Here is a 53084-nt window from a genome sequence, read left to right as displayed (position 1 = left end):
AACTGCTGTCCGGGATTTAGCGGAATTACTGTCCAACTTTTACGAAGCGCGCACTCTTTAACGCCAAATTCGCGACGCCACCGATAAACCAATGACCGATCAAGGTCGTGACGTCGCGCAACATCCATCACTGTCGTTTCGACGCTCAGAGTCTCTGAAACAATCGCCTCTTTGGCAGCATGCGTAAACTTCCGCCGCCGGACTGTCCCAGTCCGAAGCTCAAGCTGATGAATAGACAGTAAGCGCCGTCTGGGCCCCATTGGATTTGTTGTGTTTTGAGGCTTGCTGGGTGTGCGAGAAGGTTTCCAGGGTTATCTGGAGACTTGCATGGCAGAAGATGGATTTGTTGGTCGCTACGAAATCGTCGAGCCGCGCCGCGGAAACCGGCGTTGGCCGGATGACGTTAAGGCTCGGATTGTAGCGGAAAGCTTTCAGCCCGGTGTTCGTGTTGTTGATGTTGCGCGTCGTCATGACGTTATAGCAAACCAACTTTCCAGTTGGCGGCGACAAGCACGAGATGGGGTTCTGGCGCTGCCTTTTGAGGCTATGCCGGGCCTTTCGGAGAACGGTGATGCCGAACCTGCATTTGTGCCTTTGGCGATTGTGGCTGAGCCAAGCGAGGCTGCGAGTGTTTTGGCACCGCCGAAACTGCCAGAGGCGGTATCAGCGGTCTTGACACTGGAGATCGGCCCGGACTTTGTGATGCGGGTTCCCGGTGACGTGCCGGTTGAACGTGTGGCGGCACTGGTGCGAGCCATGCGAGGGACGGCATGATCGTCGCGGGCCAACGACTGCCGATCCTGATTGCGACGCGGCCGGTGGACTTCCGCTGCGGGCATCAGGCGCTGGCTTTGATGGTGCAGACTGAATTGAAGCTCGACCCGCATTCCGGGGTTACGGTGATCTTCCGGTCGAAGCGCGGGGATCGCCTGAAGATCCTGGTGTGGGATGGCACCGGAATGGTGCTGACCTACAAAATTCTTGAACATGGAAACTTTGCCTGGCCGAAGGTCCAGGATGGGACGATGCGTCTTTCCAGGGGGCAATATGAGGCTTTGTTCGAAGGTCTTGACTGGCGACGGGTGATGGCGCGACGGGTGACCGCGCCGTCGGCGGCAGGGTGAATATCCGTCCATCTTTGCATTGTTTTATTTGGCTTTTTCGTGCTGCTTTGCTATAAAGGCGCGATGTCATCGCCCCTTGATCTCAGCCTGTTTCCGGACCTTCCGCCAGAGGTTGTCAAAGCCTTTGCGGCGATGCAGTTCGAGCTGTCGGTGGAGCGCGCTGCACGTCAGCATGAGCAGGCTGTGGTGGCCGAGAAGGACGCGTTCATCACTGAGTTGAAGGAACTGATCGAGAAGCTTGAGGGTCAGGTTCACGACTATCGGCGCACGAAGTTCGGGCCGAAATCGGAAAAGCTCGATCCGGCGCAGATGGAGCTTGCGCTGGAAGACCTCGAGACGGCGATTGCCGAAACACAGGCGCGGATCGCCGCCGTCGAGAAAAAGATCGAAGCCAGCGCAAACAATCCTGGAAAGGTTGGCGATCCGGAAAAGGCCATTGCTCGCAAGGAGCGTAAGGCCCGTGCACTGCCCGAACACCTGCCGCGGGTCGAGCGAGTGATCGAGCCCGAGAGCATCGTTTGTCCCTGCGGTTGCGGCAACATGGTCCGGATCGGTGAGGATCGAACGGAACGGCTCGACCGGGTGCCGGCACGCTACGAGGTGATCGTCACGATCCGCCCGAAATACGCATGCCCCAAGGGTCGAACGGGCGTTGTCCAGGCCGGAGCGCCGGCACACCTCCTGGAAGGAAGCTGGCCGACCGAAGCCCTACTGGCGGAGATTGCCGTTTCCAAGCATTCCGAACATATGCCGCTCAACCGGCAGGCTGAAGTCATGGCGCGACACGGGGTGCCGATAGACCGCACGGTGCTGGCCGATTGGATGGGGCGCACGGGCAGCGAAATCGCACCGGTGGTCGACCACATGGCCAAACGGCTGCTATTGGAAAGCACGCGGCTCTATGTCGACGAGACAACAGCTCCGGTTCTTGATCCGGGGCGCGGCAAGACGAAGACCGGCTATCTATGGGCGATTTTACGCGACGACCGCGGCTGGAATGGCTCTGCGCCGTCAGGTGTGGTGTTCCATTATCGGCCCGGCCGTAAAGGAGAATATGCCGCCGAGATCCTTGATGGCTTCAATGGCACTATCCAAGTCGACGCTTATGGTGGCTATTCGCATTTGGCCACACCAGATCGCACGGGTGGCAAACCACTCAGGTTGGCATTCTGTTGGGCACATGGCCGCCGAAAGCTGATCAAGGCCGCGCCGAAGGCGGGATCGCCCATCGTCGATGAGGCGCTTATTCGCATCGCCGCGCTTTACAAGATCGAAGATAGTATCCGAGGCTCAGATCCCGAACATCGCCGGGTAGTTCGACAGGACCTGTCCCTTCCGCTGGTGGACGCGTTCTTCACCTGGCTCTCGGCTCAGGCTGCGCGTGTCTCACGCAAATCCGATCTCGGCATTGCTCTGGCCTATATGCTGAAACGGCAAGATGGCTTTCGGCTCTTCCTTGATGACGGCCACGTCGATATCGACTCCAACCTGGTGGAGAATGCCATCCGTCGCCCGGCCATGAACCGCCGCAATGCGCTCTTTGCAGGCCATGATGAAGGCGGACGTAATTGGGCCCGGTTTGCAAGCCTGATCGGCACGTGCAAAATGAACGGCGTTGAGCCCTACGCCTATCTGTGCGACCTCTTCACCCGCCTCGCGAACGGCCACCTCGCCAAGGACATCGATGCCCTGATGCCATGGGCCTATGCCGCGCGCATCAGAGCCTCACAATGAGCTCGTCAGATACTATCCGGTGAGCTCACATCCGGCCCTCAGGCAGCACTACCAAGTAGCTGAAACTGAAAAATCAATGGGGCGTAGACGGCGCATACGAATCTGATTGCCGCCCGTCACTCAACCCGTCTCAACAACGTCATCCTTTGATGAGCGACAATGGCAGCGAGTTCACCAGCAATGCTATCCTGCAATGGACGGACCGAGACAAGGTGGATTGGCACTACATCGCGCCGGGTAAGCCGATCCAGAACGCCTTCATCGAAAGCTTCAATGGGCGACTGCGGGATGAGCTCTTGAATGAAACGCTCTTCTCATCACTGACCCATGCTCGATCAGCGCTTTCAAACTGGCGCAGCGATTACAATCCTGTTTCATGACACCCATCTTTCTATGTCATTGAAGGGAATAGGTTTTCCTGATCTGGAGGCGATCCCGCGGGGTGGCGAGGGTTCTTCCGGGCACGATTGAGGATCTGACGTGCTTGTGGGGTCGCGAGTTTGGAACGGCTGAAGATCCATGGGCCATCGGGTAGCGGATGAACCCCCTCAATATCGCCCGCCTCGGCCGCCAGACGCAGCGTCTTTGGCGTTATCCCGAGCAACTTCGCCGCACCGCCCAGATTAAGCCACGGCTCGACCCCGTCGATCTGGGGACGGAAGACCGGAATCTTGCGATATGACCTCAGCGCGGTGACCCGCTCCCGTGTCCAGCGATTGCCATTGCCGGTCGTCAGTCCGTTGCGATTGAGGACACCGGCAATCACATCATCATTGGCGATCAAGACGAGCTGTTTCACAGCGTCGACAATGTCGTCAGGGGTCGCGTTTCTTTGGCCACGGTGTCGCTTCGGCAGGCGCAGTTCGGTGTGGACGCCTCCAACCCAATGAATGACGAGGACGATCTCAGAGGTTCCATCATCGAGATCGGCGACCACTTCATTGATGAGCGTGCGCACGATGCGCTTCTTCAGCCTTGCATCGGTTGTCGGCGCCGTCCAGACGGCGCGAAGGTTTCCCGCAAGTGCGGTTACCTGTGATGCGGACATGGGGAACGGATGCGGCGTAACTGTCCGATGTTTGGCAATCTTGGCCTCGATCTCGCCGACGCGTGCGAGTGTCTTGTTCCAGCGTGCTTCCAGCTCCGACGTTACAAGTCTGTTCTCCGGATCGGCCGCGTCATATTGCCGGAATGCCCGGTCGGCTCCATAGCGTGCTGCCTCGAGGTCGCGAAGCAGGACATCCTGAACCTGATCGCGTTGGCTGGCCATATTGCGTTCCGCCTCGATGGCGGCGGCAATGGCTCCTGGTTCGACCACGCCGAGAAGTGCCTCTTCGATCGCGTCATCGACCCGCAGACCGCCGAAGGCGATGCAACGTGGTTCGCCGTTGTCGAGCAATCCTCGCCAACAGGAATAGCGCGGGATGTTATGGTTGGCTCCCGTGTAACGAACCGTCAGCTTCCGGCCGCACCTTTTGCAGCGGAAAAGGCCGGCAAGCAGAGCGTCGCCATGCTTCGGCGCTCCATGATGGCGACTGGCCGGTACATTGTCGCTGACCATCTTGCGGATCTCCTCCGCCCGTTCCCAACTGACGTAACCTTCATGTGCATCCGGGATCAGCGCCAGCCATTCATCGCGCGCCTTGCGACGAATTCCAGACCGGCCATCGTATCGGGGCACGGAGCGACTCTTACCATAAGCGTAAGCGCCGCCGTAGATCGGGTTCGCAATCATCCGATGGATGGTTGCATAATTTGGCCTGCGCCAAATGACGTCACCGTTGGCGCACCTGACCGGCAGGTCCAGCCCCTGCTCGAGGAACCATAGCAGAGCCTGCCGCGCACTGCCGAGTTCGGCAACCTTGTCGAAGACGAGTGCAATGGCTTCCTGGATGCGTCGGTCGGGATCCTTCTCGATCCTGTCACCGGCCTTCACGAAGCCGGCCGGAACAGTGACCACGAGCTCACCGCGGCGAGCCTTCTCATAGCGGGCGGAAAGGGAACGCTGACGCAAGAGATCGAGTTCATACTCGTTGAGGCTGCCCTTCAAACCCAAGAGCAGGCGGTCGTTGCCCTGGCGGGGCGCATAAACTGCTTCCTGGTCGACCAGGACGGTATCGACAACGCGGCACATCTCGATGAGTTGCTGCCAATCGCGGCTGTTCCGGGCGAAACGCGATACCTCACGCGCGGCCACGGCTCCAACCTTGCCAAGGCAGACTTCCGCCACCATCCGATCAAATCCAGCGCGGGTCACGCCGCCAGCGGCCGAACGACCAAGGTCGTCATCCACCGTCTCTATTTGTGACCATCCAAGCGCTGCCAGACGGTCGCGCATGGCGTACTGGAGGGCGCTGCTCTCTCGATTATGCAGAACCTGGTGAGCCGAGGACTGCCGAACATAGAGAATAGCCTTCCGCTCCAAATGGTGCGGCCCGATCTTCTCATGCATCATGACCGGCCTCCTTCTGCTGAGAGGCGTGGCCGCAGTTTGCGTGATCTACGAACAGTCGCACGATGAGAACCGCCAACGCCTGGCGGATCTCCTCCGGCAACTCCGGCCATTGCGGCATCCCTGCCGTCATCCCCCGCTGCGGGGCCGAAAACAGATCGAACTGGTATGTCATGGACTGGCGAGGCATGGACATCTCTCCGACTCGTTTCGTGAGAGACCAATGCTGCGCCCATTACCGAAGATTGCGATGAGCCATCAGCGTCCTTCAGCAATCTTGCCAAAGTATGCAGGCTTGCGAGATTGACGTGCGGGACCGCCAGGCTGCGCCAACAACCACTCACTGATCTGTCGAACATCCACGACGGGACCTCAAGAAGTCGACCAGAAGAAGAACCAGAAAGGCTGCAGCGGAAAATATGCGTCCCTTTGGACACCGCCTCATGCACGTGAACGAGCCGCCCGGACCAGGGATGCCACGGATACAGAAGCTCGCGAACCTCGGTCCCGTGGGTGTTCTGTCGTCGTGTTGTACAACGAAATCCATCCCCATTCCGCGCTCAAGATGGCTTCCCCTCGGCAGTTCATCAGGGCTAAATCAAACTAGCCGACATGTCCGGTCAAACGGGGTGCACTCCATATGCCGCCTGAACGGCCTCGGCTTGTCGCTTACTATGGTTCCAGCGATGTTCTCGGACGTTGCGCAGGTAAAGGAAGCACAAGCCGAAGCCTCAACTCTTCTTTGCCCGTGTCAGCCCGATGAGGAGATCGGCGATCTGCTCGTTCTCGTCGTTCAGCTTGGCCCTATAACGATAGCAGGTTTCGCTGACTTCGAAGGTGCGGCAGGCGGGTCAGGTGTTATCTCTCATAATCTTGAGAATGGAAATTGCTTCTTCGATCTCGATTCTCTGCTTCGTTACCGGGTCGAGGTATTTCGGGTAGAGGATATATGCTGCGGCAAACACCTGTTCCAGCGTGAGTTTCCGTCCGCGCCTGGAGTTGGGCTGCCGATCATCAGTGATGCCCCAGCCGGAATAGAATGGGCACCCGACGGTCGTCACCGGAATGCCCCTCATCAAGGCTTCAAAGCCTGAAAGAGAGGTTAACGTATAAACGTGATCTATACTTTCGAAGGCATCAGCAAGGCTTATGTCTTCTTCGAGAACAAGAGCAGCACCTCTAACCAGATCTGGATTCGAAAGAGGCTCTGCAGTTCCCTGCAGGACCTCCGGATGAGGCTTGTAGATGATCTGCGCATCCGGGTTTTCCCCTCGAGCAAGCCAAACTAGATCGTTGTTCATTATCTTTCGAATACAGCCGTAGCGAATTGACGCGTCACGCTCTACTTGGCCAATAACGAGAACGCGCTTTCTCGTCTTAGCTCCATAAATGCGTTCAATATCAGCTTTAACACCAGAATTGTACTTGCTCAGCCGAGCAGTGAGTAGGGTATTTATCACTGCTCTAGCTCTGGCAGTTAACTCAGGGTGCGCCTCGAAATCGTAGGTCGAAAGCAATATCTCGAGGTCGCTTGGCGCATTCGCATTGAAGTACATGTCCCGCGTATCGAAGGTTAACGATATCGGCTCGGTATGAAGCGCTCCGAGGGCGACAGACCTAAGGAAGCCGTCCTCGACATACTGAAATTGGATACCGTGTTTCGAGCAAAAGTCCTTTAGGCCAGGGACGCTCTTGTACTGCCAGGCCATGACCCGTGACCGCGTGTCGGCAAGAATCCGCCATCTCCATTCACAGTTGAAGTCGAATTCGCGAACCCGCGTGGGCACGAAGATAATCTCCCTGTCCGGGAACCAATCCGCCATAAAGGTTTTCCATTTGGAGAAGCCAAAGAGAAAAAGAGGAGGGCGGCCCGAGGTATTCGACTTTCTGCGTCGAAGTTGAGATGAGGCTATCCAAAACGGTGATTGCACGGCACCCAGGAGGAGGTTCTTGCCTGAGATCATGGGTTACCTCCTGGGTGGGAACAAGATCGCCCCAACGCCTCGATACCATGGATTTCGGAGCTTTGCGAAGAATTCCGCGGGGTCAGAATCGAAGTCCCGAACGTCCTTCTTGTTGCCTATCCTGGCAACGAATGGTCGAACGATAGGCACCAAAGGGCGCCTATATGGTGCAATATTTTGGTATGCTTTGTCGTCCGTGCTGTCAGGCGGATCTTCGGAGCTCGACATTGTGATGGGCGGGGGCTTGACCATCGACTGAGGTTTCTTAACCGCAACAGATGTAGTCTGCTTGCTGTCTCTACTCAGGGACATCTTTCCGACTTCCACGAACTCGTGTCCAATGATGCGGTCGCGGATAAGTCGCACCCCAGAGCGGTGAATGGATGCTAACTGCACTTGCAGCAGACGGGTGACGAAGTCCACAAACGATTCATACTCGGAGAGCTCGAGACACCACTTTGACCTATCGTCTCGGAGCGCGGCAATAAGATCTCCTACGTTTTGGTAGTCATTGCTGAACCCCTTCGCGGAGTAGAATGGGTGCCCGGCAGTAAAGGGGCGCAACCCCCCATATAGGCAAGCTTCGATTGCTGACTGAGATGTCAGAGTAACAAATGCGTCGCATCTGTTGAGTAGCTTCCTTAAGTTCTCATTCTCGCAGATGTGGATACGGCTTCTCTCCTCAGGCTGCAGATCGTTAAAGTATGTGGTCAGCTCCTCATATGTAAACGGCCTGCCTAGATGGGTTTTGCGACGTTCCCATGGGTGCGTCTTGATAATCACATTGAAGTCAGTAGTCGAAATAATTCCCTCGACGATGCGCTTGTAGTTGGCGATGGCGTTCACATCTTCCAGTTTGCTTTCTAATATCGAAAAATCGTTCTGGACTTGGGCTGAAACTAGGATGCAGGGCGCACTGCCCTTAAAGTCGGGGAGAACAGCCTCGTCCGGTTGGGTGACGTTTTTATTTTGACCATTCAGAAGTTTGTTTAAGGCTATGTTCCGCTCATTTTGCCGCTCAAGAGGGTCAGCCGGGAGAGCCAAGCTATTGAAAACCGTTGAGTAGCGAATGTCGGAGCCGGCCGATATAGGCGTATAGCGCTCTTCAAAGTAAAAATCGTCTCCGGTTTGGAACGACTCCACGACGATTGCCCGTGAATTCGAGGATTTGCAGTGTTCCAGTAGGAGTCTTTGGTATATTTGACTGCCACTAAAGACGACGCAAACTTTTGCGCGGGGATAACGGCGAATTTCAGTTGCATAAATGCTGCACCAGTGCAAGACAGCAGCTAAGTTTAGTCTTAGTAGACTATTATTCTGAGAGTAGAGCTTTGAAAATATTATATCATCGTTATTAGGTATAGGGTTGCGGTACCAACCCTTATCGCGGGTGGTAACGAAAGAGAGAATTTCGGCACGCGCAATCTCAAACGCATTTGTGGATCCGGATCCGATCTTACACGTAAGTTCTCTTAGTCGGGACTCATCGAGCGACCTTAAATGTTCGGCGATGTCCTCGATTTCTGGTACGCCAACGTATTCGCCATACCTATTCCAAAGCGTTCTTCCTTGCTGGAGCGTGGAGTACTTTATGGTCGCAGTGGTGTTTAGGAGATCGAATAGAGACGCGAAATTCCTTGGGTGAAGATGCACGTCATCTGAGAGCAGGACGTGAAAGGTCATTTGGAGCATACCTCACGATATATCCTGTGGTAGCGCATCGAGACCTCCATCCACGAGATTGCGGTATTGCTAAGGTCGTGTGCTCCCTTGTTCAACACCTCGTGAAAGGCAGGGTCGTCTGCCAGCGTGCGAATTTGTTCGGCGTCCACGTCAGGGTTACGTTTCAGTAATATTCCGTTCGTGCCTTGCTTGAGGTAGTCAGGGGCCATCCCCACTGAAGTTGAAATGATCGGCGTGGCTGTCGCAATAGCTTCTGGGATGCATGCAGGGCCGCCTTCATACCAACTTAGTATCAAAAGCGCGTCGATCTCCTGGTAGAACCGCTGGAACAGACGATAGGGGAGGTGTTCGAACACACGCGTTTCGAACCCAAAGTTCAGGAGGAAATGAGCTTCCTGAGTCCGCCCAGGACCGACCAACAAAAATCCAAATTTGTCGGGGGGGAGGCGCTTTGCGATTTCAAACAGCAAAGCTTCGCCCTTTACTCGCCTACCATAGCGTCGAGATGCGAGGCCTAGAATGATCTTTGGTCGGCTGCCACGCTTGATAGGATGCAGAAACCGCGCGTTGTAGCCATGAGGTATGATCTCAAGTCGTTCATACCCTCGCATAGTGAGCCATCTATATTGCTGTGAATTGAGGCAGACGATTCGGCCGGCATCTTTGTAAGGCTGGGAAAATCGTGAGAAATCTAGCCACGGATCGCTTTCCGCTAGGTCATGGTGCACGGTTACGACGCTATTGGCCGGAAGGCGATCCTCGAGTTGAGGTCGGTGAAAATGATAAACATCCGCGTCCGGAAGTGGCGCGATAGTAGTGATATGTGAGATATCATCTCCGCCATTTTCTGCCAAGTAACCGAGGAAGTCGCTAAAAATTCCGCTTTTGAGGTCGCTGGACATCACATGGTTGACGACTAGCCGAGTTTTCCCAGTCTGCACTGTATTGTCCGCTAACATAGAACGCGGTTTCCCACTGAATTCATGGATGTGGTGTGTCTGCGAGCTTCATCTATGGCTCTCAACCAGGGGCATGCCAATGCTTATCTTGAGTTCGGCTCATTTAGTCGGCCGAGGCTACACTGCAACTGCGGAACGTTTTTCAATCCGCAGTTCGCTTTGAAGTACTTCCGAGAGCGTCGCATACCGTAGATAGGGCCGTAGCATTGATTTCTCGCTGCACAAAACTATCTCTCTTCCAGCCGCCTCGAAGCAGCGGGCGGCCTTGATTATGTTAGCCATCTGCACACTCAGGAATGGATCAATGGGCTGTATTTTTCTCTCTGCGTAAAAGCGTGGCATTGAAGAGCGATAAACCAAATCCACACCTAGGAGTGCAAGTCGTGTAATCCCTGCATACCAGGCCACCTGAATCCCGATGGACACCGATGTGCACCAGAAATAGAAACCCGCAGCCAGATCTTCGGAAAAGCCGTTTTTGGCAATTGTCCGAAGATAGATCGTGCGGTGCTTCTCGTTCGCTGCATCAAACGGACGAATGATGTCCCGCACGAGCCTCGTCGATGAAGAATGAACTCTGTTTGACCCGAGTTCGCGAGTTTCTGCGCCAGAGAGAAACCTTGCGTCAGTAGTGCAAAAATAGGCTGGTACAAGGCTAAACTTTTCCTGCAGCAGTGTAGCGCCATTGACGGTGATAACGATCTTGTCTCGTAAATAGGACAAATCTTCATTGGCGATGGACGGGCCACTCGCAATCAAGAAGGCAGTCTGGCCGGCAAACCGCTCCTTGTGATTCCGAATGTCAGCTAAGTCCATCATAAACCTCCACATAACGCCTAATAAGGTTCTGAGGCTGTAGATGCCGCTCTGAATATTCGACAGAAGTCGACTGAACCTCGCGGCGATAATCTTTATCGCGAACCAGTCGCATGAGGTTCTCCCTGACGTTTTTAGGGTTGCTGACGATAAAAGGGGGGGGCGCTCCCGCCCAACCAACCATAGTCCTCAATGACAGAAAATCGGCTCCATTAACAACTGCGTTGCCGGCTTGCAGTCCCTCGATCGAAATCTGATGGAAGCCACCCGTCACAACTTCATCGATCGTAATGTCGGATATGGCTCGGACCTTCTCGATAACATGGGAAGGGGCCGGTTTCACCAGAGCAATAAGTTCCACTGCTGGATCAAGTCGAAGTTCTTCAAGGGCTGCATCTAAGGTCGGTGTGCCCTTTCCATTCCATCGACCGTTCCGAATTTCCATTGGCGCATACAAGATGCGAACTTTCTCGTCGTTGGGACGATCAATCGGGGAGGGAGGTCGTGGTACAATATTCGGAACAGGGATAGCCTCCGGGTAAAACCTGGGATGCGCTTGGGCAACAACTAATATTTTCGAAATAGAGCGCTGCAAATCCCCCCCGCGAGGTACATAGAGCGGCCCTTCTCTCCGTGGAGAGTGCATGTGATAAATGGTGGGGATGTAGGGATGTTTCTCCCTAAGCAAAGTCGCCAGGCCAGGAGAAATCATATTGTGAATGTGAAGAACGTCTGCCTGTTTGAGGCATTCGGAAAGGAGCCTATGCTCAAGGGTATCCTTATCTTCCGGAAGATAGACCGCGCTACCTCGGAAGATGCCTGCTTGCCCGCCCTTATAGTCACTTTCGATGAAGCAGACGGATCTATATCCCGTATGGGCGTTAAGAGTATCCGACAGGCGTATGGGAGCTCCGGCGGCAGGGGTTCTTGATAGGTGAACAATCAGCTTAGGCATAGTACACCTCTACGCGAGCTCCATCTTGGAACGCGCGCTCCAAAAAATAAGCCACACCTTGAGGCGCTCCAAGTCTATCGATTAGGTTCAGATAGCGGTTCCTGGCCTGGTCGGTTGCTGCTATTCGATGAACCTTTGGAGCAAGATCAGCGACAAATTGTCGGAAAGTTTCGCTTACACACGGTGCGGCGTCTTCAGAACATGTAAGCCACAGAACAATATCGGTCCTTGACGTATCGACCGCTTCCATCTCAGGCAACCGTTCCCAGCAATTATAGATTGGAAGGAGAACATTAAACTCTTTCGGATACAGATCGATAACGGCGGCTTCCAGCGTTGGGAATAACGCGTCTGGGGTGGGGGCGACATCTATCCGCCTAGCCGAGTATGCGATGACATCGTCCGCAGGTTCTTTGTATGTGACGATAATATCGGCATTTGCCAACGTATGGATATCCAACTCTTTTGATTGTCCAGGGGTTTCGACCACAATCAGTCTTACGTCCGCGGTTGACTCTCGCATAGCCCAAGGGAGCGAATTATCTGGGTCGACTGCAATTATGCATCCGAACTTTGACATCGTCTGCTTAGTGGCGATGATCATCCGCTCAATGTTCCGAGTGAGGTCGTCGGTGCCTGCCACTGTCAGTGACGACGGCGCATCGTCAACAAGAACCCGATAGAGACGATCTGGGCTGAAGGCGCTCGACTTGCTCTTGATGATAGCCTGGTAAAGGTTATCTTCAGCATCGCTGATTGGCGTACGTCGTTGGATGAGGAGCGTATTTCTCCACCATTCGGACGTCTTGGAATCAAACGAAAGCTTGATGGCGTCGTTCTTCCAAATATTGATAACTGGAACTGCGGGCGGTTTCGGAACCGGAGTAGTCGTACTCGATGTTGTTTTCTTGGGAGGTCGCTTCGAAAATCCGATATTCTTCAGGATTTTTTTGAGCTTCATAGTTAGACCCTAAACATCAGCCGCTTGTCGGTTTCTTTTACGAATACGCAGTCGAGATTGTTCGGAGGGCCACCAGATGAACTCAGTATGTCCATCAGTTGAAAGCCATAATCGGCCATAATCTGAATTAGCTCTGAAAACTTGTAGCCATTTTGGAACATGCGCTTAATGGAGCATTCGGCAATTACGAACTCGACATCTTTCATTATGCCAGAACATCCCTTGAGAACCTCGATTTCAAAGCCCTCAGTATCAATTTTAAGCCCAAAGGGGGGGGCAAACCCGCCCGCGGCAAGGAACTCGTCTAGCCGCACAACGGGGACAGTTCGTGAGGAATCAGCGTGATCTTGCCGTTTGAGGAAAGAGCTATGACCAGTCACCGGCATGACATTGATGGTCATCTTGGTATTTTCACTTCCTGCGCCTGCGGCAAGCGGAACGAACTCGTAGCCCGGGTTTTCTTCCATCGCGACGTCGAGAATTTCGGAAAGAGGTTCAACAAGCACAATTTTCTTGCCTGGAAATGCGTCCCAAAACTCGGGCGTGCCGCGGTTTACACCAACATCAACGAGGGTGTTAGCTTCGAAACCAAGACCACGAATGTACCGAGCTGTGAATTTATGCCTGTAGACCGTGAAGCCGTAATCATTGAGGGCGCCCACGAGTTCTTTGAACGCTGCACCTGCGACACCGCCAGGCCGATGCATAATCTTATCGATTCCATCTTTGATATCGGCAAAATCGTTGGTGGTCGTCTTCATGGCAGCCTCTTTCTATTCCAGCGCGCGCAAATTCGCCGCTGAGGGGTAGCGAGTCAAGGGTCATGCTGCTAATCGATGAGCCGGAGGTGCCGCATGACGACCGAAGCTTCCCCTAACGATTTCGTTCTCGCAAACACATTTGGCGTGGACGCTATGGCATTTTCAGATCCCGACCCTGAGTTCGCTATCATCAACTTCAGCAGCATGAACATCGGCAAATTCGAGCGTTGGTCCTGGTTTTATCAGCGACGCCTGCGGGTACCTTGCCTTTATTTGTTTCTCAGGGATGACGATCAGCACTATTACCTGGGGAAAGAGGGAAAGCTTGCGTCTTCACGGCTAGGCTTGATTAGAAATGAGCTGGAGAAACATCGCATTCCAGAACGGAATACGCTGACAATCGGTTCTTCGATGGGCGGGTATGCATCGGTTTATTTTGCCCATGAACTGGAGTCTCGGGCTGCAATGTCAATCAATCCGCAGGTCGATGTGGAGAGCGCATCGCTGCATAATCTCACAAACTGGGTGAGGAAGATGCGCGAGGTTGGAAACGGTTGGGTTGACCTTCACGACTTCGTTTTGAGTCATGCAGCTCAGCCAACGATCTATCTACGAACGGGCAATTACATTGCGGATCGGGTAGCGGGAGAGAAGTTGCAAGGTGCGTTGATAATCAAGGGGCATCGTGTAATTCGGGAGTACGACGAAATTGAAACCCATGGTTGGGGAAGCCTCTCGTCTGGAAGGTTCTTTGAAATCGTGGAACATCTGGCCTTCGACTAGCTACCCGCGTCGGCTCTTGTTGCGATTGCCGCCAGGCATAGCGCGATTGCAGGAGTGGCTCCCCTCCAATAATGGCCACCTTCGAGTCTAGCGTGGCCTTCGCCGTCTTCCCAACTGACGCCGCCGACGTTGGAAGGGGAAATAATCTGCGCGAGCTGATACGCGTCATGAATGTTTTCGGTGTAGGCTGGCACGCGCCCCGGCACACTAGTTGTTGGGAGCATCCAAACGGTTCTTGTCCTGCCGGAACCATCTGACGACAGCTCGGAACGACTGGTCCAGCCAACCAGTTTGGCAATGTCTGTGTCCAAATTCCTGTCCGGCCCCTGGAGGGCCTGAAGCCTATCAATCAACTTTCTTATCTCTACATTCATTGGACACTCCTAGGCAGGGCAATGTTGATTGGGTTCACCTTGAAGCGGGTCATAGCAAGGTTTCGCTCCGAGCAAGGATAGAAATCGAACATTGTCTGAACCGTTCCAGCTTATCGAGTGTGTCGCCGCGCAACTGGCCAGACGGTGAAGACGAATAGGCCCGAAAAGAGAAAAATCAAAGAAAACCAAAATAGATAGGCAAGGTCCAGCCCATCCAGAACGCTGGCACCATAGATTCCTTGACGAAAGAGAATGACTACCTGCGTAATTGGGTTTGCCAAAAGTATCTCCCTAAAAGGGTGAGGCATCTGTCCCGGCAAAAAGAAGACGCCTGAGAGCATCAACAGAGGCCTAGTTACGATTCCGAAGATTTTTTCGTACAGCGGGAACCGTTCGAAGAGGACGGTGTTGGCTAGTGCGATTCCCGCCGCCAGCATCCACGCGCAAACCGTGGATTCGAGTAGTGGTGCCCAGGCCACGGAATGAGGGTGTTTCTCAAGTAGTCGAGCAGCCCACAGTATGACCATACCGACAACGATCGACGTGAGAGCTTGAAGAACGGCTCTTCCAACGATCGGGTCAATAGGGGAAACACTAGGATATTGCAGCAGGTTCTTGTTGGTGCTGATTGCTGACGAGAGATAGCCTGACATGCCATTGTACATGTTGTAGGCGATAAACCCGGTAGCAAAAAAGAGGGGAAATGTTTCTCCCTCGGGCGGTAGCCTAGCGAATGCTCCGAATAGCACGCTCATCATGGCTACGTATGCGACGGGTTCGAGAAAGGCCCAGATATAACCGCCTGGGCTGCGGCCGTATCGTGTCGCGATCTCACGAATGACGAAGGCTGACACGACGCGCAGGTGCAAAAGCAGATGATCCAAACTTGTGCTCCGTCGTTGTTTCGGTTCCGCTCATAGCCCAAGCAAAGTGGCGCCTTCAAGCCAAATCCAAGTACGAGAATCGGATAGATAATCAACGCGGCACCAATGCGGCGTTATAAGAGATCGACACTTGGCATATTGGGCAACCGCCGACAGACTGCGGCTACCGAATAGGGTCTGTCGCCACAGCGCTTCCTACTCCTCGGCGTGACTGCGCCGTTCCTCAATCAACATCACAGAAACCGGGCAGTGCCCGACGCACCCGCGGCGGTGCATTTCCGTGCTCATATGTGCTTGCCGTTCAAAACCAAGGAGCATTGCAGCCGTCAATGCAGCAGATATTTCGCATCGGCTTTGTCGAAGCTCACGTCATCCCAGTCTGGACCTGTTCCCCTTCCGCTGAGCAACCATGCGAGGCTCACCTTTAGGGCTCCAGCGATCCTGTCGAGCTGGTTGGCTCTTGGTGCTAACCGGTCGTTTTCCCAGTTCTGCCAGGTTTCTGATGTGACCCCGACAATCCGGGATGCATCGTCGACCGACATCTCGAGTGCGTCGCGTGCAAGCGAGATTCGCCCCCCGATCGTGTCGTCGGTAGCAAACGTCGAAACGGGCTGTCCATCGTACATCGTCAAATTCCCCTGGATGTGGAAGCGGGCTTCGCAAAAACCTCCGTCGCGAGGCCCGCGATCGAACCTGGAGTGCCGTCCGCCCGATCGGGCGCACAAAGCACTCCAAACTCGTTGAAATCGGCGCATCGTGCCTACTTGCCGAAAAATCGATTCCGGCTTTCGGGCCGCTGCGTCAGCCTTCGTCCTTGCCCAACCAGGCCTTGACCTGATCCGGATGGTCCGTGATGTATTTTTCGACCGCCTTGTCGTAGGAGGTCTCCTGGGCATTAAACATCGCGCTTTCGAGATCGGGGAGCGGCAGCTTCATGCGCGACAGGAAGTCGGCGACTTTCGGATTGTCTTGCTTGAAGCCCTTGCGCGCCAGAACGTCGACATGTTCCGCTTCACCGAGAGACTTCTTCGGGTCGTCGATGTAGCGCAGCTCGTATTTGCCGAACATCCAGTGAGGGCTCCAGGAGGTTGCCACGAACCACCCTTCCGAACGCATGGCGCGATCGACCGTGGTCAGCATTCCCGCCTCGCTGGAAATCTGCAGCTTATAGTCGTCCAGGCCGTAGTCCTTGATCGCCTTTTCGGACAGGCGGGTCAGGCCGGCACCGGGATCGATGCCCTCGATACGCCCCTTCAACTTCTCCTGGACGTCAGCCTTCTTCAGATCCTCGATCGAGCCGATCGCATCTTCCGGAATATATTTCGGGACGACCCAGCCAAGCTTTGCACCATCATAGACGGTGCCAAGCGTTTCGACCTTGTCCTTGATCTTGGCGAAATAATCGGCGTGGGTCTGCGGAAGCCAAGCCATCATCATGGCATCGAGGTCTCCGCGGCTGACGCCCTGATAAAGGGGGGCGACGTCCGTCTGGACGAGTTCGACCTCCTGACCAAGCTCGTCCTTGATGAGCTTTGCCGCAAGCTTGGTGACGAATTCCGCATCCGACCATGCCGCCCAGCCGATTTTGACCGGCTTGGCATCCTGCGCCATCGTTGCCGTGGTCGCGCTGCCGAACAAAACGGCCGCGAGGCTCATTGTAACGAGTGTCTTGAACATGTCTGCTCCTTTTTTGAAGGTTCGCATTCGGCGGCATGTGGGCCGCCATGGTTCAGCACGAGATCAGGTGGCGGCTTGTGCTGCCTCCTGTCGTGCTGTTTTCTGGAAAAGCACGCGCCAGATACCGGCGCCCTCTCTTCCGAGGCTCTGCGTGATCCGGTCGAGGATCACGGCCAGAATGACGACGGCGATACCGCCCTCGAAGCCGGTACCGACATCAAGCCGCTGGATACCGGTCAAAACCGTGTTGCCGATGCCGCCGGCGCCGATCATCGAGGCGATGACCACCATCGACAGTGACAGCATGATCGTCTGGTTGATGCCGGCCATGATCGAGGGCATGGCGTTCGGCAACTGCACCTTGAACAGAAGCTGGGACGCCGTGCAGCCGAAGGCGTTGCCGGCTTCAATGAATTCCACATGCACCTGCCGGATGCCGAGATTGGTCAGCCGGACGACCGGCGGCATGGAAAAGATGACTGTTGCGATCGTGCCGGGCACCGCGCCAAGGCCGAAAAACATCGCCGCCGGAATAAGATAGACGAAGGCTGGCATGGTCTGCATCAGATCGAGCACCGGCCTTACCACGGTTGCGACCCGATCGCTGCGCGCCATGGCAATGCCTAAGGGCAGGCCGATGAGCATCGCGACCAGGGTTGAGGCAATCACAAGCGACAGCGTTTCCATCATCGCCGACCAGAGCTGCATGTGCTCCACCAGCCAAAGCGACAGGCCAGTAAAGACGGCAAAACCCAATCCGACGCGCCACAGCGAAAGGATGACGAAAACAGCAAGACCGACCGGCATGGGAGTAGCCAGAAGGGCATCCTGTATGCCGTTCGTCACCAGACCGATCGCCGCCGCAATGAAATCGAGCAGGGGACCAAAGTTGTCGAGGATGTAATTGACGGCGCTGTCGACGCCGTCGCCGATATCGAAAGTCATCTGTCTGTCCGTTCTTTCTAAAGGTCAGCTTGCGCGGTCGAGCGTTTCGAGAAGAGCCGACTTGCTGATGGAACCGACATAGCGGTTTTCGTCATCGACCACTGGCACGGGCCAGGAACTGCCTGCAACCCTGCCCAGAACGTTCGACAACGGTTCGCTGGCAGGGATAGGCTCGACGTCGGAAAGAAAGGCGCTCCGATAAGGATCGGCAGCTTTTAAACGGATCTTCTCGACGAGCGATGCCTGGCTTACTATGCCGTGGTAGGTTTTGTCCCGACCGACGATGATTGCGAATTCCCGGTCGAAGTTCTTCATCCGCTCCAATGCTGCCGCCGCAGAGACGCCCTGGCGCTCGATCAGCGTGACTTGGGTTTTGCGGGCGATATCTCCCGCTCTGAACACACGCGAAACGTCGACGTTGCGGAAAAAGGAGCGGACGTAATCGTTTGCCGGGTTGAGGACGATCTCGTCCGGCGTACCCACCTGAACGACATTGCCGCTTTGCATGATGCAGATGCGGTCGCCGATGCGCATCGCTTCGTCGAGGTCGTGGCTGACGAAAACGATCGTGCGGCTGTGTTCTGCCTGCAGGCGGACCAGCTCATCTTGCATTTCCGTGCGGATCAGGGGATCGAGGGCGGAAAAAGCCTCGTCCATCAAAAGGATCGTCGGTTCGCTTGCAAGCGCCCGCGCCAATCCGACGCGCTGCTTCATGCCGCCGGAGAGCTGATCCGGCCGGCTTTCGCTGTAACTGTCAAGTCCGACAGCCTTGAGCGCCGCGAGCGTCTTTTTTCTCCGCTCGGCTTCGCCGACACCGGCGACCTCGAGACCAAAGGCGGCATTGTTGAGAACATTGCGGTTCGGCAGCAGCGCGAACGACTGGAAAACCATGCTGATGTCGCGTCGGCGCAATTCGATCAGTTCGCGGCGCGACATGCGGGTAATATCCCGGCCATCGATTTCAATCTTGCCGGATGTCGGCTCGATCAACCGGTTGAGCAAGCGCAAAAGTGTGGATTTTCCGGAGCCGGAAAGGCCCATGATGACGAAAATCTCGCCGGCCTTGATCTCGAAGCTCGCATCGTTGACGCCGATCGAGCACCCCGTTTCGGCCAGGATTTCCGATTTGCTTTTGCCCCGCTTCAGCAGGTCGAGCGCCTTTTCAGGTCGCTCGCCAAAAACCTTATAAACATTCTTGATACTGATCTTGGTCGAAGCCGGCTCAGCCGACGCGTCATTTTCAGTTGCAAAAGCCATTTTGAATACAAGCCCCGGCTCAACAGCGGAGGCGCTCTCCTTAAGTTAAAGCTCGACATACGGAGAATATAGGGCTCCGCAAGGCGAGTATTCGGTGGATTCTTCGACAGCGACACATGCGCCATCATCTGGTTTTCGAATATCTCTCCCTGTTTCCGGAATAATTCCAAATGAGAGATATGGTCGAAGATTAAGGAATGCTCAAATCTGGAGGGCCCAGTGCATTCCCGTGGCGAAGACGAGCGCTTTTTTAAGGTGATGAATCTCAGATGTCCATACAAAAAACCGAATTCTCCGAATGGCCATTTTAAGTGATTGAAAGAAAAGCATTTCGATTGTTCCGCTCGGTGCGCAATTCGCCCGGCGAATGTTGTCCAAGTGCAGACGGTCGCCGGTTAAAAACTGAGGACCTTGCCTGGCGACTGGCGGAAAGCATTCCAAGCCGCCAGACCGGCGTCAGCATGGCCGGCAATGCCGAACGACGTTCCAGGCGCCCGATCTTCGGTTCCCGGCTAAGGGGAGGAGAGATCGATTACAGCGCTTCTTGGGCGCGCGCGGGGCGGAGGCCGAACCGCATATGAAACTCACCTCTACCCGCGTCTTGAAAGGAAATGAAAGTCGCCGTTTTCTCGTTCCTTACGTGTTTTCGCGAGTGATATTTCATCCTGGCGAGACCTTTGTTGTTTAGCATTCAATGAGATACAACGGCAGACTTGGGGCTTTCCGAAGGCCTCCGAAGACCGAGGCTCGATGGTTCCCGTGATCAAGGCGGACAACCTCCAGGACGACATTTTGCGGGGACGAGAACCCCCTATGTCGAAAACCGATGGCCAGGCCGGGCAAGAAAGGCTGCGTCTCGTCCCTCTTCCTGCAATGTTCATCTCCGCGCTTGGGGCCGAAGACGTCGTTTTGATTGGCGTCAATGTCATGTGAAAGCCCGGCGCTAGAAATACAGACAGCAAGTCACCTGCTGTTCAGGTCGCGAGGCGATAGGCCGCCACGGGGACAAACGCTGCCCTCGAAGCCGGAGCGGAAAATCGGCGAAGGAGAGATGAACCATGGAAACACCAGTCGAAATCGCCAGTCACGGAGCGGAAATCTCACCCGCTGTTGAGGCTGCCCTGAAAGATCATGTGAGCGAACTTGAAACACGCTTCGGGCGAATTACCGATTGCCGTGTCGTCGTCACCGGGCCAGGCAAGCGACATCGCACAGGCGGCCTTTATGATGTGCGCATCCATCTAACCTTGCCGAATGGCCGGGAAGTCGCCGTCGACCACATCGATCACGGCGACGAGCGCCATTCCGATCTGAACTTTGCCATCAATGATGCCTTCAAGCGCGCGAGGCGGCAATTGCAGGACGAGGCAAGGAAGCTTCAAGGGGAGGTGAAATACCACGAGCCGCAGCCGTCAGGCACGATCGCGCGGATCGATCATGCGGGCGCCTTCGGCTTCATTGCAACGTCCGATGGCCGTGAGATCTACTTCCATCGCAATAGCGTCATAGGCGGGCGTTTTGATGACCTGGAAAAGGGGATGCACGTCACGTTCGTGGAAGAACAGGGCACCAAGGGTGACCAGGCCAGCACCGTGAGGTTCATGGGCAAGAGATAAACGGGACGCCGAAACGATCCAAGCAGCCTCGACAACGGGTGCATCTCACCGGGGTGTCCATCGATCGCCGATCTTGACATAGGAGCGCTTGACGGCGGCCCATGCAATCCGGTGTGCGACCTCTTCCTGACGCGGATCGCGGGCATGCGCCTTGAACGCGTGATTGAAGGCCTCGCGGTAGATATCCTGAGCATGTTGAGGCAAGGCGTGCCGAACCGATGGTGGTAAATCCGAATTCGTCGCGTAAGGCATATTGGCTCCAATCGGGCTCTCGGCCTCCCCAGCCGCCGGGAGGGGTGAAATTGTCCAAACCAAGCTCAGGGCGAGTGCAATGCTCTTCAATTTTGAAAGGCGATTGGGTTCGCCTGGCGGTGGGATCGGTATTATAGGACGGCGCTGCTCTTCGTTCCTGTCGCAATTCAACCGGCCATGGTGCTGCACGCTTCGAACCCTGAACTGCCCCGCTCGGGGTAGCACGCAGCCACAAGCGCGAGCACGGCTGACCCTACTATCCTCCGACCAAGGTTGAAATCGATCTTGCATTGCTTGGACAAGAGATGGTGCGACTGTCGAGGAGACGAGCCTGGCAGCAGGGCCTCGGTCACGAGCAGTCTCTCCGCTCGCGTCCAGCGTCGTGGTCGCCGGCCGACGACTACGTGCGGGCGCATATCAGGCCGGTCGGTCAACGGGGGCGGTTTGCTCCGCGACCGCGGCGGGGCGCTGTTCCTCATCGTTGGCTTCCTGGGCTGAGCATGCATTCCTGCGCAATATAGCTGATGCCTGTCCATAAACGCCTGTTTTTCTGGTTTGTAAGAGGTGTTTTGCCCGCTGCAGCGTGTTTTTCCGGCCGCATGATGGCACAGGGCTTCCAGGTTGGGTCGAAGGGCGGTTTGGCCGCAATACGGTCGTGACGTGTCGGCCGACGCTCGCGGCCTGCTCGCTGAACGCGGCGTCATGACCGGCGTCAGGTCGGCCTGAGGCGGGCGAAGCGGGCGAGATTGTAGGCGACCATCGAGGACCAGACGTAGGTCTCGAAGTGGTCTGGCCCGCGCCAGGTGCCGCGGGCCAGGCCATAGGTCCGCTTCAGGCAGAAGATGCCGGTTTCGATGCCGGCCCGGAAGTTTCTGAGCTTGCGATACACCCAGCGGCTCCCGTCCATATCTTCGATCCGGAGGCCGCTTCTTATGGAAGGCCATGTCGCGCGCACCCCAGGCCGGTCGCCGCGCCCCCCTGTCGGCGCAGATCGGACGTCGCCAATTCCAGAAGATCTCGATGGCCATCCAGCCGCTGCGACATCGCCTCCGACTCACGACCGATCTCGTGCCCGGCGAAAAGATCGAATTTGGAGCCCTTGCACATGTCCGCGGACGGTGCGTTCTTGGCGCATTGTCGGCTCCGGCGGCTGTGGGTTTGTCTTTAGAATCAGTGGCTCGATGCTAAAGTGTACCTAAAACCGCCGGGCCTTGCCCGCACAACAAGCGCGATTTCCTTAGCAATCCCAAAAGCTTGCCGTTTATGGACGTAGGCGAGACCAGTTACTGTGCGAGGCCGAGGTTCGCCAGATAGGCCGCAGAGGCCTTAATCTGTGACTTGTCGCGGATCTCGATGATCAGACGGGGATTGGAGGTGATGCCGGCAAGGCGAGCGAAGAAGGCGCGCCAGTTGATGCTGCCGTGGCCGACCGGCCAGTGACGGTCGGCATAGCCATCGGCATCCTGCAGATGCACGTGCTGCAGCAGGTTGCCGGCGTCATTGGCGAAGTAATCGACCGGCGGCGCGCCGGTGGAACCGGTGGCATAGGCCGCATGGCCGGTATCGATCGACAGCGCGAATGCGCGCGAATTGAAGCTTTCCACCAGACGGCGGCGGTTGGCGGGGTCCTTGTCCTCGATGTTTTCCAGCACGAAGACGCAGCCTTGGTCTGCGGCGCGCTTGACCGCGGCATCCAGCGTCTGGTGCGTCATCTCGAACACGCGTTGGCGCTGCTCCGGCCAGTTGTCGAGATTGTTGTGCATCCACGTCGTATAGGGGCTGTGGATGACGATCTGGGTGATGTTGAGCGCGGCCGCGACGTCAAGCGCCTGCTCCATGCGCCGCGCCACCAGTGTCCGCACATCCGGATCGGCCGAGGCGATATTGAGACCCATGAAGGGACCGTGCATGCCGAGGCGGCCCTGATGGCCGTCAAGAAGCTGCTTAGCACGCTCCGCCAGCGGTTGCCAGTCGCCGCAGAGAACTTCGGCCGGAACAAAATCCTGCAGCTCGAGATCGCGCGGCTTCTCCAGCAGCCAGTCCCGGTTCAGTTCGACGTCCTTCAACGTCATGGCGGCGCCAAGGATGGGCAGATCAGACATGGTATGGTCCTTCTATGGTGTCGAGCAGCATGCTGCGGGGGAGGGAGATCAGGAAAGCGTGGGGTCCAGCCGGTCGCGCAGCCAGTCGCCGAGAAGCGAGACGCATAGCGCGGTGGCGGTGATGACGAAGGCCGGCGCCAGCATGATCCATGGAGCGGACGACAGATATTCGCGGCCGAAACCGACCATGTTGCCGAGAGAGGTGCCCGGCGGCTGGATGCCGAGCCCCAGGAAGGAGAGGCCACTTTCCAGCAGGATGATTTCCGGAAAGGCGAGCGTCATCGAGACGATCAGGGTCGAGGCGATATTGGGCAGGATGTGGCGGCCGTAGAGGCGCCAGGGCGAGGCCCCCAGCTGATGCACGGCCGCCGCATAGCCATGCATCCGGCCGCTGATCGCAAGGCCGCGGGCAATGCGCGCATAGCGCTCCCAGGCGTGAAAACCGAGCAGGCAGACGAACAGCACCAGCGAGTTGCCGAAGAAGGCCAGCACCGCCAGCGCCAGCACCAGGAAGGGAATGGCGGCGGAAAAATCCACCAGCGCCAGAACGGCCTGCTCGACGATCCCGCGGAAATGCGCGGCGACGAACCCCAGCGTCACCCCGATCACGGCACCGATGATGGTGGCGCCAAAGGCAATCAGCAGGCTCATGCGGATCGAGGTGATCAGTCTGGACAGCACGTCGCGCCCCAGTTCATCCGTTCCGAGCACATGGCTCCAGCTGCCGCCCATGAAGACCGGCAGGCTCAGCCGGTTGCGCAGGTCCATCTGCGTAAAACCGTAGGGCGAGATCAGGTCGGCCGAAACGGCAATCGCCAGCATCAAAACGAGCCACAGGACGGCAATGGTGATCAGGATCGGCATGCGGTTGAGGCGCTCCAGCAGCGACCTCAACCGCGCCATCGGGGAACCGCCGGCCGCGGCGGTTGAGGAGGTGGTATCGGCCATCTTTTGGCTCCTTCAAGGGCAGGGCGGGCAAGAAACGGTGTGGATTATCAGCGGCGCGCCGGCCTTGCCTGCCCATGCATGCGCGGGTCGACCAGGCCGTAGAGAACGTCCACGATCATGTTCGCAGCGACCATGGTGATGGCGATCATCAGGACGATGGCCTGCACGATGGCGAGGTCCCGGTTGGCGACGGAGATGACCAGCAGCCGGCCGACGCCGGGCCAGGAGAAGACACTCTCGACGACAACGGCACCCGCGACGAGACCGCCCAGCATGAAACCGATGATGGTGATGGTCGGAATGGCCGCATTCTGCAGCGCATGACGCCAGACCACGGCCGACCACGGCAGGCCCTTGGCGCTTGCCGTGCGGATATACGGCTGGCCGAGCACCTCCAGCATGGCGCTGCGGGTAAAGCGCGCCAGAAGGGCGGCGCCGCCGAAGCCCATGGTGGCAATCGGCAGGATAGCGTTCAGCCAGCTGTCCTGCCCGGCCGAGGGCAGCCAGCCGAGATTGACGGAGAGGATCAGCACCAGCAGCATGGCCAGGATGAAGGAGGGCACGGCGAAGCCCGTGACCGCCATCACCATGACGCAGCGATCGATCAGCGAGTTGCGGTGAAGCGCGGCATAGACGCCGGCGGGAACGCCCACGATGAGGTTTACCAGGAAGGCCGGCACGGTGAGCGCCAGCGTCGAGGGAACCCGCTCCAGCACCACCGCCATCGCATCGCGACCATCGCGCATGGACCGGCCGAGTTCGCCGCTGAAGATGGCCTCGAAAAACGAGAAATACTGGACCCATAGCGGCTGATCGAGACCCCAGGACTTGCGGAAGGCGTCGATTGCCTCCGGTGGTGCATCGGCGCCCATGATCACCATGGCCGGATCGCCCGACATGCGCAGAACGACGAAAACGAAGGTGACGACCATGATGATGCTGACGGCAGCGCGCAGCAGCCGGGAAAGAAGGTAATGCAGCATGTCAGCAGGTCTCCAGCAAAGCGGGAGCACGGGCGGCTGCCGCCTCCCCGTGTGCGATATGGCAGGCGACGCGCCGGCCGTCGCTGCGGCGCGGCTTCAGTTCCGGGGTCTCAGTCCGGCAGGTCGCCGTAGCGACCGGACAGCGCGGATGAAAGGCGCAGCCCGTCGGGCGATTGGCGGGGTTGGGCGGATCACCCTGCAGGATGACCCGGTTCGTCGTCTTGCCCGGATGCGGAATGGCCGAGACGAGTGCCTGGGTGTAGGGATGGGCGGGTTCGTGCAGCACCGCATCCGGATCGCCTTCCTCGACGATCCGGCCGAGATACATCACCGCGACGCGCTGGCTGATCTGGCGTACGGCCCTGAGGTCGTGGCTGACGAACAGCATGCCCATCTTGAGGCGCTCCTGCAGGTCGGTCAGCAGGTTCAGCACCAGCGCCTGGATCGAGACGTCGAGCGCGCTGATCGGCTCGTCGCAGACGAGTAGATCCGGATTGGTCACCAACGCACGGGCAATCACGGCGCGTTGGCGCTGCCCGCCGGACAGAGATTGCGGATGCCGGGCGACATGATGCGGCTGCAGACCGACCTCCGCCATCACGGCGGCGACCCGTTCCTCTCGTTCGGCTGCGGTGCCGATCCGGTGAATATCCAGCGGCTCGGCAATCTGCACGCCGACGGCCAGACGCCTATCGAGGGCCGACAGCGGATCCTGATAGACCATCTGCATGCGCCGGCGAAGGTTCGCCCAGGCCGCCGTGCCGCTGGGCGGCATGGCGCTTCCGTCGAAGATGACAGAACCGGTATCCGGCGGCTCGATGCCCAGCACCAGCCGCGCCGTGGTGGATTTCCCGCAGCCGGATTCGCCGACCAGCCCCAGCGTTTCGCCGCGCGCCACGCGGAGCGAAATCCCGTCCACGGCCCGCACGGCGGTCGGGCGCCCCAGCAGCCCACGCCGCACCGTATAGCTGCGCGCAAGATCACGCGCTTCGAGCAGATCTGCCGTGCCCGCACTCATTGCATGGCCCTTTCGCGCGTCGTCGCAGCCCGATGATGCGATGGATGGCCTGCCTGGTGGTATGGTCTGGCATGGATGCAGGCTGCACTATGGTCCTGCGTCAGGGGCAGTGGCACCGGATCGACTTCCGCGCAGCGGTCGGTTGCCGCATTGCAGCGGGGCGCGAAGGCGCAGCCTTGCGGCATATGCGCCGCCTCCGGCACGCTGCCGGGAATGGCAACCAGCCGGCGCCGCGCGCCGCTGAGCGGCGGCAAGGCCCCCATCAGCCCGCGCGTATAGGGGTGGTTTGGATGGGTGAAAATCTGACCGCTTGGCGCCTCTTCCACGATCCGGCCGGCATACATCACGGCAATGCGCGAACAGGTTTCCGACACGACGCCGAGATCATGCGAGATCAGTACCAGCGCCATGCCGGTATCGCGCCGGAGCGTGGTCAAGAGATCGAGGATCTGCGCCTGGATGGTGACATCCAGCGCCGTCGTCGGCTCGTCGGCCACCAGAAGCTCCGGCTCACCGGCCAGCGCCATGGCGATCATCACGCGCTGGTTCTGCCCGCCGGAGAGTTCATGCGGATAGGCATTGATGCGGTTCTTCGCATCGGGAATACCGACCTGATCCAGCAGGCGGATGACCTCCGCCTTCGCCCTCTGCCCGGTCATGCCGCGATGCAGGCCGAGCGCCTCGCCGATTTGACGCCCGATGCGATGGACGGGATTGAGGCTCGCCGCCGGATCCTGGAAGATCATGGCGATCCGTCCGCCGCGCACCGGCTCCAGCCGCGCCTTCGGGGCGCCGAGGATCTCGGTGCCATCGATGAGAACGGAACCGCGCACCGTTGCTGAGGCAGGCAACAGGCCAAGTGCTGCGAGCCAGGTCACGGACTTCCCGCAACCGGACTCGCCGACCAGCCCGACCGCTTCGCCGCGCTCGACCGCAAGATTGATGCCCCGCAAGGCGGGTGAGCGGCCGAAAGCGACCGAAAGGTTCCGGATCTCGACGAAAGCCATCACCTCAGGCGCTCCAGTTGTGGCGACGGAAATCCATGACGAAGGACTGGGAGGGAACCCACTTGATATCGGCGCGCTTGGCGGTGAAGGAAGCGTTGCGGTGCAGGACGACATAGGCCGGATCTTCAATCTCGATGATCTGCAGCATGCGGCGCCACACTGCGATGCGGCGGGTGCGATCAGTGCTGGAGCCGAGTTCCTTGGAGAGATTGCCGAATTCTTCGTTCCGCCACTGGTTGTTTCTCCAAGGCGAACCGGCAGGGCCCCAGGAGCCGGACATCTGTACATAGGGGTCCGGCAGGCTGGCTGCCGCCGACCAATCGTGGATGCCGCGGGTTTCCGGGCCGCCTTCGCTGATCTGGCCCCAGTTCTCCACCATCTGCAGCTTGATGTTGAGGCCGACCGAACGCCAGTTTTCCGTATTGATCTGGGCGGTGGCCGTCTGGGCGGTATAGTAGTCGTTAAGCACCCGGTAGGGGATAGGCTCGCCATTGTAGCCTGCCTTGCGCAGTAGAGCGCGCGCCTTGTCCGGATCGTAGGCGGGGTTTTCGTGATCGGCGATGTAGAAGTCGCCATAGAAGGTCCACTGCAGGCCGCGCGGCACTTCAGTGCGTCCGCTCCACAGGGATTCGACGATCAGTTCGCGATCGACGGAATGGGTGAGCGCCTGGCGCACCAGCGGATTGGCCAGCACCGGATGAGACTTGTTGAACACGGTGTAGCGCGTGTTGTTGATCGGGCCGCCCACAACCTTGAAGCGCTTGTCGGCCTCCACCGTTGCGATCTGGTCCGGGGGGATGTCGCAGGCGAAATCGGCGCCGCCGGAGCGCAGCAGGTTGATGCGCGAGGCCGTCTCCGGCGTTTCCACGAAACGGATCTGGCGAAGCGGCGGGCGACCTTCCCAATGATCGTCGAAGGCGGCCAGCGTCAGGACGGAATCCGGCTTGTATTCGGCGACCGAATAGGGACCCGTGGTGACAGGCTGGCGCGCCCAGTCCATCCAGCTCTTGGCTTCGAGAAAGGCGCGCTTGCTGACGATCATGCCAATCGAGGCCGAAAGGCGACCTTCGAGAACCGGGTCGATGGAGCCGTTGTGAAGCCGGACCTTGTGCGGCCCGAGCACCTCGATCCGCTCGAAGGCAGGAAGTGCCTGACGGGCCACGGCCTTGACGTTGTCGGGAACCTCGACTGATCCGCCGCCCCACATCCGGTCGGGACCGTAGGAGAAGGCCACGTCCTCGGCGGTCATCACGTCGCCGTTGTGGAACTTGACGCCTTCGCGCAGGTCCACATCGACTGTTCGATCGTCGAGGCGCTTCCAGCCGGTCGCCAGTTGCGGCTGCAGCGACATGTCGCCGATCCAGTCATTGCCGAGCAGGGTTTCGGCATAGCTCGTGTAGATGCGAGCGCCGACGTTCGACTGTTCCGTCAGCATTTCCAGCGTGTTGGAGGTGGAAATGCGCTGAACGGCAACAGTCACGGCGGGGCGGTCGGCGGATTGTGCCGAGGCAAAACGCGGCATGGCAAAGGCAGCCGTTGACACTGCCGAAAGGGAAAGGAGATGGCGACGGGTGATTCCAGTCATTTTCTTGACCTTCTGAAAATGGCAAGCAAAGGGGCGTGCCGCAACAACGCGAGAGGCCCGCGTCCGGCGTGATGAAGCGTCGATGATGACGTGACGATGATCTGCGTTGCCCGGCGGAATGCTCACTTTCGGTGTGCCCGCCGCGATGCGAATTTCCTTAAGGGCTCATTGTGAAACGCGCATGACAGCTGTAGGTACAGCTATGGAATTTCAGGGGTCGGGGACGATTGATGGAGCCGCAATGGTTCAGGGTATATCAGGCGGTGAAGAAGGCCATTCTGGTGGGAGAGATGCTGCCGGGCAGCCAGGTTCCGCCTGAATTCGATCTGTCCGAACAGTATGGCGTCAGCCGCAACACGGTGCGGCGCGCCTATCTGGCACTGTCGCAGGAGGGATTGATCCGAAGCGTGAACGGTCGCGGCTCGTTCGTCATGCAGACGGGCCTGACCTATGAAGTGGATGCAACCTCCCGTTTCCGCGATGTGCTGGACCAGCAGGGCGTGCGCTCCGCCATCCGCATCGTGGAAAGCCAGGAGGTGCCGGCAGACGACGAGATCGCCAATATCCTGCACCTCGAGAGCGGACATCCCCTGCTGCGCGTCACCACGCTGATCCTCGGCGACGAAGTGCCGTTCATCCTGACGGTGCGGCACATACGCGCCGATCTTGTGGTGGACCTGGACAGAAAGCTGAAAGAGACGGATTCCCTCACGCAGATTGCGCGGCGCGAAGGACTTGGCCAGTTGCGCCGCGTGTCGACCACTGTGGCGGCGCGGTTGCCGACGGAACGGGAGTCAGCCCTGCTGCAGTGCCCGGTCAATGCGCCGGTGCTGGTGGTTCACTCGACCGGGCGCATCGACAATGGTCTGCTGCTGGAGTGCCAGAGGGCTGCGATGAACAGTCAGCTTATTCGGCTGTCGTTCCAGGCTGAGGGTCGTTGATCGCGCGCGGCGCAGGTTTCGTCTCTTGCGCGAATTTCCGTGCATCCATGAAATCTTGAGGTCCTGCGCTATGTAATGGCCAGGCCTATAGCCGCGGCCCGGACATTCAGGACAGCATCCGGGTGGCCCTGCCACTAGGCCGTTGCGCATGGTTGTCGTATTCTGACGCCTGCTGGACGGATCGATGCCAGGACTGCTCCATGGCCTCTGGCAGCGGGATGCCTCGGTTGGCCGCTTCGGTGAGATAACCGGAGCGTAAGCCATGGTCTAAAAAATTCCTCCAGGTCCAGTCCCGCCATCTGCGCCCGCTGCTTGACGATGTCGTTGATCCCTTTGGATCAAGCGCACGCTGCGAGACATTCCCCAGCGATCAATCGCCCGGAACACACTGCCACTTTCGATCCTGGCGAGGTCAAGCCAGGCGTCGAGCGCGTCGCGAGGGCCGCCGCTAGACATTAGGAAACGCCAGGCGGCAGAGTGCTGCAGCCTGGCCTCTTTTCGCTTCTTCGGATCATGCTGCTTCGATGATGACTTTCAGCGCCTGCGTGCTCGCCGCTCTCGAAAAGGTATCGTAGGCATCGAGGATCGCGTCGAGCTTGAAGCGGTGGGTGATGAGTTTCTTCGGATCGATCTTGCCCGATTGCACCGTCTTCAAAAGCATCGGCGTCGAGACCGTGTCGACCAGCCGGGTCGTAATCGAGATGTTCTGCGACCACAGCTTTTCGAGATGCAGATCGGCCTTTACGCCATGTACGCCGACATTGGCGATGACGCCGCCGGGCGCGATGATCTCCTGGCAGAATTCGAAGGTGGCAGGGACGCCGACGGCCTCGATCGCCGTATCGACACCCTTTCCGCCGGTCAGATCGAAGATACGCCGTTTGGCCGCCTCTCCATCCGCCTTGACCGTCTCAGTCGCGCCGAAACGTTTCGCGACTTCAAGCCGGTTTTCGTCGAGATCGACCATGATGATCTCCGACGGCGAATAGAATTGCGCGGTCAGCAGCGCGGCGAGCCCGATCGGCCCGGAGCCGACGATGGCAACCGTGCTGCCGGGCTGAACCTTACCGTTCAGGACACCGCATTCGAAGCCGGTCGGCAAGATGTCGCTCAGCATGACGAGCGCCTCTTCGTCAGCGCCGTCCGGGATCGGATAAAGGCTGGTATCGGCATGGGGAATGCGCACATATTCGGCCTGGGTGCCGTCGATCGTATTGCCGAGGATCCAGCCGCCTGTGGTGCAATGCGAATACATGCCGCGCCGGCAATATTCGCATTTGCCGCAGGAGGAGATGCAGGAGATCAATACCCGGTCGCCCTTCTTGAACTGGGTCACGCCGGCACCGATATCCTCGACAATTCCCACACCCTCGTGTCCGAGGATGCGGCCTGGCGTGCAGGTCGGCACATCGCCTTTCAATATATGCAGATCAGTGCCGCAGATGGTCGTCCGGGTGACCTTGACGATTGCGTCGGTCGGTGCCGCGATTGTCGGGACAGGCCTCTCCTGCAGGCTTTTCTTCCCCGGTCCTTCATAGACGAGAGCTTTCATGATGTTTCTCCAGGTTAAGGCGGATACGCCGCTTTCGAGCAACATCGCACCACAGGACCAGATCGCCTTGACCCTTATCAATGTCGGCGGGTTCGCCCCGGGACTCGCCAGCCGTCTCAGGGCTGACTGAGATCAATGCCCTCATCGGAAGGGTATAACAAAAGACGAGGGGCATCTTTTCGATAGTGGTCCGGCTGACGTCGACCGCAACCGGCGCCGACAATAGCAATCTCCTGCCCGACACTCAGCCGGCCGAAGCCGTCAGCGCGTGCGTTACGGCATCCTGGATTCGATGTGGACGGTTTCGCCATCTACGACGAAGGCGCCGTATCCCTTGTGGTGGAGGGTCCTTGGCGCCTTCTGCTCGGGATCCTGCCAAGCGGCGACGACTTCCAATACAAAGAGATTATAGTCATCCACGAGGCGCGTTTCCTTGACCTTGCATTCGAGGTTGGCGAAGCATTCCTCGATCAGCGGAGCTGCAACCTGACTTGCCGGTAGCGGCGTCAAGCCGAAGCGCGTGAACTTGTCGAAGTCGCGACCGGAGCAATTGCCGATACCCACGACCTTGTGTGCCAGTGGGGCGGCCGGAATGGCGATGACGCATTCCCCGGTTTGCCGCAGCGCCGCGAAGCTATAGTCTGCGCTGGAGACGACGCAGGCGATGAGCGGCGGCGTGAATTCCACCATCATATGCCAGGACATGGTCATGACATTGGAATGGCCGTCATGGCTTGTCGTCAGCAGCACGACCGGCCCGGGTTCGAGCAGCCGGTAGACGTCGACGAGGGCAACTTCTTGCATGGCCGCCTCATGAATATTGCTCACGGTCTTCCTTAGCCGCGGCTTGTCCGTCGCGACGGTGCTTCACGATAAGGTTCAATCGACAACCAACAGGACCTTCCCGCCTTGAGCAAGATCAATGAGCAACGGGGAGGAGGTAGTTTTTGCTGCAACGTGTTCACGACGCAAGAAGAGGCCGGTGAAAGCAAATGTCTATATAGCCAGATCCGAACCATTCCGCCAAACCACCCTGAAGAGCGCCTGACCTCGCCCGAAATGATCTTTGTGACAAAGCTCTATTCTTTCATTTTGTATCACGACGTGATATAAATGATAAAAAATGCCCCGAATTGCGGGCGCAAAATGGCGGAGGCTAAACCTCGCAAATTGAGAAGGTGCCAAATCGGGGGGAGACATGGCCAACATAGATGAATTCGCAAAGCTGTCACTGCTTCTCGAAAGCAAACTGAGCGAGCGGGGAATTTTGAACGTCGACGGTTTGTTGATGTCCGCTTCATTGCCCCCCGACATCGAGGAGAAGCTGGACGGATTGATCGATAACATAGCTGAACTGGAAGGATTGATCCGCATTGCCCATGCCGCCCGGCAAGGCGAAACTCTTTCGCCACCGGTCGCGGGTGCCGTTCGCGTGATGATTGAGGAAATCTGCGACGCCCTCTTTGAGCCGGAGGAGCTCCGCAACCTGTCGAGGCTGCATTAGCCTGCAGGTCGTTTCAATCATCTCGCTGTGTCCGGTCCCGATGACGTTAAGACCCTTGGTTCTGCTTGCACTTTTGCTCCTGGCCCATCCGATCAAGGCTGGAGAGGTCTCAACCTGTGCCGCTGCAGCCAAAGGCCTGCTCGTGACGACACCAGGACAACTGCTATCGGTTGCGCAGGCAGGGGAAGGCTGCACCGCAATTTATCTGATGTATCGCGAGGGAAAACGCCCGCGGAGGATGACGGTCAAATTTCGAAGAAACCCTGACCAAAGCGCTGGCATCCGATGGGAGACGGTTGGTGCGGCGAAGATATTGCCGGTGGCGGGACGCGAGCCATCCTCCAGGGAATAATCTTGCTGCGTTGCGTGGAACAAAGGTCCGAGCGTCAGATGGACTGTGCTCGCTTCGGGAGATGCTCATCATGAGATTGAGGACGGCACCCTATTTAAAAGCGCTCGCACTGTTGGGCGTCGGGCTCAGCTCGTTGCCTGCCGCCGCGGCAACGCAGGTACGGCCCACGGGCGCTCCCGATGTACCGCGCTATATCGTCGATATCGCCGGAAAGCGGGTCCGATTGGTCGGCCCAAGATTCTTCACGGATGCAACCAAAAAGCTCAGATTTCCCGGCAGAAATGATGACGACCAAGAAAAGCAGGCGAGGTAGCGATTTGGTTAGCTCATCAATGCGCTTTGTCGAAGCAGGCCCAAAGAGGCTGCGCTTATCCAGCCAGCGCTGATATCCGGTTTTAAGCGTCCGGTTCGCCCATCTGGCGAAGGCGCCGGAGAGACTCGGCCAGCAGAGGTTCGTGTGCGAGCATCTCGCGAAGGTGATCACGCGCAAGCGTATCGAGAAGCGCCTCGCCAGAGGTCGTCAGTTTCAGAAAAACGCTGCGCCTGTCTTCCTGAGATGCTGTACGCAGCACAAGTTTTGCCGCCACGAGACGGTCGGCGAGCTGCACGGCGGCGTGATGTGACAGCAGCATATCGTTTGCGAACTGCTTGATCATGATTGCGTTGTTCGCAGCGACCTTGATGACAAGAAGCGCCTGATATTGCTGGGAGGTAATGCCCGCCTTGGTCAGGACCGCTTCGCTGAAGGCGAGAAACCGGCGCATGGCGAGCCGCACCCCTGCCAGTCCTTTGAATATCTCAATGTCTAACTGGTCCTGACCAAGGCTCATCTGGGCTTACTCGAACGAAGAGGATCAATATTGCAGGGATAGAGCTGCAGAAGATAGCTCGCAAGAGCATTCAAGATCGATCTTCAACGGCAAGCCAGGGCAACCCACACCACAGCTCAAGGTCGTTGCGAGGGTGCTTCACGATGCTACCGAGCGCTTCCAATCAGATCGCGTTTCGATGTACAAGCCGGAGACAACGCGGCAGCCAAGTGGATTGTCCCCGACAAGTCGAATGCGGAGACTGGTCTAAAAGATCGGATCCGGCTCCCACCGGATAGTTTCTCCGAGCGAATGATCTCGCAGCCCTCATGTCGAACCCAGATGTTACGGTGCGGGCTGTATTGGCGGCATATTACTCGGGGGTATACCCTAAGGTGCTCGCGCATGGGGTCGAGCGCGGCCTTCTTCAGACCTGTCGATAAATGGCCGCTATCGTAGTTTGGAATCTTGCAAAGCGAAGTGCCGCCCACGGGCAACCTGGACATTCAAACCGGCTTGAGTTTTCCCGCCGGCCAATCCGTGATTAACTACCGGCGATTTCCATTCCCTCGCCTGTTTGCCTCCGATATGTCGCTTTTGGATTTGATTTATCGCCCCTTCGAGACGCTCGTCCGTCCACTCGACGTCCCCTATGCACCGCTGCCGGCGACGGGGCCTTTCGCGCTGCTTATGCATTTCGCGTGGATGTTCCGCGGCGTGCTGGCAGCCGTCGCCATATTCATGATGGCGATCGAGGGGATCAACCTCGCGACAATCTGGGGCATTTCGTTCATCGTCGACGGGGTGAGCGCAAAAGGTGCAACGGTCTTCCTGCGCGAGGACTGGCCGACCCTGACGGTTCTCGGCGTGCTGCTGTTCCCGGTAATGCCGCTCCTCATCTTTCTCGGCAACACGCTGCGTTCCCAGGTGTTGGCCGTGTCGATGCCGGCCGCGATGCAGTGGCAGGGCCACAAGGCAGTCGAACACCAAGACCTTGCCTTCTTCCACGACCTTTTCGCCGGCCAGGTTGCCTCACGCATTTCGCAGGTCGCTTCTGCCGTGCAACAGCAGATCGCTGTCGCGTTCCAGAGCTTGCCGTATTTCCTGGTGCAGTTTGTCGGGTCGCTTGTGCTGCTTGCAACGCTTTCCTGGCCGCTGGCCATCCCGGTCTTCATTTGGATTGCTGCGAATGCCGCGCTTGCGGTGGTGGCGGTGCCACATTTCTCGGAACGGTCCCGCCATTCGGCCCGCGCGCGCAGCCTTATTGTCGGCGCCATGACCGACCTCTATAGCAACATTCAGATGGTCAAACTGTTTGCGGCCGAAGACAGCGAGGCGGGTGCGATGCGGACCGTCATGGGAAACGCTATCGAGACGCAGCAACGCGAAAGGCGCGTCCACCTGACGACTGACAGCAGTGTGGTCCTGCTCAACGTGATTCTCATCATCGCCAATTTTGCGGTGGGGTTTTGGGGTCTCGTCTCGGGCTTGGTGACTACCGGTCAGTTCGTCGCCTCGATCGCAATCGTTCAGCGGCTCAACGCGAATTCCCGCGCTTTTCTGAATATGGGGCAGCAGATATTCCAAGCCGTGGGCACGATCCGCGACGCGATGCCGGTCGTCACCACACCTCCGACCATCACCGACGCGCCGAACGCCCGGCCGCTTGCTGTCACCACGGGCAAGGTCGAATTCAGGAACATTCGGTTCGCGTACCGCCAGGGGCCGGGCGTGATCGAGGACCTGTCGCTCACCGTCGATGCCGGTGAGAAGGTCGGACTCGTCGGCCTGTCTGGCGCCGGCAAGTCGACCCTGGTCAGTCTGCTCCTGCGGTTGTTCGACCTCCAGGACGGTGCGATTCACATCGACGGTCAGGACATTCGCAACGTGACGCAGGCAAGCCTCAGGGAGAGTATCGGCGTCGTCACCCAGGATGTCTCCCTACTGCATCGCTCCGTCGGCGACAATATTCGCTATGGCTGGCCCGATGCCTCGCATCAGGAGATGGAACGCGCCGCAATGCTGGCCGAAGCCGACGGCTTCATCGCCGATCTGAGGGACGGCGAGGGCCGCACCGGCTATGACGCCTTCGTGGGCGACCGCGGAGTGAAGCTTTCTGGCGGGCAGCGTCAGCGGATCGCCATCGCCCGGGTTCTGCTCAAGGACGCACCGATCCTCGTTCTCGACGAGGCGACGTCGGCGCTCGACAGCGAAGCTGAGGCAGCGGTCCAGGACAAGCTCGCGCTCCTAATGGAGGGTAAGACGGTGATCGCCATCGCCCACCGTCTATCGACGATCGTCAGTATGGACCGGATCGTTGTGCTCGACAAAGGCCGTATCGTCGAGGAGGGAACGCCGTCGGCTCTACTCGAACGCGACGGGCTTTATGCCCGCCTCTGGAAACGGCAGACCGGGGGTTACATTGCCAACGCAGTCGAGGAAGCATGAAAGCCGATCCAAAAAGTGGTCATCGGGAAACCTAGGCAAGATCCTCTATCCGCGGCGTTTTAGGACAGTCTACGGGATTTTCGCGACAGAGAAGCTATTCATTGGAGTTGATGGGCTGATGACACCGGACGAATTGAAGATCGTGCGTCGAGCTTATGCGAAGCAGATCACGGCGGCTGTTAGAATTGTCGATGAACATGTTGAGGCAGCTTTTGCCGAAGTGCCGCGAGAAGATTTCCTTGGTTCCGGTCCTTGGCCGATCTTTCGAATGCGGAAAGCCTACGTTCCGACCCCGACTGCCGATCCGGTCTACCTTTATACGGACGACATTGTTGGCATTTGGCCGAAGACGAGTGCGGTGCGGGCAAGTGCGCCGGAGGACGTCATGTCCAGTAACATTTCGTGCCCCTCGCGGGAGCGCTCGCCGACGCCCGCGAAGACGGAAATACCCCGGTAGCTCTCGACCATTGCATGGATGAGTTCTATCACGAGAACCGTCTTGCCGACGCCCGCGCCGCCGAACATGGCGGCTTTCCCGCCCCGGGCGATCGGCGTCAGGAGATCGATCACCTTGATGCCTGTGACGAAGAGATCGGAGACGCCCTTTTGAGTGACGAGCGCCGGAGGTTGCCGATGGATCGGGCGACGCGGCAGGCTGGCTGGAAATTCCCCGCGACCATCGACGGCATTGCCGGCGACATCCATCAGTCGTCCCAGGACCGCATCGCCGACGGGCACGTTGAGCGGCTGGCCGAGACGCACCGCCTCGTCGCCCCGCCGAAGCCCGCTGGTTGCCTGGAGCGCGATTGCGCGGACCGTGTGACGGTCGAGATGCGCCTGTACCTCTGCCAGCAAAGTGACGGTCTCGCCCTGAAGTGAAAGAGCTTCGTCAATTTCGGGAAGTGTTTCCGGCGCGAAGGTGATGTCGATCACTGCGCCGCGGATCGCTACGATTTTTCCCGATTTTGCCATGGCGATTCTGCCTCGAGTGAAAGCTGAACTCCACGTCAGACTGTCTCGACGAACCGATCGCTACATTGATTTTTGTCATCCCCCGTTTGGGAATTTACAGCGGCCCGTCGCGGAGCGTTCGCATGGCCTGAAATTCGAATACAGCATCCTGAGGATGATCCTGGTCCGGAACGTTCAGGATGTGTGTGGTTGGTGCACCGGATCGAATGCCGGAATTTTGTAGATCGATATGTCCGACGTCAACGATAAGTCTAGGCAACGACCGGCCCGAAGCAGCCGTCGTCGATCCGAAATCTCCATCTTCCTGCGGGCAGGAACCGCGGCCCACGCAACGCGTTGTGTGTCGGAAACAGAGGAGAAAGACGATGCTTAAGGGTGTTGTGTTGTGGGCGATGGGCGTTCCTATTTTCGTGATCATCCTGCTTTACTTGTTTGTCTTCTAGGCAGACGATCAAATTGGCGGAGTGCGCCGCCGGCAGGTGGCGGCACCACCATCAAGGATCCCGCAACTGCCGTGCGAGGACAGTTCTCGTTCCTCGATGTGATGATTTTGGTGGTGTAAGCGCTGCGTTCGTTTCAGCCGACCGAACGCGCCCGCATGGACGGGCGAAGTCGCGCTTATTACTCCGTCGGCCGGTCCTACCTAGTGCACGGACTGGGTGGCGTCGTCGTCGCCGAGGAACGAACGAATGCCGTCTCGTTCCGTCGTGGCGAGAAATTCCTCCCACGCCTCCTTGTCGCTGGTGAAACTGTCCTCCCACGTCGTCACGTCTTCTTCCTGCGAGATCACCTCGAGGGTCCACCCGTCGTTACTGCCGGCGAGCCTATGAATGTCCACTAGGACGGTAATACTATCGTCTTCGAATTCGCCGGAGAAATCCGAATGCTCCAGCTTTGGCTTTTTCGTCATAGGCACCTGCTCCTCATTCCAATGTCGCGTCCCCTGGAAAATGGGAAACCTCCAGCAGAACTGGTAGAATATTTTTAGTGGCCTCAACCTATCGGAGCAAGATTTTTCGTCTGCATTGCTGCAGAAGCGGTACATCCGTCCGCTGAGGCGGCGATTGCATTCAAAAGTGCTCCTGCGGCGATCATACAGATTACCCGCTTAAAACTGGAGGCGAGAACGTGCCGTGCCATCTCGGTTCGAGCGTTTGGTAGCCTGCGCATTTGGAAGCGGGGTGAGCCCGTCCATGCGTTGATGGTGCCGAACAGATGCTCGACTGTGCGTCGTCGGGCGCGCATGAGGGGCGGGTTCTCCTCCATCCGGGAATACATGGCTTTGATCAGATGCTCGTGTTTTCAAAGTGTAATCCATCGGTCTTGCCCGTCGTGCATTCGGCCCTGAGAGGACATGATCGACAAGCATTCCCCCGAATAGCGGCGCAACATCAGGCCCATTTCCTACGTGGTGTATCGGTATGTGAGTGCCTTTCCGGCAAGGCAGACGTACGTGTCGGCGCTGGCATCGTAGAGGGGAGAAATTTCAATCGGATTTCTAGCCCCATGAATAATCATAATTCATCATATTTGACATGTATATCAAAGATACTGTTCATTTTTGACATTAAATGGCGAGTGCAATCTCGGTCTGGTCGTTCACGAAGGCGGCTTCATATTCGCGCGCCGCCGCACCGGATACATCCACGGCTCGAAGAGCCTCCCGCCACTCTTCGGCGATCCTTCGAGCGGTCTGGCGGATCATCCGTCGCGCATCTGCCTCGACGACCTCGAAAAACTCGCAGGCTTCCAGCGCCAAATGGATAGACCGGTCGTGAGCGCCCCCCTCCAAGATCGCGGTTTCGAGATGTGGATTGCGATCAGGCGCCGGGTTCACATCGAAAACCGGGGACAATCGCCAGCGGCCCGACCCTACATAAAGAAAGCCGTGATTCTTCAGATGGTCATCCTTGTTTGATACGAGGATCGTGAAAATCAAACGCAGGAAGAGCTCGCGGAAATCCGCCTGTGGATAGGCGCCATAGGCACGCATGAAATCGACCATCTCCGTATATGAACCGAGTTCGGTTCCGGTCTTTCCCAGCGCGGTTCGCGCCGAGATATAGGGAATCCGTGCGGTGTCGCGACGGTCGAACCGCTGAATCAGGGCGACCGGAAAGGGCGTATCAGCGAGTTCCAGTCTTGCTTCCGGCGTCCGGATTCCACAAGCTCGGGCAAGGCGGAGCGTGGCGATCTCGACGCGCTCGATCGGCCCCTGGTCATGGACAGATGTGAATTTGGCCAGCCAGAGCGTCTCGCCATCCCGAACGTTGGCTTTGGGACGCGCGCCACCGGAACCGCCCGCACCGGCAAGCGCCTGCATCTGCTCAGCGGAGATATCCTTGCCCTGCTCATACGCCCGGGCGATGGCGGTAATGACCTCCAGATCGACAAGGCGTGGCACAGCATCAGCCGCCCCGCCCCGGATGATCTGTCCTTCATCATCGAGAAAGCGCAAAGCACCCTGCCGGCAGGTGTCATCGGACAGGGTTAGATATTCAAATTCAGACAGGCCACTGCCGTAGGCGCGCTCCAGAAGCCTGCGACCCCAGCTATCCGGAGCGGCGTCGGCAAAGGCGCCCACAAGCGCATCGCGCACGTTTCCGGACTGGCCAGACGCATGAAATGGCCCTGCATCAAGAGAAAGGCTCGGCTGCACGGCAAAGGAGCGCGGATTCTCGATCCAGGCCGGATCATAGGTGAAGGTCGAAAACTGCCGTGGCCCGGCTTTTGTGAACCGTAATTGACCAACCGGGGTCAGGCTCTCGCCGAGAACAACGTGCGCGTTGAAGTTGCTCATCAGAACGACGCTCCATCCGGATCGACGACATCAGCGTCATCCTTTGGCATCTCGCCCTTCGCCTTCTGTCTGCGCAGCATCGTGGCAAAAGATCGTCCACGACGCGGCTGGCGTTCACCAGCCAATGCCAAGCCCAGATCATCGTTGCGGATGTCGACCAAATCCGCCAGGCGGTGGACGAGACCAAGCACCACCAGGATATCGGCGAGCGTGCCGATACCGACGCCGGAATCCCCTTTTTCAAGACGGGCAACCGTGCTTGGCGACGTACCCGCGCGCACCGCCAGATCGGCGACGGTTATGCCACGTCGCAAGCGAGCGCCACGGAGGTCGTTTCCAAGCCTTTCAAGGGCGGCATTCGATTTCGGAGATCCCACGGTAATCATCCATATCCGAAGAATAATGTTTTATACTGTATCATATATGATGAATTGTCGAATTCAACAATACCGCAGCAGCGATCGTTTCAACGTGGAACAAAAAATGGTTGGAGCGCACGGCCAGGGGGATGGAACCTTCATCGCCCAGCCCTGCGACAGGGTGTTCTCGGACAGGCTCAGCCGACCGGCCGGCGCCTTGCTTCCGTAAGAGCCGATGCTGCTGACACACGCGCCGTGCTGCCTCCGCGTCCCGCCCCTCACGGATAACGATAGCCCGCATACCGATTTCCAGCTGTACCCAAAAAGCGCATCCGCTGCAGAGATCGCGCTTGCGGTCGGCATGAATGGTTGCGGCAAGGGGATTTCGTCACCATGGCTCCTGGTCCGGCATGTTACCTTCTTAGGGAGCCGAAAACGATTGATCTCAACTGTTCATTTTTCCCGAGCCAGCCCCATCGGTGAACGGTTGAAAGGAATAACAAGATCTCCACTTTCCGCGGTGGACGCAGTAGGTAGATCACGGATGATTTGTTGACCGATCGTGACCTCGCTCATCTTGCTCTTCTTTTTGATGGGCTTTCGTGGTCTGCGTCGAGCGGTGGTTTTGCCCGATCGGCAAGTGTTCATTCGTCTCGACATCTGCGTCTCCTGACCCGTATCCGCTTGGGCATCAAATTGGTGTGCATTAGAGGTCCGTCATATTGGGCTCGCGCGGCGCCTAATGCCGAATTTCGAGCATCTGGCCATGGCTGACGAAGCAAGACGGCAGAACATCCTTCAAGGCATCCGCGACAGATATGCTCGTTAACAGCCGACCGGCGTCGTCCATGATATTCACCCTCATCAGTGGCAGCGGCTCACCGCGCAGGAGATGCTGGGCGACCGTCGCGCGGATTTCGGCGGTCGTGTCCGCAACCGCGGCTTCAAGCGTCACACATTCGACCCCCAAGGGGTCGACCATTCTGCTGCCAGCAAGTTCAAGGTAGAAAAAAAGTCGCACGTGTTGGCTCATTTGTGCTCGGGGTTGGAACGGTACGTCGCGTTTGACGCGAAAACGGTGTCCTTTTCTTTCGGTTCGCATCCGGTGGGTTCAGCCAATCCGGCAGCGTTCGAATAAGTGCGGACAAAACCAAGGGACCGAATTTTGCTCCGCCGGCCTCGCTCCAGTGGTCTGCATCCATGAAATAGACGTGCCGGCAGTCCAAAATGTCGTTGCGCGGGTCGAAATTCACAGCACTGATCGTGGAGACGTAGGTGATCTGATGTTGGTCTGCCATGGAGCGGGCCATCTCATCGAGATGTCTGTAGGAGGGAATGACGAACGGATTTGGGAGAGCTGCCAGTCCATCGCAACCTCTGGCGACCAGTTGGTTCTGTGTGACATGGGGATCGATCCATGGTCCCAGCCAAACCATCGGGGTGTGAAGGGAGAGCTTGCGCAGGTAGGAGAGCGTCAAGGTTATGCGCTGGCGGCTCGCATCGAAGGAGCGTCCATCGTAGCGGTGGAACATGTCCCTGCTGCCGATCGTGCCGTCCGGGGCGTCGAGCAGGTAAAAGCCGGCCTGCATGTAGACGATGAGCGAAATCGATGAGGAATGTTCCTCGGCGAAATCAAGCAGGGTGTCATAGAAGCACTGGGGATTGCTTTCGACGGCGCGGCAGAAGCCCTTGCTTAATCCAACGACAAAGGGGCGCTGCGAAATGGGAGCTAGGGCATCGAAGAGATTTCCCGCGTGGGAGTCCCCGACGATCATCAGGGCCGGACCATGACGGGCTGCGCAGGCGGCGAACTGGTTCTTGAACACCTGGTTCATCTCGGCTGTGCGGAAAATGCAGTCCGTCAGCCTATTCCCATCGGCGATTTCGTCGACGCGTCTCTTTTCAGTCAACAGATTTCGATAGACGACAGCTTGCTCCGGCGAAAGCCGCGCCAGGGTCCAGGCCGGAAACCCTGACTTGACGTGAATGACGGCGCCAACGCAGATCAAGATCAAACTGCCGAATGTCGCACCGGCAAACACTTTGCGCGAACTGAAGCTCGCCTTTCTGACCGGTTGTTCAACAAATTTCCAGGAAAGCGCGGCCAGAAGAACGCTCAAAGAAATCAGCCCGAGCATTTCCAGCCACGAGGGCTCGGCCGGTTGCGCGTATCGGTAAAGCGCAAAGATCGGTTGATGGACGAGATACAGGCTGTAGCTGATCAGTCCGATGCCAACAGCTAGCCTGGACGATAGAAGCCGAGCCGCGGGGGTCGAGGAATGCGCATACCGGATGACAAGCACTGATCCGCACACGGGTATCAGTGCGAAAATCCCGGGAAAGGGCGTTTCTTGGTTCAGCCGGAGCACGGCATAGACGATGAGGAGCAGTCCCAAAACCGCGCCGAGCGACGCGATGCCACCGTTGAGACGGGGATATCTTGTTTCATAAAGCGCCAGCAAGGCGCCGGCCAGCAGTTCCCACATCCGAAACGGCAGAAGAAAGAACCCGCTTACGGGAAATGTCGTTGAAACATATTGCGCAGCGCAAAAGCTTGCGAGCGTCAGCGATGAAAGAATGAAGAAGGTGGCGGAAAAACTCCAGCGCTTCGTCAAGATCAGCAGCAGCGGAAATAGGACATAGAATTGCTCCTCGACCGCGAGAGACCATGTGTGGAGCAGCGGTTTCAGTTCCGCGTTCGGGGCAAAATAATCCGTTTCAAACCAGAAGAGCAGATTCGATGAAAAGGTTAGCGTCGCGACCACGCTCTGGCCGAAGTCCTTGAAGTCGTCGGCATAAAGCGTGAAGGCTGAAAGGACGGTACTCACGATGATGGTCGCGAGCAGAGCCGGGTAGATGCGCCGAATGCGACGATTATAAAAGCCTACCACCGAGAAGAGCCCGTCGTGAACCTCTCTCAGGATGATCCCCGAAATCAGGTATCCGCTGATGACAAAAAAGACGTCTACCCCGACGTAGCCGCCCGTGAAGGGCCATATGCCGGCGTGATACAGCAGCACCGAAACAACAGCGACAGCCCTAAGCCCATCGATTTCCGGTCTATAGCTCATGCAACGAGCTCCTTCGGAGCAGTGTTGAGCTCATCGCACGCTTCAAGATACCAGCTGACAAAGGCCTCGACGCCGACATCAAGCGTCGTATCCGGTTTGTAGCCGGTCAGCGCATAAAGCAGATCAGGGCTGGCAAACGTATGCGGTACATCGCCTTTCTGCATCGGAAGAAGTCTTCGCCTCGCGGTGCGACCGAGGGACTTTTCGACCGTCTCCACGAACGTCATCAGGGTTTGCGGCTGACCGCCCCCGATATTGATGATCCGGAAGGGTGCCTGATGAGACAGTGTTTCGACGCGGGCATCCGCGATGCGGCTTGGTTCCGACGGGACGATTTTCGAGAGGCGAACCACAGCTTCCACCAGATCGTCGATATAGGTGAAGTCACGGCTCATTGCGCCTTCGCCGTATATCTCGATTGGCTGGTCTTCCAGGATGTTCTTGACGAACTTGAAGAGCGCCATGTCCGGTCTGCCCCAAGGCCCGTAGACGGTAAAGAAGCGGAAGGCGGTCGTCGGTATCTTGTAGAGATGCGAATAGCTGTGGGCCATCAGTTCCATCGACTTCTTCGTGGCCGCGTAGAACGTCAACGGCTCGTCGGCGCGGTCCGTTTCGCGAAACGGGATGGACGCATTTGCGCCATAGATCGACGAGGTGGAAGCAAGCATGAGGTGGCCGATCCCGACCTGTCTGGCAATCTCCAGAATGTTCCAGGACCCTTCGAGATTCGACGATAGATAAGCTTTGGGGTTTTCCAGGCTGTAGCGAACGCCGGCCTGCGCTGCCAGGTGTATGATCACATCCGCGTCGGCTTCTGCGATGGCCTTCTCCACAGCCTCGCGGTCTTCTAGCATGGCGATGACCGGGTGGAATGCCGGGAACTGCGCCAGGGCCGCATGCCGCATCTGCTTCAGCTTGATGTTGTAGTAATGGGTCATCCCGTCGAGGCCCGTGATCGTATGTCCGTCCTGCAGCAGCCGTCGAGCAAGATGGAAGCCGATGAAACCGGCGGTGCCCGTGATAAAGTATCGCATCCTATTGCCTCTGACGTCCTTTTGTGCCGGGATAGCTAAAGCTCTTCTGGGCAGGTTCATTGATGGGCTAGGCTTGTGGCGGAACCATCGGGCGGACCTGTTGTCCGCGATACAGACTGACCTCCGTTTTTCTAGGAAAAGACCTTGAAGTAATCGACGCGCATGTGGGTCGACCGGTCCTCAGACCGCAGCGGTCGTGGGAACGGCACGTCGGTGCGCAGCGCCAGGGTCAGCAGCGGCCAGAAGACATCGCCGTCGTTGTCCAGCTGACGTGAGCGGGTAATCGGCCAGTCTGCAGGTCTTCCCGTCCTTCGATCGACAACCGGCCTGCGCTCGAAGTAGGGGATGCAGCGGTTATCATCGACAAGCATGCCGTAGCGGTGATAGCCCTTCGTCATGTCAACCGGTGTTTCGACACCGGTGCTTTCGCTGTTTTGACCCGGCTGACCCCATTCGTGAAGATACGTGCCGTACAGCGTAGGCTCCCAACCTTTGTGCTCCACGATGTCCAGCTCGATGCTGGTCTTGGGCTGCAGAATGCTTCGCCCGTTCAGCATCCAGAATGCCGGCCAGGTGACGGGATGCCGGGGAAAGAGCATCCGTGCCTCAAAGTAACCTTTGCGCCATCCTTTGAGGATCGTGCCGTCTTTCCTCGCAGTCTGAATATTGCCGGAAATCCATTGAAACTCAGGCAATGTATTTCCGTAGTATTTTCGCACATTCATCGGCTTTCCGATGTAGCGGGCGGAGATTTGTAGAGCTTTCCCGTCCTCTGCCATGGGGTCGTCGACAATCGCATACGGGTTGAAGCCTTCTTCCCCGTCCTTTTTGGCAAAAGCGGACCGTCCATAAAAACCGGTGTCGGACGTGGTCGCTTTCGGGCCCGCGTCCCAAACCGACCAGTCCAGTGTGTGGAACCGGTCTTCGAAGACGACTTCGCGGCCAAGCGTGGGATCGTCGCCAAACAGCGCGGTGGCCGAGCTTCGATGAGAGGAAAAAGTCAGCCCAAAGGCTCCAGCGCAGCCTTTCAGGAGGCCGCGCCGCGACAATGAAGACATCATGGCACCCTTCCGTGGGACGGTGGTTACAAAAGTTCTCTTGCAGCAACCCGCAACGCATCGGCGTGAAGATCCACCACTCGCTCCGGGCTGTATCGGTCAATGAAGCCCTTGCGGAAATCGCTGTGGAGGCGTTCCGAAGTCAGGTTGTCGCAATAGTAGATCATGGCGCTTACAAGCGGTTCTCCGCCGCGAACCGGTACAAGCCGGCCGAGACGCTCATCCACGAGTATGTCGCTTGGCCCGAACTCGCAATCTGTCGCAATGACCGGCAACCCAAATCGCAATGCTTCGCATATGGCCAGCGACCAGCCTTCCCATCGCGACGTCGACACGTAGATATCGCTGTTGGCAAGTGCGGGCTGGGGGTTGACGGGATGATGCTCAATCGAGACCGCGTCGGAAAGACCCAGCCGATCGATCTCGGCGCGAAGAGCGGTTTCGCCGGCGCCATATCCGACGATCTTCAACTTCGCGTTCGGGCGGACTTTGACGACTTCGGCAAAGGCACGAAGAAGAATATCCTGTCCTTTTTGGAAGGCGAACCGTCCGACATTCACGAAGGTGACCGCCGCTTTGTCGCCGGCTTCTCCCTTGCCGGAAAAGTCGAACCTCCTGACGGGGTTGGGAACCCAAACCTGTGGCACCTTGCTGTGGAACATCCTCTTAAAGGCGTCCAACTGTTTTGGTGACGTTCCAAAGACATAGGATACTTTCCTCAGAAAATAGATGCGCATCAAAAAGAACAATATCTTCGCCTTCGCGTGGCTGCGCTCCCGACCGGGATTACCATGCAAGTGGATCGCAAAACGACGATCAAGGCCGAGGCATGCGGCCATGCAGATCACCGTCGGTTCGATCTGCGGTACCACCACGAGCGCATAATCCTTCGCCTTGACGACGCTTCGGAAGGTCCGCATCAACTCGAACCGGGTCTTTACCGCCCGATCAATGACGCTGTATTTTCGCGGCTCCGCCGGCCGGTTTTGATGGACGGACGTGTACAGAACGTCGATGTCGAAATCCTCGGCATATTTGTCAGCCAGCATGGAGCAGACGGCATCCACCACACGTTCAATCCCCGCAAAAGACTTCGTGCCGGGCTGAATATAAAGGATCTTAAGTCGGCGGTTCGGATGAAGCCCATCGCCCTTGCGCGGCTTGCCGTCCGTCATTTTCATTCGTCCACGTCCTCCGGCCCTTAGGTGACAAATCTCTGTCGAGAGCGAACAGTTTCTGGTTGCTGTACCTGCCTTCCGGCGAAGTGACAGCCGACCTGTTCACATGTTTAGGCACAGCTCTCGCCTGATGCGGTTGTCTTGTTAAAGATTTCCGCCACGGTATTCAGGTCGAAGCTCACGATATTTCTTCAAGACATTGCTGTTTGCCGCCGAATATTTCTCATTGATTCGACGATCCTGGATCTTATCAAAATGAGTTACATGCGCTGGCGGTTGCTAGTCCATTCTTGTAGACGGACGATAATTCACTTGCTATGCTGCTATGCAACATAAACTTTGTAGATAAGGTTTGCAAGGTGAAAATTAACCAACCAATTCTAAGCGTTATCATCACTTGTTATAATTATGAGCGTTATATAGGCGAATGCATCAAAAGCGTTATTTCGCAAGACTACGAATGGCTTGAAATTGTAGTGGTGGATGACGGATCTACCGATCGATCCTGGGAAAAGATCCAGGAATTCAAAGATCGGATCATCGCTTTGCGAACGGAAAATCGCGGTCAGCTCAAGACATCTTTGACCGGTCTGTCCTTATCGAAAGGTGATTTTGTCTATTTTCTGGATGCCGACGACGTCATTGCCGACGGTGCCATTGCGCAAGTTGCCCAATATCTGCGCCCCGACGTGTCTAAGATCCAGTTCATGCTTCTTCCGATCGATCACAACGGCGATCCGATCGGCAACGCCTTTCCCACGCTTCAGCCATCGGAGGACTCCGGCCCCCTTATCCAGTCGATCCGCAAGAGAGGATACTACAATACCCCGCCAACCTCGGGAAATATCTATCGGCGTGACGTCTACGAAGGTCTTGGCGAAATGAATTACGAACGAGGCATAGACGGCGTTTCATACCTCCTGGCCCCGTTCGTCGGGCGCGTCGTATCGATCGATAAGGTGCTTGGAAAGTACCGGATCCACAATTCCAACCAGTCCTCTTTTTCCGTCCTCACTTCAAGCCGCATGAAAGGCTATATAGACCGCTTCATGGGGCGCTTGCATCATCTGTCGCAGCTCGTCCAGGAACGGTGCGCGGCAGCTGAAAAAATCGAAGTTCGCAACGATTATGCCTATGTGATGGAGCTCAAGGCGATGAGCGTGGTGGTCGATGGCAAGCGGCCTGACTTAAGCCAGCTATCGGCCTATATCGGTGCTGTGATGCGCGAGAACACGGGCAAGAAGCGCCTTGCGCTGTTGCTGTTTGCGATCGCGCTCTTCGTCTTGCCGAATAAGATGGCAAGGCATATCGCGTCGATCCGCGTCGATCCTTCTCGATCACAGCAACTGCGATCGCAACTGAAGCGCGTTCTTTACGTCTGACGGCATGTGCGCCCGGGATGAAGCTGACGCACAGCCATGCGTTCAGACGCCCATTTTCCCGCTTGGGATTGCTGATCGATAGACGTCCATCGTTTCCCTGGCCACCCGATCAATCGTCAGGTAGTCGATCCTCAACTGGCTCTTCTCCTTCCAGGCGGTGATCTGCTCCGGCGACTTCAAAAGGTGGATCAACATCTTGGCCAGGGCCGATGGATCGCGCGGCGGCACGAGAATTCCCGCCTCGCCATGCTCGAGCAGTTGCGGAATACCATCCACCGCTGTCGCGACGATTGCGCATCCGGCCTCCCGCGCTTCCGACAATACCAAAGGTGCTGGATCGGCATGCGATGGCAGGACAAAAATGTCGGCCGCCAGCATGTAGGGGTAGGGGTCGCCGATCGAGCCGGCGAACGTGACGGCGGGGGCACATTTCAAAGAGGCTACAAGCTTAGTATACTGGTCGCGATGGGGCCCGTTTCCGACGATGTAAAGGTGCGCCCCAGGAATCTCCTCGTGCACGAGGTCAAATGCCTCAAACAGGTCCGGCAACCCCTTGCGCGGGTGCAGCCCGCCAACGAACAGGACGGATGGCGATTTCAGCGCTTTGGGCTCGCCGCTGCGTCCTTCCATGCGGCTTGATCCGATCGTTCCATTGAGCACGACCTTCAGCTTTGACGCCGCCACGCCACGTCGCCTCATCGAGCCGCCGACGACATCGCTGACGGCGATAACGCGAGTGCCGAGGCCCATCAGCGTCGCACTCTTTTCGAATTCGTTGTGCACCGTGGTCACCAGAGGGATGCCCTTGAGCTTGCAGATCGGAAAGGCAAGAACGGCGCTGGTCATCATATGCGCGTGAACGATGTCCACGTCGAACTTCCGGATGTGGCCATTCAGCCGGATCAGGGATCTGGCAAGCTTGGAGAACTTTCTTTCATGGTCGACCAGGAGTGTTGTAATCCCGCGCTCCCGTAAAAGGTGATCGAAATCGCCACCTCCGCTTGCCATGTAGACCTGGTGGCCGAGCCTGACCTGCGCGCAGGCAAGATCCACGGCTGCATGGACATTGCCGTTGAGACGCCGCGTATGATTGAGGATATGCAATATTCGCATGTTCGACCTCTCGCCGCCTGATCCGTCAAGACACGGTGGTAAAAATTGTGCTTCAGAGCGCGGCCTCTTGCAGGTACAAAGCGCGGCGCTCCGGCTTAAACAATCGCAATCAATGCTTCCCGATCGCCGTCTCGACGTCGATCGTGGAAACCCTGGCCGTTGGTTGATAGTTGAAAGCTCCCTGGCGACCCAATGATTCAATCCCAAAAGCCCGCAGTCTCACGATGGCATCGGCGGCGTCATCGGCCGCGCCTTTGCTGTAGATCGGATAGGCATTTGTCAGCGTCTGGCTGCCTTCCAGTTTCAGGTCTCCCCGGAACATGCGATTGGAACCGACATGGCGACGGAAATCGGCTTCCGCTTGCTCGGTCGACGCGACGGTGCCGGCGATCACCTCTACGGCAAAATATTCCCGATCCATGACCCGCCCATAAAAATCCGAATAAACGGTCAGTCGCTTCCACGAACCTTCATGCGAAAAGTTGTAGATGATGGATCGCTCAAAGCCGCGATCGCCGGAAAAGCTGAAGTAAAGCGAGATGAGCGTGATGGTCGTGAGACTTGAGCTGGGGGAGATTCCGCACAGTTTCTCGGCGACTTCGATCGGTACGGTCGAGATGATCCGGTTGGATGCGATGGTGCCATCTCCCAGGCAGAGCTCAAATCCGAAGGGGCTCTTGCGAATGCTCTTCATGGAAGCCGACAGCTTAAAGGCGACCCCTGCGTTTTGAAGTGTCTCGACGGCGGGCTGATAGAGGGCGGCGTATCCCTCCTTGGGCCGGGCCATCTGTCGGTTTTTCCGCCCTTTGCTTTTCCTGCGTTTGAAGGCGAGCCTGATCAGGTTCGTCAACGAGGCATATTCTGCAATCCACAGCATGCGCTTGCGGGCGAGTTCAAGATCGACCTTGTCGGGAGAAATCCCGTAGAAACGTCGCATATAGGTTTCCAGCCCGGAACGATGAAGCAGATATCCGCCGACCCAAAAGCGCGCGAAATCCCTCGCACTGTCCAGTCGCCTGCAAAACAGGCGTGCATAAAGCACCGAGCCGAAGATACGCAGCAAACCGACAGGGCCGGCTCCAACAATATCGTCCCGGATCGAGATCGGATAATCGGTGATTTTGCCCTGCGGGTTGAGCCTGCCCCAACTGGGATTGATCGGGATGTAATGCGCCAGCAGCTCCGGGAAATGCCGCAGCAAAGGTGAATCGTCCTGGAAGATCAAACTGCCAATATCGAATGTATACCCCTCCGGAGATGACCAGTCTATGTGGTTTCCGCCCACGTGGTCATAGTCATCCACGACAGCAACACGGTCTCCTTTTCTTGATAATATTGAGGCGCTAACAAGTCCTGAAATGCCTGCGCCAATGACGACGACGTCAAAATACTGTATCGAAGAAACGGGCATGATATGGGGTTTTGCGTCGTTCATCCAAACGCTCCATTTCGCCGATACAGTAACTGATTTTGATAGTATTATCGGTATGGCAAGGAGTCGATCCCGCAAAAACAATACCTTATAAATAGCTGTGTATGAGTATTTTTTGCAACGTCAATCGGAATAAAGCTGAAAGATTTCAGTTTTAACTTGCCTCTTGTGATTTGACGCTGCTACCGTTTCGCCAAATGTGAATTCACTGATCCTGCTTTTGCTGCCTCTCGACGATGCGCGTCGCTGGTCGAGATTGGGGCGAAATTAATCGACGGCGAAGGGGTTATTCAGTGCTAGGGAAACAGTTCGACCATATTCATCAGCCCTTGGAGGGTATCGGTCTTATTTCCACGGACGTGTTCGACACCCTGCTGCTGCGTCAGCCGCTGTCTCAGCGGTCGCGGATCATGCAGGGCGAGCGAAGATTTGCGCAGTTCTTGTGCCAGCAAGGCTATCGGGTTGGCGCCGAGCATCTTTTCCGAGCCAGGCAGCTCGCGGAAAAGCTTGCCTATCGTGCACTGAATGTCGGCGGCGGCGTTGGGGAAGTGAAGCTCTTCGACATCGTCACCCGCCAATTGATCATGCTCGGCCTTCCCCAATCCATGGTCGAGAAGCGCCTGGCCCTCGAAATCATGATCGAGAAGGCGTCTTTGTCTGCCAATGGGGAATTGGCGAAGATGCTGCGTCAGCAGCGCAAAGCCGGAATTCGTGTCGTGGCGGTTTCCGACACCGGATTGCCGACCGGTCTGTTGAAAGAACTGATCGATTATTTTCACGGGCCCGGTCTGATCGACAAAATCTACTCAAGCGCGGAAGTCGGGGCCAGCAAGCGACACGGTAGCCTGTTCTCGGTCGTACTTTCGCAGGAGAAGTCTGCGCCAGACAAGATGCTGCACATCGGCGACGACTACATAGCCGATTGTGAAGTTCCCACAAGGATGGGGATCAATGCGATGCATCTGCCCAAAGGGCGCTTCAAGCGATGGGCCGCTCGTGCCGACGGAGCACGAATGGAAACCATAAGAAGAGTGGGGCATCATCTGGTACGGTCGCAAGGACGTGTGCCCGATCTCGACGATCGAACGGCGTTTGGCCGTGAAGTGTTCGGCCCGATCGTCGCGCAGTTCTGTTTGAACATCTGGCTTTATGCCTCTCAGGCGGAGGCGCGGGACGACGCCACGTTGCTGTTTTGCGCGCGGGGAGGGCTTGGCATCAGGGAGGCGTTTGAGCGTCTGCTCGCCAGGCTTGACCTGCCACTTGGGATCCGGCGCGAGAACATCATGGTTTCCCGCCTGGTTGCTGCGCGTGTGGCGCTGATAAGGCGCAGCCCCGCTGTGCTTGACGAACTTGGCCGGGAATTTGAGACGAGAAGCTTTGCAGATGTGGCCAACGCTCTCGGCAGCAGGCGTTACGAGCTTCCGGCAGTCTGGCAGGACAAATTTGAGGCGCATCGCTTCTTTTCCATGCTGGAGACGCCTGAAGGTCGTATGATCATTGATGACGTCGCCAGACAAAGCGACCTCTTCGTGCGTCATCTGAAGACAATTGCCGGCGACGCCTCACGCATCGTCCTTTGCGATACCGGGCTTTATGGCAGTACGCAGCGGCTCTTGGCCGCCGGCCTGCCTGAACGAGCGTTCGAGACGATCCAGTTTGCCCGGTCTAATTACAAGGGCCTCAGCGAAGAGCATTTCCACCAGGTCTCAGGTTTGGTGGTCGAGAACAACCTTTACAATCCCCTGAAGGTGGAGACGGTCGTCCTGCGTTACTGGCAGATCATCGAAAGCCTGTTCGAACCGGCGATCCCTTCCGTTCGTCACTTTAGCGAAGCGGACGATGGTAGCGTTCGCAGCAATGCCGGCGAGACGGCTTATGGCATACTCGATGCAGCCGCCGGAAACCTGCTGCTAACGGGGGTTTTGCAGTATATCGATCGACTGCGGACAGGCTCGCAGGTCATGCGCGATGTTGACATCGCATGGCCACACCTGAAACGGGCGATAACCTATCCCGGCGCTTTCGATATGCAGGCACTGGCCGTCGGGGCTCGGTCAGTCGACTTTGGCCGACCTGAAAGCGTCCACGTCCTTCATCGCTCCGATGCTCCTGATTTCGCCCGAAGGGTGACATCGCTCAGGTCCCAGCTGTGGCGGGAAGGGGCGATCGCTCGCGATTTTCCCCGCCTGAAATCAGCGCTCTTGCCCGCGCTCGAGCTTGTCCACATCGTGCGGGGGGG

At 57.6% G+C, this 53084-nt stretch carries 48 protein-coding genes and 4 pseudogenes; 12 read left to right on the top strand and 40 right to left on the bottom strand.

The window, feature by feature from the left end:
• The coding region (locus JL39_RS30830; protein ID WP_244446837.1) for a transposase at window positions 1-260 on the bottom strand (260 nt) is incomplete at its 3' end.
• A gap of 67 nt (window positions 261-327) precedes the next feature.
• On the opposite strand from JL39_RS30830, the gene JL39_RS04415 reads away from it, so the two are divergent.
• The 4 genes and pseudogenes from JL39_RS04415 to JL39_RS04400 form a co-directional block, all read left to right on the top strand.
• Window positions 328-774 carry a transposase gene (locus tag JL39_RS04415; protein ID WP_037146627.1) on the top strand — a complete coding sequence of 149 codons (447 nt, stop codon included), beginning with the start codon at window positions 328-330 and terminating at the stop codon, window positions 772-774.
• Window positions 771-1124 carry an IS66 family insertion sequence element accessory protein TnpB gene (tnpB, locus tag JL39_RS04410; RefSeq protein WP_037146625.1) on the top strand — a complete coding sequence of 118 codons (354 nt, stop codon included), beginning with the start codon at window positions 771-773 and terminating at the stop codon, window positions 1122-1124. Before JL39_RS04415 ends, tnpB begins: the two co-directional genes overlap by 4 nt.
• Window positions 1125-1187: 63 nt before the next feature.
• Entirely contained in the window at window positions 1188-2858 is a 1671-nt protein-coding gene (locus tag JL39_RS04405; RefSeq protein ID WP_037146623.1) for an IS66 family transposase, read from the top strand.
• A 146-nt stretch (window positions 2859-3004) separates the two neighbouring features.
• Window positions 3005-3226, top strand: a pseudogene (locus JL39_RS04400) (integrase core domain-containing protein); the annotation flags it as partial.
• Between the two features lie 23 nt (window positions 3227-3249).
• On the opposite strand, the gene JL39_RS04395 reads toward JL39_RS04400, so the two are convergent.
• The 10 genes and pseudogenes from JL39_RS04395 to JL39_RS30810 form a co-directional block, all read right to left on the bottom strand.
• Complete coding sequence (locus tag JL39_RS04395; RefSeq protein WP_037146619.1) at window positions 3250-5313, bottom strand: recombinase family protein; 2064 nt, start codon at window positions 5311-5313, stop codon at window positions 3250-3252.
• Window positions 5303-5500 carry a hypothetical protein gene (locus JL39_RS32065; protein ID WP_037146617.1) on the bottom strand — a complete coding sequence of 66 codons (198 nt, stop codon included), beginning with the start codon at window positions 5498-5500 and terminating at the stop codon, window positions 5303-5305. Before JL39_RS32065 ends, JL39_RS04395 begins: the two co-directional genes overlap by 11 nt.
• A gap of 478 nt (window positions 5501-5978) precedes the next feature.
• Window positions 5979-6158, bottom strand: a pseudogene (locus JL39_RS30815) (IS3 family transposase); the annotation flags it as partial.
• Window positions 6159-6161: 3 nt separating this feature from the next.
• Window positions 6162-7133 carry a capsular polysaccharide biosynthesis protein gene (locus tag JL39_RS04385; protein ID WP_052182668.1) on the bottom strand — a complete coding sequence of 324 codons (972 nt, stop codon included), beginning with the start codon at window positions 7131-7133 and terminating at the stop codon, window positions 6162-6164.
• Between the two features lie 144 nt (window positions 7134-7277).
• Window positions 7278-8957: a hypothetical protein gene (locus JL39_RS04380; RefSeq protein WP_161784737.1), complete on the bottom strand. Its 1680-nt coding sequence runs from the start codon at window positions 8955-8957 to the stop codon at window positions 7278-7280.
• Complete coding sequence (locus JL39_RS04375) at window positions 8954-9859, bottom strand: glycosyltransferase family 4 protein (protein ID WP_210165741.1); 906 nt, start codon at window positions 9857-9859, stop codon at window positions 8954-8956. The genes JL39_RS04380 and JL39_RS04375 overlap by 4 nt, the downstream gene beginning before the upstream one ends.
• Window positions 9860-10033: 174 nt before the next feature.
• Window positions 10034-10735 (bottom strand): hypothetical protein, encoded by a 702-nt coding sequence (locus JL39_RS04370; RefSeq protein ID WP_152601044.1) that lies wholly within the window; start codon window positions 10733-10735, stop codon window positions 10034-10036.
• Window positions 10719-11687: a hypothetical protein gene (locus tag JL39_RS31470; RefSeq protein ID WP_152601043.1), complete on the bottom strand. Its 969-nt coding sequence runs from the start codon at window positions 11685-11687 to the stop codon at window positions 10719-10721. Before JL39_RS31470 ends, JL39_RS04370 begins: the two co-directional genes overlap by 17 nt.
• A complete protein-coding gene (locus JL39_RS04360) occupies window positions 11680-12648 on the bottom strand; it encodes a hypothetical protein (protein WP_037146608.1) in 969 nt (322 codons plus the stop codon). Before JL39_RS04360 ends, JL39_RS31470 begins: the two co-directional genes overlap by 8 nt.
• A gap of 2 nt (window positions 12649-12650) precedes the next feature.
• The gene (locus tag JL39_RS30810) at window positions 12651-13409 is read right to left on the bottom strand and encodes an FkbM family methyltransferase (RefSeq protein WP_081952713.1); all 759 of its coding nucleotides are present in this window, start codon (window positions 13407-13409) and stop codon (window positions 12651-12653) included.
• Window positions 13410-13502: 93 nt separating this feature from the next.
• Between JL39_RS30810 and JL39_RS04345 the strand changes: the two genes are divergently transcribed.
• Window positions 13503-14192 carry a hypothetical protein gene (locus JL39_RS04345; protein ID WP_037146603.1) on the top strand — a complete coding sequence of 230 codons (690 nt, stop codon included), beginning with the start codon at window positions 13503-13505 and terminating at the stop codon, window positions 14190-14192.
• A gap of 484 nt (window positions 14193-14676) precedes the next feature.
• Here JL39_RS04345 and JL39_RS04335 read toward each other — a convergent pair whose 3' ends face one another.
• From JL39_RS04335 to proV, 5 genes are all read right to left on the bottom strand, one after another.
• A complete protein-coding gene (locus JL39_RS04335; RefSeq protein WP_037146598.1) occupies window positions 14677-15450 on the bottom strand; it encodes an ABC transporter permease in 774 nt (257 codons plus the stop codon).
• Between the two features lie 326 nt (window positions 15451-15776).
• On the bottom strand, window positions 15777-16076 hold the full coding sequence (locus tag JL39_RS04330) for a helix-turn-helix transcriptional regulator (RefSeq protein ID WP_037146597.1): 300 nt from the start codon (window positions 16074-16076) through the stop codon (window positions 15777-15779).
• 175 nt (window positions 16077-16251) lie between these two features.
• The gene (locus JL39_RS04325; RefSeq protein WP_037146594.1) at window positions 16252-17127 is read right to left on the bottom strand and encodes a glycine betaine ABC transporter substrate-binding protein; all 876 of its coding nucleotides are present in this window, start codon (window positions 17125-17127) and stop codon (window positions 16252-16254) included.
• 63 nt (window positions 17128-17190) lie between these two features.
• Entirely contained in the window at window positions 17191-18072 is an 882-nt protein-coding gene (locus JL39_RS04320; RefSeq protein ID WP_037146592.1) for a proline/glycine betaine ABC transporter permease, read from the bottom strand.
• A 24-nt stretch (window positions 18073-18096) separates the two neighbouring features.
• Window positions 18097-19329 (bottom strand): glycine betaine/L-proline ABC transporter ATP-binding protein ProV, encoded by a 1233-nt coding sequence (gene proV / locus JL39_RS04315; protein WP_052182665.1) that lies wholly within the window; start codon window positions 19327-19329, stop codon window positions 18097-18099.
• Window positions 19330-20387: 1058 nt separating this feature from the next.
• Between proV and JL39_RS04305 the strand changes: the two genes are divergently transcribed.
• Entirely contained in the window at window positions 20388-20945 is a 558-nt protein-coding gene (locus tag JL39_RS04305; protein ID WP_037146588.1) for an HPF/RaiA family ribosome-associated protein, read from the top strand.
• Between the two features lie 45 nt (window positions 20946-20990).
• On the opposite strand, the gene JL39_RS04300 is transcribed toward JL39_RS04305, so the two are convergent.
• From JL39_RS04300 to JL39_RS04265, 8 genes and pseudogenes are all read right to left on the bottom strand, one after another.
• On the bottom strand, window positions 20991-21197 hold the full coding sequence (locus JL39_RS04300) for a ChaB family protein (protein WP_037146586.1): 207 nt from the start codon (window positions 21195-21197) through the stop codon (window positions 20991-20993).
• A 712-nt stretch (window positions 21198-21909) separates the two neighbouring features.
• Window positions 21910-22159: pseudogene (locus JL39_RS04295) on the bottom strand (ISNCY family transposase); the annotation flags it as partial.
• A gap of 321 nt (window positions 22160-22480) precedes the next feature.
• Window positions 22481-23299, bottom strand: a complete 819-nt coding sequence (locus JL39_RS04290; RefSeq protein ID WP_037146584.1) for a sugar phosphate isomerase/epimerase family protein — start codon at window positions 23297-23299, stop codon at window positions 22481-22483.
• 48 nt (window positions 23300-23347) lie between these two features.
• Window positions 23348-24202, bottom strand: a complete 855-nt coding sequence (locus JL39_RS04285) for an ABC transporter permease (protein WP_052182674.1) — start codon at window positions 24200-24202, stop codon at window positions 23348-23350.
• 92 nt (window positions 24203-24294) lie between these two features.
• Complete coding sequence (locus JL39_RS04280) at window positions 24295-25230, bottom strand: ABC transporter permease (RefSeq protein WP_037146581.1); 936 nt, start codon at window positions 25228-25230, stop codon at window positions 24295-24297.
• A 1-nt stretch (window position 25231) separates the two neighbouring features.
• Window positions 25232-26248: an oligopeptide/dipeptide ABC transporter ATP-binding protein gene (locus JL39_RS04275; protein ID WP_037146579.1), complete on the bottom strand. Its 1017-nt coding sequence runs from the start codon at window positions 26246-26248 to the stop codon at window positions 25232-25234.
• Window positions 26245-27255 (bottom strand): ABC transporter ATP-binding protein, encoded by a 1011-nt coding sequence (locus tag JL39_RS04270; protein ID WP_081952711.1) that lies wholly within the window; start codon window positions 27253-27255, stop codon window positions 26245-26247. The genes JL39_RS04275 and JL39_RS04270 overlap by 4 nt, the downstream gene beginning before the upstream one ends.
• 4 nt (window positions 27256-27259) lie before the next feature.
• Window positions 27260-28840 carry an ABC transporter substrate-binding protein gene (locus JL39_RS04265; protein WP_037146676.1) on the bottom strand — a complete coding sequence of 527 codons (1581 nt, stop codon included), beginning with the start codon at window positions 28838-28840 and terminating at the stop codon, window positions 27260-27262.
• Between the two features lie 230 nt (window positions 28841-29070).
• Between JL39_RS04265 and JL39_RS04260 the strand changes: the two genes are divergently transcribed.
• A complete protein-coding gene (locus JL39_RS04260) occupies window positions 29071-29781 on the top strand; it encodes a GntR family transcriptional regulator (protein WP_037146577.1) in 711 nt (236 codons plus the stop codon).
• 106 nt (window positions 29782-29887) lie between these two features.
• Here JL39_RS04260 and JL39_RS32400 read toward each other — a convergent pair.
• Together JL39_RS32400 and JL39_RS04255 are read right to left on the bottom strand one after the other, a co-directional pair.
• Window positions 29888-30231 (bottom strand): annotated as a pseudogene (locus JL39_RS32400) (integrase); the annotation flags it as partial.
• A 61-nt stretch (window positions 30232-30292) separates the two neighbouring features.
• Window positions 30293-31333: a zinc-dependent alcohol dehydrogenase family protein gene (locus JL39_RS04255; protein ID WP_037146575.1), complete on the bottom strand. Its 1041-nt coding sequence runs from the start codon at window positions 31331-31333 to the stop codon at window positions 30293-30295.
• Here JL39_RS04255 and JL39_RS32755 point away from each other — a divergent pair.
• Window positions 31332-31463 (top strand): hypothetical protein, encoded by a 132-nt coding sequence (locus tag JL39_RS32755; protein ID WP_280114082.1) that lies wholly within the window; start codon window positions 31332-31334, stop codon window positions 31461-31463. The genes JL39_RS04255 and JL39_RS32755 overlap by 2 nt on opposite strands.
• A gap of 143 nt (window positions 31464-31606) precedes the next feature.
• Here JL39_RS32755 and JL39_RS04250 read toward each other — a convergent pair whose 3' ends face one another.
• The gene (locus tag JL39_RS04250) at window positions 31607-32137 is read right to left on the bottom strand and encodes a flavin reductase family protein (RefSeq protein ID WP_037146573.1); all 531 of its coding nucleotides are present in this window, start codon (window positions 32135-32137) and stop codon (window positions 31607-31609) included.
• A 394-nt stretch (window positions 32138-32531) separates the two neighbouring features.
• On the opposite strand from JL39_RS04250, the gene JL39_RS04245 reads away from it, so the two are divergent.
• Window positions 32532-32837 (top strand): hypothetical protein, encoded by a 306-nt coding sequence (locus JL39_RS04245; protein ID WP_052182664.1) that lies wholly within the window; start codon window positions 32532-32534, stop codon window positions 32835-32837.
• A gap of 747 nt (window positions 32838-33584) precedes the next feature.
• On the opposite strand, the gene JL39_RS04235 is transcribed toward JL39_RS04245, so the two are convergent.
• Window positions 33585-34019 carry a MarR family transcriptional regulator gene (locus tag JL39_RS04235; protein WP_037146570.1) on the bottom strand — a complete coding sequence of 145 codons (435 nt, stop codon included), beginning with the start codon at window positions 34017-34019 and terminating at the stop codon, window positions 33585-33587.
• Between the two features lie 567 nt (window positions 34020-34586).
• Between JL39_RS04235 and JL39_RS04230 the strand changes: the two genes are divergently transcribed.
• Window positions 34587-36446: an ABC transporter ATP-binding protein gene (locus JL39_RS04230; protein WP_037146568.1), complete on the top strand. Its 1860-nt coding sequence runs from the start codon at window positions 34587-34589 to the stop codon at window positions 36444-36446.
• A gap of 315 nt (window positions 36447-36761) precedes the next feature.
• On the opposite strand, the gene JL39_RS04225 is transcribed toward JL39_RS04230, so the two are convergent.
• The 10 genes from JL39_RS04225 to JL39_RS04180 form a co-directional block, all read right to left on the bottom strand.
• The gene (locus JL39_RS04225; RefSeq protein WP_052182663.1) at window positions 36762-37418 is read right to left on the bottom strand and encodes a hypothetical protein; all 657 of its coding nucleotides are present in this window, start codon (window positions 37416-37418) and stop codon (window positions 36762-36764) included.
• A 643-nt stretch (window positions 37419-38061) separates the two neighbouring features.
• Window positions 38062-38328 (bottom strand): hypothetical protein, encoded by a 267-nt coding sequence (locus tag JL39_RS04220; RefSeq protein WP_037146670.1) that lies wholly within the window; start codon window positions 38326-38328, stop codon window positions 38062-38064.
• A gap of 657 nt (window positions 38329-38985) precedes the next feature.
• A complete protein-coding gene (locus JL39_RS04215; RefSeq protein ID WP_037146566.1) occupies window positions 38986-40218 on the bottom strand; it encodes a type II toxin-antitoxin system HipA family toxin in 1233 nt (410 codons plus the stop codon).
• A complete protein-coding gene (locus tag JL39_RS04210) occupies window positions 40218-40595 on the bottom strand; it encodes a helix-turn-helix transcriptional regulator (protein ID WP_037146668.1) in 378 nt (125 codons plus the stop codon). The genes JL39_RS04215 and JL39_RS04210 overlap by 1 nt, the downstream gene beginning before the upstream one ends.
• Window positions 40596-41030: 435 nt before the next feature.
• Window positions 41031-41153 carry a hypothetical protein gene (locus JL39_RS32750; protein ID WP_280114081.1) on the bottom strand — a complete coding sequence of 41 codons (123 nt, stop codon included), beginning with the start codon at window positions 41151-41153 and terminating at the stop codon, window positions 41031-41033.
• A gap of 163 nt (window positions 41154-41316) precedes the next feature.
• A complete protein-coding gene (locus tag JL39_RS04200; RefSeq protein ID WP_037146563.1) occupies window positions 41317-41559 on the bottom strand; it encodes a hypothetical protein in 243 nt (80 codons plus the stop codon).
• A 16-nt stretch (window positions 41560-41575) separates the two neighbouring features.
• On the bottom strand, window positions 41576-43648 hold the full coding sequence (locus JL39_RS30445; RefSeq protein ID WP_052182662.1) for an acyltransferase family protein: 2073 nt from the start codon (window positions 43646-43648) through the stop codon (window positions 41576-41578).
• Entirely contained in the window at window positions 43645-44682 is a 1038-nt protein-coding gene (locus tag JL39_RS04190; RefSeq protein WP_037146561.1) for an NAD-dependent epimerase/dehydratase family protein, read from the bottom strand. The genes JL39_RS30445 and JL39_RS04190 overlap by 4 nt, the downstream gene beginning before the upstream one ends.
• Before the next feature lie 131 nt (window positions 44683-44813).
• Window positions 44814-45743: a family 16 glycosylhydrolase gene (locus JL39_RS04185; RefSeq protein WP_037146559.1), complete on the bottom strand. Its 930-nt coding sequence runs from the start codon at window positions 45741-45743 to the stop codon at window positions 44814-44816.
• Window positions 45744-45766: 23 nt separating this feature from the next.
• Entirely contained in the window at window positions 45767-46921 is a 1155-nt protein-coding gene (locus tag JL39_RS04180; protein WP_037146557.1) for a glycosyltransferase, read from the bottom strand.
• 356 nt (window positions 46922-47277) lie between these two features.
• Between JL39_RS04180 and JL39_RS04175 the strand changes: the two genes are divergently transcribed.
• Window positions 47278-48300 carry a glycosyltransferase family 2 protein gene (locus JL39_RS04175; RefSeq protein WP_037146664.1) on the top strand — a complete coding sequence of 341 codons (1023 nt, stop codon included), beginning with the start codon at window positions 47278-47280 and terminating at the stop codon, window positions 48298-48300.
• Window positions 48301-48342: 42 nt separating this feature from the next.
• Here the strand turns inward: JL39_RS04175 and JL39_RS04170 are convergent, their stop codons facing one another.
• Both JL39_RS04170 and JL39_RS04165 read right to left on the bottom strand, forming a co-directional pair.
• Window positions 48343-49413, bottom strand: coding sequence for a glycosyltransferase family 4 protein (locus JL39_RS04170; protein WP_037146556.1), 1071 nt, complete (start codon window positions 49411-49413; stop codon window positions 48343-48345).
• Window positions 49414-49522: 109 nt separating this feature from the next.
• Window positions 49523-50848, bottom strand: coding sequence for an NAD(P)-binding protein (locus JL39_RS04165; RefSeq protein ID WP_037146554.1), 1326 nt, complete (start codon window positions 50846-50848; stop codon window positions 49523-49525).
• A 326-nt stretch (window positions 50849-51174) separates the two neighbouring features.
• Between JL39_RS04165 and JL39_RS04160 the strand changes: the two genes are divergently transcribed.
• Window positions 51175-53084, top strand: a 1910-nt coding sequence (locus JL39_RS04160) for a hydrolase (protein WP_244446835.1), incomplete at its 3' end; no start/stop codon positions are given.

Source organism: Rhizobium sp. YS-1r, from assembly GCF_000757525.1.
GTDB lineage: Bacteria > Pseudomonadota > Alphaproteobacteria > Rhizobiales > Rhizobiaceae > Neorhizobium > Neorhizobium petrolearium.
Note: the sequence above shows the minus strand (reverse complement) of the source record. Positions and strands in the feature narration are given on the sequence as shown.

What these genes read in the sequence shown, in the direction of transcription:
- JL39_RS04285 (WP_052182674.1), bottom strand. Translation starts at nt 24,202, where the DNA reads ATGGCGCGGTTGAGGTCGCTGCTGGAGCGCCTCAACCGCATGCCGATC.
- JL39_RS04200 (WP_037146563.1), bottom strand. Translation starts at nt 41,559, where the DNA reads ATGGTCGACCCCTTGGGGGTCGAATGTGTGACGCTTGAAGCCGCGGTT.
- JL39_RS04245 (WP_052182664.1), top strand. Translation starts at nt 32,532, where the DNA reads ATGGCCAACATAGATGAATTCGCAAAGCTGTCACTGCTTCTCGAAAGC.
- JL39_RS04375 (WP_210165741.1), bottom strand. Translation starts at nt 9,859, where the DNA reads ATGTCCAGCGACCTCAAAAGCGGAATTTTTAGCGACTTCCTCGGTTAC.
- JL39_RS04230 (WP_037146568.1), top strand. Translation starts at nt 34,587, where the DNA reads ATGTCGCTTTTGGATTTGATTTATCGCCCCTTCGAGACGCTCGTCCGT.
- JL39_RS04265 (WP_037146676.1), bottom strand. Translation starts at nt 28,840, where the DNA reads ATGACTGGAATCACCCGTCGCCATCTCCTTTCCCTTTCGGCAGTGTCA.
- JL39_RS04235 (WP_037146570.1), bottom strand. Translation starts at nt 34,019, where the DNA reads ATGAGCCTTGGTCAGGACCAGTTAGACATTGAGATATTCAAAGGACTG.
- JL39_RS04415 (WP_037146627.1), top strand. Translation starts at nt 328, where the DNA reads ATGGCAGAAGATGGATTTGTTGGTCGCTACGAAATCGTCGAGCCGCGC.
- JL39_RS04250 (WP_037146573.1), bottom strand. Translation starts at nt 32,137, where the DNA reads ATGCAAGAAGTTGCCCTCGTCGACGTCTACCGGCTGCTCGAACCCGGG.
- JL39_RS04170 (WP_037146556.1), bottom strand. Translation starts at nt 49,413, where the DNA reads ATGCGAATATTGCATATCCTCAATCATACGCGGCGTCTCAACGGCAAT.
- JL39_RS04275 (WP_037146579.1), bottom strand. Translation starts at nt 26,248, where the DNA reads ATGAGTGCGGGCACGGCAGATCTGCTCGAAGCGCGTGATCTTGCGCGC.
- JL39_RS04385 (WP_052182668.1), bottom strand. Translation starts at nt 7,133, where the DNA reads ATGGCGGATTGGTTCCCGGACAGGGAGATTATCTTCGTGCCCACGCGG.
- JL39_RS04165 (WP_037146554.1), bottom strand. Translation starts at nt 50,848, where the DNA reads ATGAACGACGCAAAACCCCATATCATGCCCGTTTCTTCGATACAGTAT.
- JL39_RS32755 (WP_280114082.1), top strand. Translation starts at nt 31,332, where the DNA reads ATGATGTTTCTCCAGGTTAAGGCGGATACGCCGCTTTCGAGCAACATC.
- tnpB (WP_037146625.1), top strand. Translation starts at nt 771, where the DNA reads ATGATCGTCGCGGGCCAACGACTGCCGATCCTGATTGCGACGCGGCCG.
- JL39_RS04255 (WP_037146575.1), bottom strand. Translation starts at nt 31,333, where the DNA reads ATGAAAGCTCTCGTCTATGAAGGACCGGGGAAGAAAAGCCTGCAGGAG.
- JL39_RS04325 (WP_037146594.1), bottom strand. Translation starts at nt 17,127, where the DNA reads ATGTTCAAGACACTCGTTACAATGAGCCTCGCGGCCGTTTTGTTCGGC.
- JL39_RS04180 (WP_037146557.1), bottom strand. Translation starts at nt 46,921, where the DNA reads ATGAAAATGACGGACGGCAAGCCGCGCAAGGGCGATGGGCTTCATCCG.
- JL39_RS04300 (WP_037146586.1), bottom strand. Translation starts at nt 21,197, where the DNA reads ATGCCTTACGCGACGAATTCGGATTTACCACCATCGGTTCGGCACGCC.
- JL39_RS04360 (WP_037146608.1), bottom strand. Translation starts at nt 12,648, where the DNA reads ATGAAGCTCAAAAAAATCCTGAAGAATATCGGATTTTCGAAGCGACCT.
- JL39_RS32065 (WP_037146617.1), bottom strand. Translation starts at nt 5,500, where the DNA reads ATGCCTCGCCAGTCCATGACATACCAGTTCGATCTGTTTTCGGCCCCG.
- JL39_RS04380 (WP_161784737.1), bottom strand. Translation starts at nt 8,957, where the DNA reads ATGACCTTTCACGTCCTGCTCTCAGATGACGTGCATCTTCACCCAAGG.
- JL39_RS04260 (WP_037146577.1), top strand. Translation starts at nt 29,071, where the DNA reads ATGGAGCCGCAATGGTTCAGGGTATATCAGGCGGTGAAGAAGGCCATT.
- JL39_RS04185 (WP_037146559.1), bottom strand. Translation starts at nt 45,743, where the DNA reads ATGATGTCTTCATTGTCGCGGCGCGGCCTCCTGAAAGGCTGCGCTGGA.
- JL39_RS04345 (WP_037146603.1), top strand. Translation starts at nt 13,503, where the DNA reads ATGACGACCGAAGCTTCCCCTAACGATTTCGTTCTCGCAAACACATTT.
- JL39_RS31470 (WP_152601043.1), bottom strand. Translation starts at nt 11,687, where the DNA reads ATGCCTAAGCTGATTGTTCACCTATCAAGAACCCCTGCCGCCGGAGCT.
- JL39_RS04290 (WP_037146584.1), bottom strand. Translation starts at nt 23,299, where the DNA reads ATGTCTGATCTGCCCATCCTTGGCGCCGCCATGACGTTGAAGGACGTC.
- JL39_RS04330 (WP_037146597.1), bottom strand. Translation starts at nt 16,076, where the DNA reads ATGTACGATGGACAGCCCGTTTCGACGTTTGCTACCGACGACACGATC.
- JL39_RS04370 (WP_152601044.1), bottom strand. Translation starts at nt 10,735, where the DNA reads ATGATGGACTTAGCTGACATTCGGAATCACAAGGAGCGGTTTGCCGGC.
- JL39_RS30810 (WP_081952713.1), bottom strand. Translation starts at nt 13,409, where the DNA reads ATGAAGACGACCACCAACGATTTTGCCGATATCAAAGATGGAATCGAT.
- JL39_RS04190 (WP_037146561.1), bottom strand. Translation starts at nt 44,682, where the DNA reads ATGCGATACTTTATCACGGGCACCGCCGGTTTCATCGGCTTCCATCTT.
- JL39_RS04405 (WP_037146623.1), top strand. Translation starts at nt 1,188, where the DNA reads ATGTCATCGCCCCTTGATCTCAGCCTGTTTCCGGACCTTCCGCCAGAG.
- JL39_RS04280 (WP_037146581.1), bottom strand. Translation starts at nt 25,230, where the DNA reads ATGCTGCATTACCTTCTTTCCCGGCTGCTGCGCGCTGCCGTCAGCATC.
- JL39_RS30445 (WP_052182662.1), bottom strand. Translation starts at nt 43,648, where the DNA reads ATGAGCTATAGACCGGAAATCGATGGGCTTAGGGCTGTCGCTGTTGTT.
- JL39_RS04305 (WP_037146588.1), top strand. Translation starts at nt 20,388, where the DNA reads ATGGAAACACCAGTCGAAATCGCCAGTCACGGAGCGGAAATCTCACCC.
- proV (WP_052182665.1), bottom strand. Translation starts at nt 19,329, where the DNA reads ATGGCTTTTGCAACTGAAAATGACGCGTCGGCTGAGCCGGCTTCGACC.
- JL39_RS04225 (WP_052182663.1), bottom strand. Translation starts at nt 37,418, where the DNA reads ATGGCAAAATCGGGAAAAATCGTAGCGATCCGCGGCGCAGTGATCGAC.
- JL39_RS04395 (WP_037146619.1), bottom strand. Translation starts at nt 5,313, where the DNA reads ATGATGCATGAGAAGATCGGGCCGCACCATTTGGAGCGGAAGGCTATT.
- JL39_RS04215 (WP_037146566.1), bottom strand. Translation starts at nt 40,218, where the DNA reads ATGAGCAACTTCAACGCGCACGTTGTTCTCGGCGAGAGCCTGACCCCG.
- JL39_RS04220 (WP_037146670.1), bottom strand. Translation starts at nt 38,328, where the DNA reads ATGACGAAAAAGCCAAAGCTGGAGCATTCGGATTTCTCCGGCGAATTC.
- JL39_RS04320 (WP_037146592.1), bottom strand. Translation starts at nt 18,072, where the DNA reads ATGACTTTCGATATCGGCGACGGCGTCGACAGCGCCGTCAATTACATC.
- JL39_RS32750 (WP_280114081.1), bottom strand. Translation starts at nt 41,153, where the DNA reads ATGAGCGAGGTCACGATCGGTCAACAAATCATCCGTGATCTACCTACT.
- JL39_RS04270 (WP_081952711.1), bottom strand. Translation starts at nt 27,255, where the DNA reads ATGGCTTTCGTCGAGATCCGGAACCTTTCGGTCGCTTTCGGCCGCTCA.